Source organism: Rhodovulum steppense (assembly GCF_004339675.1).
GTDB lineage: Bacteria > Pseudomonadota > Alphaproteobacteria > Rhodobacterales > Rhodobacteraceae > Rhodovulum > Rhodovulum steppense.
In genome coordinates this window covers 53,896-109,619 of the sequence record NZ_SLVM01000001.1, presented here as the reverse complement: position 1 = coordinate 109,619, position 55,724 = coordinate 53,896, and the positions used below count along the sequence as shown (strand labels likewise).

General features: G+C 67.8%; 53 protein-coding genes (2 of these 53 only partly in view). 32 read left to right on the top strand and 21 right to left on the bottom strand.

Features of this window, described 5'->3' with window-relative positions; all coding sequences use genetic code 11:
• The 8 genes from EV216_RS00565 to EV216_RS00530 all read left to right on the top strand — a co-directional run.
• On the top strand, positions 1 to 620 hold the 3' portion of the coding sequence (locus EV216_RS00565) for a glycine--tRNA ligase subunit alpha (protein ID WP_132693114.1). Its footprint begins 325 nt before the window's first position; only the last 620 of its 945 coding nucleotides appear in the window; its start codon lies off the left edge, out of view; it ends in the stop codon at positions 618 to 620.
• A gap of 9 nt (positions 621 to 629) precedes the next feature.
• Positions 630 to 2,846, top strand: a complete 2,217-nt coding sequence (gene glyS / locus EV216_RS00560; RefSeq protein WP_132693113.1) for a glycine--tRNA ligase subunit beta — start codon at positions 630 to 632, stop codon at positions 2,844 to 2,846.
• Between the two features lie 70 nt (positions 2,847 to 2,916).
• Positions 2,917 to 5,505, top strand: a complete 2,589-nt coding sequence (locus EV216_RS00555; RefSeq protein ID WP_132693112.1) for a putative PEP-binding protein — start codon at positions 2,917 to 2,919, stop codon at positions 5,503 to 5,505.
• 146 nt (positions 5,506 to 5,651) lie between these two features.
• On the top strand, positions 5,652 to 6,338 hold the full coding sequence (locus tag EV216_RS00550; RefSeq protein ID WP_165899098.1) for a cell wall hydrolase: 687 nt from the start codon (positions 5,652 to 5,654) through the stop codon (positions 6,336 to 6,338).
• Positions 6,339 to 6,450: 112 nt separating this feature from the next.
• Entirely contained in the window at positions 6,451 to 7,401 is a 951-nt protein-coding gene (locus tag EV216_RS00545) for a dihydroneopterin aldolase (protein WP_132693111.1), read from the top strand.
• A 39-nt stretch (positions 7,402 to 7,440) separates the two neighbouring features.
• A complete protein-coding gene (folP, locus tag EV216_RS00540; protein WP_132693110.1) occupies positions 7,441 to 8,454 on the top strand; it encodes a dihydropteroate synthase in 1,014 nt (337 codons plus the stop codon).
• Positions 8,451 to 9,797 carry a phosphoglucosamine mutase gene (gene glmM / locus EV216_RS00535; RefSeq protein WP_132693109.1) on the top strand — a complete coding sequence of 449 codons (1,347 nt, stop codon included), beginning with the start codon at positions 8,451 to 8,453 and terminating at the stop codon, positions 9,795 to 9,797. Before folP ends, glmM begins: the two co-directional genes overlap by 4 nt.
• Positions 9,797 to 10,609, top strand: a complete 813-nt coding sequence (locus tag EV216_RS00530) for a DUF429 domain-containing protein (RefSeq protein WP_132693108.1) — start codon at positions 9,797 to 9,799, stop codon at positions 10,607 to 10,609. The genes glmM and EV216_RS00530 overlap by 1 nt, the downstream gene beginning before the upstream one ends.
• A gap of 45 nt (positions 10,610 to 10,654) precedes the next feature.
• On the opposite strand, the gene ilvC is transcribed toward EV216_RS00530, so the two are convergent.
• From ilvC to EV216_RS00510, 4 genes are all read right to left on the bottom strand, one after another.
• Positions 10,655 to 11,677: a ketol-acid reductoisomerase gene (gene ilvC, locus EV216_RS00525; protein WP_132693107.1), complete on the bottom strand. Its 1,023-nt coding sequence runs from the start codon at positions 11,675 to 11,677 to the stop codon at positions 10,655 to 10,657.
• A gap of 104 nt (positions 11,678 to 11,781) precedes the next feature.
• A complete protein-coding gene (locus EV216_RS00520; RefSeq protein ID WP_132693106.1) occupies positions 11,782 to 12,987 on the bottom strand; it encodes a UbiH/UbiF family hydroxylase in 1,206 nt (401 codons plus the stop codon).
• A 61-nt stretch (positions 12,988 to 13,048) separates the two neighbouring features.
• Positions 13,049 to 13,234 carry a hypothetical protein gene (locus EV216_RS00515; RefSeq protein ID WP_132693105.1) on the bottom strand — a complete coding sequence of 62 codons (186 nt, stop codon included), beginning with the start codon at positions 13,232 to 13,234 and terminating at the stop codon, positions 13,049 to 13,051.
• Between the two features lie 123 nt (positions 13,235 to 13,357).
• Positions 13,358 to 14,008, bottom strand: a complete 651-nt coding sequence (locus tag EV216_RS00510) for a pyrimidine 5'-nucleotidase (RefSeq protein ID WP_132693104.1) — start codon at positions 14,006 to 14,008, stop codon at positions 13,358 to 13,360.
• A 103-nt stretch (positions 14,009 to 14,111) separates the two neighbouring features.
• Here EV216_RS00510 and EV216_RS00505 point away from each other — a divergent pair, with 103 nt between their 5' ends.
• Entirely contained in the window at positions 14,112 to 14,765 is a 654-nt protein-coding gene (locus tag EV216_RS00505) for a GntR family transcriptional regulator (RefSeq protein ID WP_132693103.1), read from the top strand.
• Here the strand turns inward: EV216_RS00505 and EV216_RS00500 are convergent.
• From EV216_RS00500 to EV216_RS00490, 3 genes are all read right to left on the bottom strand, one after another.
• Positions 14,699 to 16,753, bottom strand: a complete 2,055-nt coding sequence (locus tag EV216_RS00500; RefSeq protein ID WP_132693102.1) for a glycosyltransferase — start codon at positions 16,751 to 16,753, stop codon at positions 14,699 to 14,701. The genes EV216_RS00505 and EV216_RS00500 overlap by 67 nt on opposite strands.
• A gap of 149 nt (positions 16,754 to 16,902) precedes the next feature.
• Positions 16,903 to 18,189, bottom strand: coding sequence for a homoserine dehydrogenase (locus tag EV216_RS00495; protein ID WP_132693101.1), 1,287 nt, complete (start codon positions 18,187 to 18,189; stop codon positions 16,903 to 16,905).
• Positions 18,190 to 18,273: 84 nt separating this feature from the next.
• Complete coding sequence (locus EV216_RS00490) at positions 18,274 to 18,501, bottom strand: hypothetical protein (RefSeq protein ID WP_132693100.1); 228 nt, start codon at positions 18,499 to 18,501, stop codon at positions 18,274 to 18,276.
• A 119-nt stretch (positions 18,502 to 18,620) separates the two neighbouring features.
• Between EV216_RS00490 and EV216_RS00485 the strand changes: the two genes are divergently transcribed.
• On the top strand, positions 18,621 to 19,208 hold the full coding sequence (locus tag EV216_RS00485; RefSeq protein WP_132693099.1) for a TetR/AcrR family transcriptional regulator: 588 nt from the start codon (positions 18,621 to 18,623) through the stop codon (positions 19,206 to 19,208).
• Between the two features lie 84 nt (positions 19,209 to 19,292).
• On the opposite strand, the gene EV216_RS00480 is transcribed toward EV216_RS00485, so the two are convergent.
• Positions 19,293 to 19,706, bottom strand: a complete 414-nt coding sequence (locus EV216_RS00480) for a hypothetical protein (protein WP_132693098.1) — start codon at positions 19,704 to 19,706, stop codon at positions 19,293 to 19,295.
• A 203-nt stretch (positions 19,707 to 19,909) separates the two neighbouring features.
• Between EV216_RS00480 and EV216_RS00475 the strand changes: the two genes are divergently transcribed.
• Positions 19,910 to 20,404 (top strand): hypothetical protein, encoded by a 495-nt coding sequence (locus EV216_RS00475; RefSeq protein WP_132693097.1) that lies wholly within the window; start codon positions 19,910 to 19,912, stop codon positions 20,402 to 20,404.
• A gap of 175 nt (positions 20,405 to 20,579) precedes the next feature.
• On the opposite strand, the gene EV216_RS00470 is transcribed toward EV216_RS00475, so the two are convergent.
• From EV216_RS00470 to EV216_RS00460, 3 genes are read right to left on the bottom strand one after another with little or no spacing between them, the layout of a single operon-like run.
• Positions 20,580 to 21,167, bottom strand: coding sequence for a hypothetical protein (locus EV216_RS00470; protein WP_132693096.1), 588 nt, complete (start codon positions 21,165 to 21,167; stop codon positions 20,580 to 20,582).
• A 2-nt stretch (positions 21,168 to 21,169) separates the two neighbouring features.
• Positions 21,170 to 21,721 carry a TadE/TadG family type IV pilus assembly protein gene (locus EV216_RS00465; protein ID WP_132693095.1) on the bottom strand — a complete coding sequence of 184 codons (552 nt, stop codon included), beginning with the start codon at positions 21,719 to 21,721 and terminating at the stop codon, positions 21,170 to 21,172.
• Positions 21,718 to 23,466, bottom strand: coding sequence for a TadE/TadG family type IV pilus assembly protein (locus EV216_RS00460; protein ID WP_165899097.1), 1,749 nt, complete (start codon positions 23,464 to 23,466; stop codon positions 21,718 to 21,720). The genes EV216_RS00465 and EV216_RS00460 overlap by 4 nt, the downstream gene beginning before the upstream one ends.
• Positions 23,467 to 23,984: 518 nt before the next feature.
• Between EV216_RS00460 and dnaG the strand changes: the two genes are divergently transcribed.
• The 10 genes from dnaG (at position 23,985) to EV216_RS00410 (ending at position 34,998) form a co-directional block, all read left to right on the top strand.
• Entirely contained in the window at positions 23,985 to 26,015 is a 2,031-nt protein-coding gene (dnaG, locus tag EV216_RS00455) for a DNA primase (protein WP_132693093.1), read from the top strand.
• A 53-nt stretch (positions 26,016 to 26,068) separates the two neighbouring features.
• A complete protein-coding gene (rpoD, locus tag EV216_RS00450) occupies positions 26,069 to 28,063 on the top strand; it encodes an RNA polymerase sigma factor RpoD (protein WP_132693092.1) in 1,995 nt (664 codons plus the stop codon).
• 19 nt (positions 28,064 to 28,082) lie between these two features.
• Entirely contained in the window at positions 28,083 to 28,667 is a 585-nt protein-coding gene (locus tag EV216_RS00445; RefSeq protein ID WP_132693091.1) for a hypothetical protein, read from the top strand.
• Between the two features lie 185 nt (positions 28,668 to 28,852).
• A complete protein-coding gene (locus EV216_RS00440; protein WP_132693090.1) occupies positions 28,853 to 29,299 on the top strand; it encodes a hypothetical protein in 447 nt (148 codons plus the stop codon).
• Between the two features lie 158 nt (positions 29,300 to 29,457).
• Positions 29,458 to 29,991, top strand: a complete 534-nt coding sequence (ubiT, locus tag EV216_RS00435) for a ubiquinone anaerobic biosynthesis accessory factor UbiT (RefSeq protein ID WP_243641918.1) — start codon at positions 29,458 to 29,460, stop codon at positions 29,989 to 29,991.
• 8 nt (positions 29,992 to 29,999) lie between these two features.
• Entirely contained in the window at positions 30,000 to 30,998 is a 999-nt protein-coding gene (ubiU, locus tag EV216_RS00430; RefSeq protein ID WP_132693214.1) for a ubiquinone anaerobic biosynthesis protein UbiU, read from the top strand.
• 4 nt (positions 30,999 to 31,002) lie between these two features.
• Positions 31,003 to 31,923, top strand: coding sequence for a ubiquinone anaerobic biosynthesis protein UbiV (gene ubiV / locus EV216_RS00425; RefSeq protein ID WP_132693089.1), 921 nt, complete (start codon positions 31,003 to 31,005; stop codon positions 31,921 to 31,923).
• A 309-nt stretch (positions 31,924 to 32,232) separates the two neighbouring features.
• Positions 32,233 to 32,886 carry a protein-L-isoaspartate O-methyltransferase family protein gene (locus tag EV216_RS00420; protein ID WP_132693088.1) on the top strand — a complete coding sequence of 218 codons (654 nt, stop codon included), beginning with the start codon at positions 32,233 to 32,235 and terminating at the stop codon, positions 32,884 to 32,886.
• A gap of 70 nt (positions 32,887 to 32,956) precedes the next feature.
• Complete coding sequence (locus tag EV216_RS00415) at positions 32,957 to 34,336, top strand: TolC family outer membrane protein (RefSeq protein ID WP_132693087.1); 1,380 nt, start codon at positions 32,957 to 32,959, stop codon at positions 34,334 to 34,336.
• A 119-nt stretch (positions 34,337 to 34,455) separates the two neighbouring features.
• On the top strand, positions 34,456 to 34,998 hold the full coding sequence (locus EV216_RS00410; RefSeq protein WP_243641917.1) for a hypothetical protein: 543 nt from the start codon (positions 34,456 to 34,458) through the stop codon (positions 34,996 to 34,998).
• 84 nt (positions 34,999 to 35,082) lie between these two features.
• Here the strand turns inward: EV216_RS00410 and EV216_RS00405 are convergent, their stop codons facing one another.
• From EV216_RS00405 to EV216_RS00385, 5 genes are all read right to left on the bottom strand, one after another.
• Positions 35,083 to 35,400 carry a DUF6280 family protein gene (locus EV216_RS00405; protein ID WP_132693085.1) on the bottom strand — a complete coding sequence of 106 codons (318 nt, stop codon included), beginning with the start codon at positions 35,398 to 35,400 and terminating at the stop codon, positions 35,083 to 35,085.
• A 228-nt stretch (positions 35,401 to 35,628) separates the two neighbouring features.
• On the bottom strand, positions 35,629 to 36,429 hold the full coding sequence (locus tag EV216_RS00400) for a fructosamine kinase family protein (protein ID WP_132693084.1): 801 nt from the start codon (positions 36,427 to 36,429) through the stop codon (positions 35,629 to 35,631).
• Positions 36,422 to 37,180 (bottom strand): CAF17-like 4Fe-4S cluster assembly/insertion protein YgfZ, encoded by a 759-nt coding sequence (ygfZ, locus tag EV216_RS00395; RefSeq protein WP_132693083.1) that lies wholly within the window; start codon positions 37,178 to 37,180, stop codon positions 36,422 to 36,424. The genes EV216_RS00400 and ygfZ overlap by 8 nt, the downstream gene beginning before the upstream one ends.
• Before the next feature lie 45 nt (positions 37,181 to 37,225).
• Entirely contained in the window at positions 37,226 to 38,977 is a 1,752-nt protein-coding gene (locus EV216_RS00390; protein WP_132693082.1) for an ABC transporter ATP-binding protein, read from the bottom strand.
• 3 nt (positions 38,978 to 38,980) lie between these two features.
• Positions 38,981 to 39,670, bottom strand: coding sequence for a tyrosine-protein phosphatase (locus EV216_RS00385; protein WP_132693081.1), 690 nt, complete (start codon positions 39,668 to 39,670; stop codon positions 38,981 to 38,983).
• A 159-nt stretch (positions 39,671 to 39,829) separates the two neighbouring features.
• Here EV216_RS00385 and EV216_RS00380 point away from each other — a divergent pair, with 159 nt between their 5' ends.
• The gene (locus EV216_RS00380; protein WP_132693080.1) at positions 39,830 to 40,570 is read left to right on the top strand and encodes a YebC/PmpR family DNA-binding transcriptional regulator; all 741 of its coding nucleotides are present in this window, start codon (positions 39,830 to 39,832) and stop codon (positions 40,568 to 40,570) included.
• Between the two features lie 12 nt (positions 40,571 to 40,582).
• Here EV216_RS00380 and EV216_RS00375 read toward each other — a convergent pair whose 3' ends face one another.
• Positions 40,583 to 41,986, bottom strand: coding sequence for a GGDEF domain-containing protein (locus EV216_RS00375; RefSeq protein ID WP_132693079.1), 1,404 nt, complete (start codon positions 41,984 to 41,986; stop codon positions 40,583 to 40,585).
• A 151-nt stretch (positions 41,987 to 42,137) separates the two neighbouring features.
• On the opposite strand from EV216_RS00375, the gene EV216_RS00370 reads away from it, so the two are divergent.
• The 3 genes from EV216_RS00370 to EV216_RS00360 all read left to right on the top strand — a co-directional run bounded on the left by EV216_RS00370 (position 42,138) and on the right by EV216_RS00360 (position 43,996).
• Positions 42,138 to 43,055 (top strand): DMT family transporter, encoded by a 918-nt coding sequence (locus tag EV216_RS00370; protein WP_132693078.1) that lies wholly within the window; start codon positions 42,138 to 42,140, stop codon positions 43,053 to 43,055.
• 41 nt (positions 43,056 to 43,096) lie between these two features.
• Positions 43,097 to 43,663, top strand: a complete 567-nt coding sequence (locus EV216_RS00365) for a hemerythrin domain-containing protein (protein WP_132693077.1) — start codon at positions 43,097 to 43,099, stop codon at positions 43,661 to 43,663.
• An 87-nt stretch (positions 43,664 to 43,750) separates the two neighbouring features.
• The gene (locus EV216_RS00360; RefSeq protein WP_132693076.1) at positions 43,751 to 43,996 is read left to right on the top strand and encodes an HP1242/YdcH family protein; all 246 of its coding nucleotides are present in this window, start codon (positions 43,751 to 43,753) and stop codon (positions 43,994 to 43,996) included.
• 9 nt (positions 43,997 to 44,005) lie between these two features.
• On the opposite strand, the gene EV216_RS00355 is transcribed toward EV216_RS00360, so the two are convergent.
• The 3 genes from EV216_RS00355 to EV216_RS00345 all read right to left on the bottom strand — a co-directional run bounded on the left by EV216_RS00355 (position 44,006) and on the right by EV216_RS00345 (position 47,278).
• Positions 44,006 to 44,485 (bottom strand): SRPBCC family protein, encoded by a 480-nt coding sequence (locus EV216_RS00355; protein ID WP_132693075.1) that lies wholly within the window; start codon positions 44,483 to 44,485, stop codon positions 44,006 to 44,008.
• 59 nt (positions 44,486 to 44,544) lie between these two features.
• Positions 44,545 to 45,948, bottom strand: coding sequence for a helix-turn-helix domain-containing protein (locus EV216_RS00350; RefSeq protein WP_132693074.1), 1,404 nt, complete (start codon positions 45,946 to 45,948; stop codon positions 44,545 to 44,547).
• 73 nt (positions 45,949 to 46,021) lie between these two features.
• On the bottom strand, positions 46,022 to 47,278 hold the full coding sequence (locus tag EV216_RS00345) for a multidrug effflux MFS transporter (protein ID WP_132693073.1): 1,257 nt from the start codon (positions 47,276 to 47,278) through the stop codon (positions 46,022 to 46,024).
• Positions 47,279 to 47,487: 209 nt separating this feature from the next.
• Between EV216_RS00345 and EV216_RS00340 the strand changes: the two genes are divergently transcribed.
• The 6 genes from EV216_RS00340 (at position 47,488) to EV216_RS00320 (ending at position 52,961) form a co-directional block, all read left to right on the top strand.
• Positions 47,488 to 49,020: an acyl-CoA carboxylase subunit beta gene (locus EV216_RS00340; RefSeq protein WP_132693072.1), complete on the top strand. Its 1,533-nt coding sequence runs from the start codon at positions 47,488 to 47,490 to the stop codon at positions 49,018 to 49,020.
• A 51-nt stretch (positions 49,021 to 49,071) separates the two neighbouring features.
• Positions 49,072 to 49,548 carry a DUF6497 family protein gene (locus tag EV216_RS00335; protein ID WP_243641916.1) on the top strand — a complete coding sequence of 159 codons (477 nt, stop codon included), beginning with the start codon at positions 49,072 to 49,074 and terminating at the stop codon, positions 49,546 to 49,548.
• Between the two features lie 199 nt (positions 49,549 to 49,747).
• A complete protein-coding gene (locus tag EV216_RS18745; protein ID WP_279388172.1) occupies positions 49,748 to 49,879 on the top strand; it encodes a hypothetical protein in 132 nt (43 codons plus the stop codon).
• A 69-nt stretch (positions 49,880 to 49,948) separates the two neighbouring features.
• Positions 49,949 to 50,302 (top strand): hypothetical protein, encoded by a 354-nt coding sequence (locus EV216_RS00330; RefSeq protein ID WP_132693071.1) that lies wholly within the window; start codon positions 49,949 to 49,951, stop codon positions 50,300 to 50,302.
• Between the two features lie 325 nt (positions 50,303 to 50,627).
• Positions 50,628 to 50,828 carry a hypothetical protein gene (locus tag EV216_RS00325; RefSeq protein ID WP_132693070.1) on the top strand — a complete coding sequence of 67 codons (201 nt, stop codon included), beginning with the start codon at positions 50,628 to 50,630 and terminating at the stop codon, positions 50,826 to 50,828.
• Positions 50,829 to 50,960: 132 nt separating this feature from the next.
• Positions 50,961 to 52,961, top strand: coding sequence for an acetyl-CoA carboxylase biotin carboxylase subunit (locus EV216_RS00320; RefSeq protein ID WP_132693069.1), 2,001 nt, complete (start codon positions 50,961 to 50,963; stop codon positions 52,959 to 52,961).
• A 61-nt stretch (positions 52,962 to 53,022) separates the two neighbouring features.
• On the opposite strand, the gene EV216_RS00315 is transcribed toward EV216_RS00320, so the two are convergent.
• Positions 53,023 to 53,499: a DUF4174 domain-containing protein gene (locus tag EV216_RS00315; protein ID WP_132693068.1), complete on the bottom strand. Its 477-nt coding sequence runs from the start codon at positions 53,497 to 53,499 to the stop codon at positions 53,023 to 53,025.
• A gap of 98 nt (positions 53,500 to 53,597) precedes the next feature.
• On the opposite strand from EV216_RS00315, the gene scpA reads away from it, so the two are divergent.
• Positions 53,598 to 55,724, top strand: the 5' portion of a protein-coding gene (gene scpA / locus EV216_RS00310; RefSeq protein ID WP_132693067.1) for a methylmalonyl-CoA mutase. It continues 6 nt past the right edge of the window; 2,127 of the gene's 2,133 nt are visible here — the first part of the coding sequence; it begins with the start codon at positions 53,598 to 53,600; its stop codon lies beyond the right edge, outside the window.

Here is a 55,724-nt window from a genome sequence, read left to right as displayed (position 1 = left end):
TCGACTACCACGATATCCGGTTTGTCGAGGACGACTGGGAAAGCCCGACGCTGGGCGCCTGGGGCCTGGGCTGGGAGGTCTGGTGCGACGGGATGGAGGTCAGCCAGTTCACCTATTTCCAGCAGGTCGGCGGGCATGATTGCCGCCCGGTCTCGGGCGAACTGACCTACGGGCTGGAACGGCTGGCGATGTATGTGCTGGGCATCGACCATGTGATGGACATGCCCTTCAACGACCCCGACGCGCCGATCCCGTTGAAATACGGCGACGTGTTCCGCCAGACCGAAGAGGAATATTCGCGCTGGAATTTCGACGTGGCCGATACCGGCAAGCTCCTGCACTTCTTCGAGGCGGCCGAGGCGGAATGCGTCCGCATCCTGGACCATCCGCAGGTGGATCCGCGGTCGGGCAAGCGCATCATCATGGTGCATCCGGCCTATGACCAGTGCATCAAGGCCAGCCATTTCTTCAACCTGCTGGACGCGCGCGGCGTGATCTCGGTGACCGAGCGGCAGGCCTATATCGGGCGGGTGCGCGCGCTGGCGAAACGCTGCGCCGATGCCTTTGTCGAGACCAATGCAGGCGGCTGGACGGGCGACGCGTCGGCCGCGGCCGAATAGGGACAGCCCATGCCCGATCTTCTGATCGAACTGTTTTCCGAGGAAATTCCCGCGCGCATGCAGGCTGATGCGCGCGAGGCGCTGAAAAGGCGCGTGACCGACGGGCTGGTCGAGGCGGGGCTGACCTATGCCGCCGCCCGCGCCTGGTCGACGCCGCGCCGTCTGGTGCTGGCGGTCGAGGGGCTGACGGGCCGCAGCCCCGATCTGCGCGAGGAACGGAAGGGTCCGCGGGTCGATGCGCCCGAGCAGGCGCTGGAGGGGTTCCTGCGCTCGACCGGGCTGACGAAGGATCAGTTGCAGGCGCGCGACGACAAGAAGGGGCAGGTCTGGATCGCGATCCTTGAAAAACCCGGCCGCCCCGCCGCGGACATAGTGGCCGAGGTGCTGGAGGCGACGATCCGCAATTTCCCCTGGCCCAAGTCGATGCGCTGGGGCGCGGGCAGCTTGCGCTGGGTGCGGCCCTTGCAGTCGATCCTGTGCCTTCTGAGCGACGAGGCGGGCGCCGAGATCGTGCCGCTGGAGGTGGACGGCATCCGCGCGGGCGATGTCACCCGCGGCCACCGGTTCATGGCGCCCGCGCCGTTCCGGGTGAGCGGTGTCGAGGATTACCAGGCAAAACTGAAACGCGCCTTCGTGATGCTGGATCAGGACGAGCGCGCCGCGCATATCTGGCACGAGGCCACCAATGCCGCCTTTGCCCAGGGGCTGGAACTGGTGGAGGATCGTGGCTTGCTGGCCGAGGTCGCGGGGCTGGTGGAATGGCCCGTGGTGCTGATGGGCGCGATCCGCGAGGACTTCCTGAGCCTGCCGCCCGAGGTGTTGCAGACCTCGATGAAGGAGCATCAGAAGTTCTTTTCGGTGCGCGACCCCGGAACGGGCCGGATTGTTCGATTTGTGACAGTTGCGAACCGCGAAACGCCCGATAATGGCGAAACCATCCTGCATGGAAACGGAAAAGTGCTGGCCGCGCGGCTGTCGGATGCGGCGTTCTTCTGGGGCAATGACCTGGCCGTGGCGCGCGCGGGTATGGCGGACTGGCGCGCGGGGCTGGAACAGGTGACGTTCCACGGCAAGCTGGGCAGCCAGGCCGACCGCATCGCCCGGATCGAGGCGCTGGCGCGCGAGATCGCGCCGCTGGTCGGCGCGGATGCGGATCAGGCGGCACAGGCGGCGCGGGTTGCCAAGCTGGACCTGCAATCGGCGATGGTGGGCGAGTTTCCCGAATTGCAGGGCATCATGGGCCGGTATTACGCCGAGGCAGCGGGCCTGCCCCCCCAGATCGCCGCGGCCTGCGAGATGCATTACAAGCCGCTGGGCCCGTCCGACGCCGTGCCGACCGAGCCGGTCTCGGTGGCCGTGGCTCTGGCCGACAAGATCGACACGCTGACCGGGTTCTGGGCCATCGACGAGAAGCCCACCGGGTCGAAGGATCCCTTTGCGCTGCGCCGGGCGGCGCTGGGGGTAACAAGAGTGTTGCTTGGGAACGGCTCTCGTATTTCGCTCAAAGACCTATTGTTTGAGCAACTTGTGGCGAAATATGTGACCTTGCTCTCGGAGCGTAAGGTTCCGGGCAGTCTCCAAGATGAGATAGTTTTTCCACTCACGAGTTTCCTAAGCGACGATTGGTCGAAAAAGGGCGTGGATCTCCGGAATCGTCTCATGGAGGACGACGCACGCGGACTAATTGGGTCAAAAGCCAAAGACCTCCTCTCCTTCCTCCACGACCGCCTCAAGGTCCACCTGCGCGAGCAGGGCATCCGCCATGACGTCATCGACGCCTGCCTCGCCATGCCGAACTCCGACGACCTGACGCTTCTGGTCCGCCGGGCCGAGGCGCTGAACGACGTCCTCGGGACCGAGGATGGCGAGAACCTTGTCCAGGGGTTCCGGCGGGCGAACAATATCCTGACGCAGGCCGAGGCGAAGGACGGGGTGGAATACAGTTTCGGCGCCGATCCGAAATTCGCCGAGGATCCGGCCGAGACGGCGCTGTTTGCCGCGCTCGACGCCGCCGAGGCCGCGATCGGTCCTGCGATGCAGCAAGAGGATTTCGCCGCCGCCATGGCCGCGATGGCCGCGCTGCGCGGGCCGATCGACGCGTTCTTCGAGGCGGTGCAGATCAACGCGGACAACCCGATCCTGCGCCGCAACCGGCTGAACCTGCTGCACCGCATCCGCGCCACCTGTCGGGCGGTGGCCGACCTGACCCGGATCGAGGGGGCGTAGCGTTTCCTCAAGCTTCGCTTGCCAGCCGCGGGGATGGGCGTATTCTGCGGGGAACCGAAAGGACGCTGCGGTGCAGAAAGGCGCGGAGAACATTGAGTTTACCGAGATAACGCCGCAGGCCGACATCGCCGCGGACCGCCATGGTGCGCGCGCGAAATGCCTGCAGCGACTGGTGCGGATGGACCTGCCGTTGCCGCGCACGGTGGCGCTGTCCTTCGATGCGGTGCGCCGGATCGCACAGGGCACGCTGCCCGATGTCGCCGCGCTGATGTCGGTCTTCGGCGCCGCGCCGCTGGTCTCGGTCCGGCCGAGTTCCGAGAACCAGGACTGGGGCGGGCCGGCCTCGATCCTGAATATCGGCATGAATGACAGCCGCCATGCGGCGCTGTGCGCGACGCATGGCGAGACGGCGGCGAATGCGCTCTACCTGCGCTTCATCCAGGCCTATGCGGTGCATGTGGCGCGGCTGGACCCCGACATGTTCGAGCCCGAGGCCCCGTCGAGGGACGCGCTGCGCGCCGCACTCGACGCCTATGCCGAGGAGACCGACGACCCCTTTCCGCAGGATCCGGGGCGGCAATTGCTGGAGGTGCTGCGCTCGATGGCGCGGGCCTGGGAGGGCACGACCGCGCGGTTGCTGCGCCAGGCCAAGGGGGCGCCGGCCGAGGCCGGGCTGGGCATGCTCGTGCAGGCGATGGTGCTGGGCGTGGGGCCGGGCGAAAGCGGCTCGGGCGTGATCCAGTTCGTCGACAGCGTGACGGGCCAGCGCCGGATCGTGGGCCGCTACCTGTCCCAGAGCCAAGGCCGCGATGCGATCTCGGCGCGCGAGGGGGCGTTGTTCCTGACCCGCGATCCGCGCGGCGCGGCGCTGGAGGACCGCTGCCCCGACCTGGTCGCCCGGCTGCGCCGCTATGGCGACACCTGCCGGCTGAACCTGCGCGAGGAAATGCGCATCGACTTCACCATCGAGGCCGGTCGGCTGTGGGTGCTGGACGCGCTGCGGGTGCCGCGCAGTGCGCGCGGGGCGGTGCGCATGGCGGTGATGCTGGCCGATGAGGGGATCATCCCGCGCGAAGAGGCGTTGTGCCGGATCGAGCCGCGCGCGGTCAGCGAATTGCTGCACAGCCAGGTCGATCCGACCGGGCCGCGCCATGTGATCGCGCATGGCATCGCGGCCAGTCCGGGCGCGGCGACGGGGCGGCTGGTGTTCGGCTCGGCCGCGGCACAGGCCAGCGCGGCGCGCGGCGAGCCCTGCATCCTGGTGCGCCGCGAGACCACGCCCGAGGACATCCGCGGCATGCATGCCGCCGCGGGCGTGATGACCGAACGGGGCGGCATGACCAGCCATGCGGCGGTGATCGCCCGCGGGCTGGGCGTGCCCTGCGTGGTCGGCATCTCGGACATGCGGCTGAACCGGCGCGACGGGGTGCTGATTACCGCGGGCGGTCACAAGCTGCACGAGGGCGATATCGTCACGCTGGACGGCACCAGCGGGCAGGTGTTGCTGGGGCCGGTCAAGATGCTGGAACCGGCGCTGGACGACGCGTTCCAGGCGCTGATGGGCTGGGCCGAGGCGGCCTGCGATATCGGGGTGCGGGCCAATGCCGACACGCCCGCCGACGCCCAGACCGCGCGCCGCTTCGGTGCCGAGGGGATCGGGCTGTGCCGCACGGAGCACATGTTTTTCGAGGCCGACCGGCTGACGGTGATGCACGAGATGATCTTTGCCGACCGGGCGCAGGACCGCGCCTCGGTGCTGGCGCGGCTGTTGCCGATGCAGCGGGCCGATTTCAAGCGGCTGTTCGAGATCATGCAGGGGCTGCCGGTCTGCATCCGGCTGTTCGACCCGCCGCTGCACGAATTCCTGCCGCAATCGCGCGAGGGCGTGCGCGATCTGGCCGAGGCGCTGGGGATGCCGGTGTCGGACGTGCAGCGCCGGGTGCAGGCGCTGAGCGAGTTCAACCCGATGCTGGGGATGCGCGGGGTGCGGCTGGGGATCACCATTCCCGAGATCTACGACATGCAGGCGCGCGCGATCTTCGAGGCCACGATCGAGGCCAGCCGCCAGGGCGATCCGGTGGTGCCCGAGATCATGATCCCGCTGGTCTCGGCGATGCGCGAGGTCGAACTGGTCAAGACCCGGATCGATTCGCTGGCCGCCGCCGTGCGCACCGAGCGGGGGGTGGATTTCGACTATCGGCTGGGTGTCATGGTCGAGACGCCGCGCGCGGCGCTGCGCGCGGGCGATATCGTGCAGCATGCGGCCTTTCTCAGCTTCGGCACGAACGACCTGACGCAGATGACCTATGGGCTGTCGCGCGACGATGCGGGGCGGTTCATGGGGTCCTATGTCAAGCAGGGGGTCTTTGCCGAGGATCCGTTCCATATCCTCGATGCCGAGGGGGTGGGCGAGCTTTTGCGGATCGGGGCCGAGCGCGGCCGGGAGGCCCGGCCCGGGGTCACGCTGTCGATCTGTGGCGAGCATGGCGGCAATGCCGAATCCATCGCCTTCTGCCGCGCGGCGGGGTTCGATTACGTTTCCTGCTCGCCGTTCCGGGTGCCCGTGGCCCGTCTTGCGGCGGCGCAACTGGCGCTTGGTGAGCAGGTTCATGCCGACCGGGCGGGTCCGGATGGACAGCCCCTTGCCTTTCGCTCCTGATGTGACGCATGAGCTGCATCGTCTAAACCGTTGATATTTCGTGAGCGGCAATCCGCCGTGTCCTGGGGGGCGGTTGGATTTTGTGGCGCTTTCGCGTTAACAGTTTCGGTCGTGGGCCGCAGGGTCCGCGCCGGGTTGGGGGAAGAATGAGTATCGTAACTGTCCGGGCCGCAGGTCTTGCGGCCGCACTTGTGTTTTCTGCCGGGGTTGCCGAGGCCGAGATGACCGCGTCGCAATCGAACGATCCGACGGCGATGATGGGCGAGAACATGGCCCGTCTGCTGGGCGTCGAGCGGCGCGCGCTGAAGGCGGTGGACGACCGCCGGATCAAGCGGCTGACGACGCGCAAGGCCGATCGCCGGAGCGGGGGCGTGCCCCGCTACGATGCGGCCTGGCTGGCGGCCCAGCCCGCGGCCCGTGGCGGCGATGAATGGCAATGCCTGACCGAGGCGCTGTATTTCGAGGCGCGCGGTGAAAGCGTCGCGGGCCAGTTCGCGGTGGCCGAGGTGATCCTGAACCGCGTCGCCTCGCCCGCCTATCCGGACTCGGTCTGCGGTGTGATCCGCCAGGGCACGGGCAAGCGCTACCAGTGCCAGTTCAGCTATACCTGCGACGGGCGCGCCGAGGTGATCCGCGAGCCCGCCGCCTATCAGCGGATGGGCAAGATCGCCCGGGTCATGCTGGATGGCGCGCCGCGCGCGCTGACCAGCGGGGCGACACATTACCATACCAAGGCGGTCCAGCCGCGCTGGGCCAACGTGTTTCCGCGCACCGCCACGATCGGGGTGCATCATTTCTATCGCCAGCCCGGGGCGCAGGTGGCGCAGAACTGAGACGCCATGGCGGCCCTGCGCGGTCGCTTGCGGGTCCTGCCCTGCCGCGCCGGGGCTGTCCCCGGCGGCCGATCCGGCGTATCAGGGGCCACAGGAGCTGCCCGGAGGCCCCATGAGCGACGATATCCGCCTTGCCTTTGCCCACCCGTCCGAACGGGCGGCGGCGCTGGATCCCGCGCGGCCGATGCGCGACCGCATCTCGCTGCGCGATCATGTGGTCGAGGTCGAGATCGGTGCCTTCCAGCCCGAGCGCGGCACCACCCAGCGCGTGCGGTTCAACGTGGTGGTCGAGGTGCGGCCCCATCCCGCGCCGCTGGAGGATGATGTCGACCGGGTGCTGTCCTATGACACCATCGCCGAGGCGATTGCCGCCGAATTGTCCTGCGAACGGCTGAACCTGCTGGAGACGCTGGCCGAACGCATCGCCGAGCGCATCCTGGCCGAACCGCAGGCGATGCGCGCCTTCGTGCGGGTGGAAAAGCTGGATCGCGGGCCCGGCGCGCTGGGCGTCGAGATCGTGCGCGACCGCCGCCCCGATGCGCCGCGGCTTGTGCAGCCGGCCGATCCCGAACAGGAGGCGCTGCATCATCCGCTGGTGGTCTTCCTGTCGAACGCGGCCATCGCCGATCCGGCGCTGCCGCACTGGCTGGACCGGATGGGGGCGGGGGCGCATCCGGTGGTGCTGTGCGTGGGCGCGGCCGACACGCCCGCGCCGCGCTCGGCCATCGCGCCCGCCCAGCGGCGGATCGACCTGCTGGCCATCGAACAGAATGCCTGGGTGCTGGCGGGCCGCGATCCGCGCTGCGTGGTGCGCGGCAGCCGGACCGAGATCGACTGGGCGATGAAGCATCGCGAGTTCACCGTCTGGGCGCCGTCCAAGATCGTGCTGGATACGGTCGAGCATCCCTCGGCCAGCCCCCGCGATGCGGTCGCACTGGCGCTGTGGCTGGCCCATCTGCTGGATGCGGCGCGGGTTCTCGTGGTGGGCATGGGCGAGGTCGCGCCAAGCGGCGCGCTGGATGTCACGGCGGTCGCGCCCGGCGCGCTGTTGGGTGCGCTCTGAGGGCTTGCCAAAACGGGGCGCGTCACCCATTCACCCTGCATGCGCTATTACCGCCCCCTCGTGCAGACCGATGCCGCGCGGCCGGACGATGCCTTGCCGCTGGCGGGCGGCTGGGCGTGGTTCGTTCAGGCCGAGGAACTGCGCCGCGACGCCCCCCCCCGGCTGCTGCGCGCCGCCGACCTGCCCGAGGAGGTGCGCGCCACGCTGACCGCCCCGCGCCCCGCGCTGGCCGGGCTGAGCCTTGATCGGCCGCGGATCATGGGCATCCTGAACGTCACGCCCGACAGCTTTTCCGATGGCGGCCGCTTTGCCGATCCGCAGGCCGCGCTGGCGCAGGGGCGGGCGCTGGCGGCCGGGGCCGACATTCTGGACATTGGCGGCGAGTCGACCCGGCCCGGATCGGCCGCGGTGCCCGAGGCCGACGAGATCGCCCGCACCGCCCCGGTGATCGCGGCGCTGCGCGCGGCGGGGGTGGCAACGCCCGTCTCCATCGACACGCGCAAGGCCGCGGTCGCCCGGGCGGCGCTGGCCGCAGGGGCCGACATGGTGAATGACGTGGCCGCGCTGGGGTTTGATCCCGCGCTGGCGGGGGTCGTGGCGCAGGCCGGGGTGCCGGTGTGCCTGATGCATGCGCAGGGCGACCCCGCGACGATGCAGGACGATCCCCGCTATGATGACGTGCTGCTGGACGTCTACGATTTCCTTGCCGCCCGCATCGCCGCGGCCGAGGCGGCGGGCATTCCGCGCGCGCGGATCATGGTCGATCCGGGCATCGGCTTCGGCAAGACGGTGGCGCATAACCTGGCGCTGATCCGCGGCCTGAGCCTGTTCCACGGGCTGGGCTGTCCGATCCTGCTGGGGGCCTCGCGCAAGCGGTTCATCGGCGCGCTGGGCGGGGCAGAGCGGGCCGATCGGCGCGGGCCGGGCTCGATTGCCGTGGCGCTGGCCGGGATCGCGCAGGGGGTGCAGATTGTGCGCGTCCATGACGTGGCCGAGACGCGGCAGGCGGTGCTGCTGGACGGGGCATTGAAGGAATACGGAGAGGCGGGATGACCAGGACGATCTTCGGCACCGACGGGGTGCGGGGCCGGGCGAACAGCTATCCGATGACCGCCGAGATGGCGCTGCGTCTGGGCGCGGCGGCGGGGCGGTATTTCCGGCGCGACCGGTCCGACAAGCATCGCGTCGTGATCGGCAAGGATACCCGCCGGTCGGGCTACATGCTGGAAAACGCGCTGACCGCGGGGCTGACCTCGACCGGGATGAACGTGCTGCTGCTGGGGCCGGTGCCGACGCCCGCGGTGGGGTTCCTGACGCGGTCGATGCGGGCGGATCTGGGCATCATGATCTCGGCCAGCCACAACCCGCATGAGGATAACGGGATCAAGTTCTTCGGCCCCGAGGGGTTCAAGCTGTCCGACGAGGCCGAGGCCGAGATCGAGGCGATCCTGGGCGGCGAGATCAGGCTGGCCCAGCCCGAGAATATCGGCAAGGCCAAGCGGATCGACGACGGGCTGTGGCGCTATGCGGAATATGCCAAGACGACCTTTCCGGCCGGGCGGCGGCTCGACGGGCTGAAGGTGGTGGTCGATTGTGCGAATGGCGCGGCCTATCGGGTGGCGCCCGAGGTGCTGTGGGAACTGGGGGCCGAGGTGATCCCTGTGGGGGTCGCGCCCAACGGCCTGAACATCAATGACAAATGCGGCTCGACCCATACCGACGCGGCGGCCGCGGCCGTGGTGGCGCAGGGCGCGGATCTGGGCATCTGCCTCGATGGCGATGCCGACCGGGTGATGATCCTCGACGAGACCGGCGCGGTGGCGGATGGCGACCAGATCATGGCGCTGTTCGCCGAACGCTGGGCCGAGGAGGGGCGGCTGAAGGATGGCACGCTGGTCGCCACGGTGATGTCGAATCTCGGGCTGGAACGGCATCTGGGCGCGCGCGGGCTGCGCCTGGAACGCACCGCGGTCGGCGACCGCTATGTGGTCGAGGCGATGCGCCGCGGCGGCTGGAACCTGGGCGGAGAGCAGTCGGGCCATATCGTGATGACCGATTACGGCACCACCGGCGACGGGCTGCTGGCGGGCTTGCAGTTCCTGGCGGCGATGGTCGAGACGGGCCAGAAGGCATCCGCGCTGGCGCAGCGGTTCGAGCGGGTGCCGCAGATGTTGCAGAACGTGCGCTACGCCGCCGGGACGGATCCGATGGGCGCGGCGCCCGTCAAGGCCGCCATCGCCGCAGCCGAGGACCGGCTGACCGGCTGCGGGCGACTGTTGATCCGCCGCTCGGGCACGGAACCCCTGATCCGCGTGATGGCCGAATGCGAGGACGAGGCGCTGCTGGCCGAGGTGGTGGGCGGCGTGGTGGAGGCCGTCAGCCGCGCGGCGGGGTGATGCGGGTCTTCGGCGTCGACATGACCTCGGCGCCGGGGCGCCGCAAACCGATCATGGTGGCGGCGTTCCGGCTGGACGGGGTCACCCTTCGGTTCGAGGCGTTCGAGGCCCTGACGACCCACGCTGCCTTCGATGAGTTCCTTTCCCGTCCGGGTTCGTGGATAGCCGGTCTGGATTTCCCCTTCGGTCAGGCAAGGCGTTTCATCGAGACAATCGGCTGGCCAGGGGACTGGAAGGGCTATGTCGCGCATGTCGCCCGCATGGACATGCGGGGGTTCGTTGCGGAACTGGAAGCCTACAAGGCCGAGCGACCGGATGGGGACAGGCAGCATTTCCGTCAGGTCGACCGCCTTTGCGGTGGGGCAAGCCCTCAGACGCTGTATTTCACGCCGGTCGGGCGCATGTTCTTCAGGGCCGCGCCTGCGCTCTTGCGTGCCGGGGTGCATGTTCCCGGGCTGGCAGAGGGGGACCGGAGCCGCATATGCGTCGAAGCCTATCCCGGCGTGATCGCCCGCCACCTGGTCGGCCGACTTTCCTACAAGAACGACAACCGCACTCGCCAGACGACCGGGCAGGCCGCCGCGCGCAAGGCGATCCTCGACGCGGTTCGGGGGGATATCGGGGCGCAGTCCTACGGCCTTGCCGTTGAAGCCCCCGATTGGCTTGCGGATGATCCTGCCGGCGACAGGCTGGACGCGGCGCTTTGTGCGGTGCAGGCCGCCTGGGCGGTCCGGCAGGGGTTCCAGGACAGCGGGCCGCCGGGCTGCGATCCGTTGGAGGGGTGGATTGCCGATCCGAGAATCCTGAACTGAAAAGGGCGCCCCGCGGGGCGCCCTTTCGCTTTCCGGGGGACCGGCTCAGTTCTTGGCCTTGTCGACCATCTTGCCCGCGGAAATCCAGGGCATCATGGCGCGCAGTTTCTCGCCGACCTGTTCGATCTGGTGCTCGTCATTGATGCGGCGGGTGGCCTTGAAGAAGGGCTGGCCGACGGCGTTTTCCTGCATGAAGTCGCGCACGAACTTGCCGGTCTGGATGTCGGTCAGCACGGCTTTCATGCGGGCCTTGGTTTCCTCGTAGGGCAGGATGCGCGGGCCCGAGACGTATTCGCCGTATTCGGCAGTGTTCGAGATCGAGTAGTTCATGTTGGCGATGCCGCCTTCGTAGATCAGGTCCACGATCAGCTTCACCTCGTGCAGGCACTCGAAATAGGCCATCTCGGGCTCGTAGCCGGCCTCGACCAGCGTTTCGAAGCCCATGCGGATCAGTTCGACCAGACCGCCGCACAGCACCGCCTGTTCGCCGAACAGGTCGGTTTCGCATTCCTGGCGGAAATTGGTCTCGATGATGCCCGAACGCCCGCCACCGATGGCCGAGCAATAGGACAGGCCGATTTCCAGCGCGCGGCCGGTGGCATCGTTATGCACCGCGACCAGACAGGGCACGCCGCCGCCCTTGACATATTCGCCGCGGACGGTGTGGCCGGGGCCCTTGGGCGCCATCATGATGACATCGACGCCGGGTTTCGGCTCGATCAGGCCGAAATGCACGTTCAGGCCGTGGGCGAAGGCAATGGCCGAGCCTTCGCGCAGGTTGTCATGGACATATTTGCGGTAGGTCTCGGCCTGAAGTTCGTCGGGCATGGTGAACATGATCAGGTCGCACCAGGCGGCGGCTTCGGCAATGCCCATCACCTGAAGCCCTTCGGCCTCGGCCTTCTTCGCCGAGGGCGAGCCTTCGCGCAGCGCGACGGCGACGTTCTTCGCACCCGAGTCGCGCAGGTTCAGCGCGTGGGCATGGCCCTGGCTGCCATAGCCCAGGATCGCCACCTTCTTGTCCTTGATCAGGTTGATGTCGCAGTCACGGTCGTAATAGACGCGCATGGATGTCCCTCGTTGCAGCGGTGAGCGGCGCGGCGCGCGCCGGAATGATCCCGGGCTGAATACCGGAATCTGCGCGAGTTGCAACGCCAAGCGGTTCCGGGGCCTCAGCCCAGCCGCACGCCCAGCCCCGCGCGCATCAGGGTCTTGCGCACCGGCGGCAGGCCGTAAAGCGCGGCGATCCCCGCACCGCGCAGGTCGCGGATGGCGGGCGCGCCCTGCATCGAGACGCGGTTGAGCATGTCGATGCCGGTGACGCGGGCGGCGACCTCGGGATAGCGGCGGCGGTGATACATCTCCAGCATGGCCGCTTCGCCGATATGGGCCGGGGCGCCGCGGCACAGTTCCAGCAGCACGCGCAGATCGGCAAGGCTCATGTTCAGGCCCTGCGCGCCGATGGGCGGGACGACATGCGCGGCCTCGGCCACCAGAGCGGTGCGTTGGGCGGAAAAGCGATGCGCGATCTGGCTGATGATCGGCCAGAGCGTGCGGCGGGTTATCAGCGTCAGCGGGCCGTAGATCGCGCCGGAGCGCGCCGTCATCTCGGCGTTGAACTCGGCCTCTTGCATCGCGAAAAGGCGCAGCGCCTCGGGGCCGCGTTCCATCCAGACGATGGCCGAACAGGGCCGCCCGTCGCGGTCGGGCAGCGGGACCAGGGTGAACGGCCCGCCCGAGCGGTGGATCTCGGTCGAGACATTGCCATGCGGCTGGGGGTGGGTGACGGCGAAGGCCAGCGCCTTCTGGCCGTAGCGAATGGTGCGCGCGCCGATCCCCACTGCCTCGCGCACGGGGGAATGGCGCCCGTCGGCGGCCACCAGCAGCCGGGCCGAGACGCGGGTGCCGTCGCTCAGGGTGACCAGCGCCTCGGTGTCGCGGGTCAGCACCGATTTGGTGCCGATACCGGGGCGGAATTCGACATTCGGCAGTTCGGCGACGCGCGCCACCATCTCGCGCCGCAGAAGCCAGTTGGGCAGGTTCCAGCCGAAGGGCAGGTCCGAGACATCGGCGGCGTTGAAATCGCGGGTGATGCGGGGGGCGGGGGTCTTGCCGCCCGCATCCACGATGCGCATCACCTGAAGCTCGGTCGCATGCGGGGCAAGGCGATCCCACAGCCCGGCCTCGCGCAGCACCTTCAGCGAGGGTTGCAGGAAGGCCGTGGTGCGCAGATCGGCGCCGTCGGCGGCCTCGTCGGTGACGGGCGGGGCGGGATCGACGCAGATCACCCGGAACCCGGCCGAGCCGAACAGGGCCGCGGCCGCAAGCCCGGCGACCCCGCCGCCGGACACGAGAATATCGGTGGAAATGCGCGTCATGGGATGCCTCCTGCCCCGGACATAGCCCGCCGGGCCGTCCGGTCCAAGGGGCGATCCGGGGTCAGCCGCGGCTGATCCAGACAAGGATCAGCAGGATGATCGGCACCGAGATCACGGCGGGCATGTAAAGCCCCAGCACGCCCCATTTCACGATCGCCAGCGCCCAGAGCGCCATGGCCGCCAGAACGACGACCCAGATCCCCGCCTCGGTCCAGATGCTGGTCTTTTCCTCGTGACCGTCCGCCATGTTCGTCCCCGTGAAGATTTCCCGCAATCGACTTTAGGATCCCTCGCTGCGCGTGACAAGTCTTTGCATACCTGTGCATGCCGATCGCGGGCGGGGCCGGGCAGGTTTTCGGGTCGGCCCCTCTCAGCCCAGCGCAAGCCGCGCGAGAAAGCCCGCCAGATCGTCGGTATGGTGCTGCACATGGGGGGCCGGTTCCGGCATGGGGGCGACATGGACGGTGCGCATGCCCATGGCATGCGGCGCGGCCAGGTTGCGCGCGTCATCCTCGAACATCGCGGCCTCGACGGGCAGGATGCCGCCCTGGGCAAGGACCGCCTCGAAGGCCGCGCGGCGGGGTTTCGGCTGGAAGCCCGCATGCTCCACCCCGAAGACCGCATCGAACACGCCCGACAGCCCGCGCGCCGCGAGAACCCGTTCGGCATAGGGGGCGCTGGCATTGGTGTGCACGATCCGGCGGCCGGGCAGGGCGGCGATGCGGGCGCGCAGGTCGGGATCGGGCGTCAGCGCGTCGAAGCAGATGTCATGCACCGCGATCATGTAGGGGCCGGGCTCGATGCCGTGCAGCTCCATCAGGCCCGCAAGGGTGGTGCCATACTCTGCCCAGTAGCGCCTGCGCAGGCGGTCGGCCTCGGCCCTTTCGACGCCCAGAAGGTCCATGACGAAGGTGGTCATCCGCTGTTCGATCTGGTCGAACAGGCGCGCCTCGGGCGGGTAGAGCGTGTTGTCCAGATCGAAGACCCAGCCCCGGACATGCGAGAAATCATCGGCCACCATGCGCCCTGCCTAACCGACCGCGGCAAAAGGAACAATCACGAAGCCTTGAACTCTCATGCGGTCATACATTACTGTGGACCATCGTATGCAGGAGCCCCCGAAGATGAAGGACGCACGCCCCGTTCAGAAGGATGCGTATGAACTGATCCTCGAGGCGATAGATATGGGCGTCTACGGTCCCGGCGACCGCCTTGTCGAAAGCGAACTGGCCGAACGCTTCGGGGTGTCGCGCACCCCGATCCGCGAGGCGTTGCAGCGGCTGGAAACCCAATCGCTGCTGGCCCGGGACGGGCGCAGCCTGATCGTCGCCTCGCTGGGCCATGACCAGATGGCCGAGCTTTACGTCGTGCGGGCCGAGCTGGAGGGGCTGGCCGCGCGGCTGGCCGCGCGCCATGCCACGGCCGAGGAGGTGCGCGTGCTGCGCGCGATGGTCGAGGACGACCGCAGGCTGTCTCGCGACCTGTCGGCGATGGCGCGGGCGAACCGGCGGTTCCACAAGCAGATCCACCTGGCCTCGCATAACCGCTATCTGGTGCAGCAGCTTGACCTGGTGCACCGGACCATGGCGCTGATGGCGACGACTTCGCTGGCGATCGAGGGGCGGGGGCAGGATGCGCTGGCCGAGCATGACGCCATCGTGGCCGCGATCGAGGCAGGCGACGGAGATGCGGCCTATGCAGCGCTCAAGGCTCACATCTCGCTGGCCTTCGAGGCCCGCCTGCGCCACGACGCCGAGGCGCTGATGGCCCAGGGCTGAGACCCGCGGGCGGCCCGCCCTGCGCCTTGCCTGACATCGACGGCACCCGCCCGCGCAATCGCGACGCGCACATGGGCGCGGGCCGAGGCGGTCCGGCCGTGGTCGGGTCCGTCCAGCCCGTGCCGCGTCTTGTCCCAGAAGAAGGGCCGCGCCGCCATTTCCCAGACCGCCTTGTAGGAGGCGATGGCCGCCAGCGGGAAATACAGGTGCAGCGTCGGCAGCCAGGGGATCAGCCCGCGCTTGCCCGCCCGCGACAGGCCCATTGCCCCCACCCAGAACGTGACCAGTTCCGCAGCGATGAACAGCGCGAAGAGCACGACGAATCCGCCCGCCGGAACCGCCTGCGCCAGCGGGTGCGTGATCCCCAGCGGCAACAGCCAGAACGACCAGAGCAGCGGCATCAGCGCGAACTGGGTCAGCGTGCCCAGGAACAGCACCTGCATGCCGAAAAAGCCCAGCGGCCCGAACTGGCGCAGCAGCAGGTCGGGGCGGCGCATATGGGTGGCCCAGGTCATCGCGTAGCCCTTGAGCCAGCGCGAGCGTTGCCGCACCCAGGGCCAGGCCCGGCAATTGGCTTCCTCCTCGGTGACGCTGTCGAGAAACTCGGTGCGATAGCCGTGCCGGGCAAGGCGCAGGCCCAGATCGGCATCCTCGGTCACGTTATGGGCGTCCCAGCCGCCCAGATCCTCCAGCACGCGGCGGCGGAAGAACAGCGTCGTGCCGCCCAGCGGCACCGGCACGCCCAGCCGCGCGAGCCCCGGCAGCACCACCCGGAACCAGGCGGCGTATTCGATGGAAAAGCAGCGCGCCAGCCAGTTGGCGCGCGGGTTGTAGAAGTCCAGGACCCCCTGGACGACCGCGACATCGGGGCCGCAGCTGTGGAAATGCGCGACCACCTTGCGCAACTGGTCGGGGGCGGGGGCGTCCTCGGCGTCATAGATGCCGACGATCGAGCCGCGGCAGAAATCGAGCGCGTAGTTCAGCGCACGCGGCTTGGTCCTGAGCGCGCCCTGGGGGACCGTCACCCGCCGCATCCAGGGCGGCAGGGGCGTGGCGTCGAGCATCGCGCGGGTGTCGTCATCGCCCGCCTCGGTCACCAGGCAGATGTCCAGAAGCGCGCGCGGATAGTCGAGCCGCGAGAGCCGCGCGATCAGGCGCGGGGCGATGGCGGATTCGCGGAACAGCGGCACGAGGATCGAGATCCGCGGCAGTCGCGCGATGATCGGGGCGGCCTGGGGCGGCGCGCCACGGTCCCGGATCAGGGCGCGCGCCTGGGAAAGCGCCGCGGCTGCCTTGAGAAGGCTGCCGGCCAGCATCCAGCCAAGTGCCCAGAGCGTGAGCACGCCCAGCACCGTCAGCGGGGCCAGCGCCGCCAGCAGCGCAAGCGCGGCCAGGGCGATCAGAACCGCGGCGCGGGGACCGGCGCGCAGCCAGGCCCGGCAGCTTTCCTGCTCGGGCACGCGGGTTTCGGCGGCGCGGGCCAGCACTTCGGACCGGCAGGAGGCCAGCGCCTGCTGCAACTCGTCCTCGCGGCAGATGACCATGATCGCGGGGGTCAGGTCGGCGGGGAGCGTCGGGGCAAGCTGCTCGAACCGGTCGGGACGCGACGTGGCGATCAGCGTGGCCCCCGCGAATCGGCGCCAGGGCAGAAGCCCCTGTTTCAGGCAGGTTCGCGCGCCCAGAACGTCGATCAGCCGGGGATCGGGCGGGTAGGCGGCGAAATCGGCGCGGCCGGTGCCGAACTGGCGGCACAGCGCCTCGGCCACATCCTCGGCGGTGGTTTCGCCCTCGGCGATCAGCAGCTCGCCAAGCCGCACCTCCATGCGTGCGTGGTCTGCCAGGGCGCGCTCAAGCGCCTCGGGCTTGACTGAACCGGCGGCAAGCAGGTGCTCACCAAGGCGCAGGGAGGTGTGGTTCGGCTGCGGGATGAATTCGGCGGGCGCGGCGGAGGATTGCCGGACTGTTGCAAGGGAAATCACCGGCGGCATGAAAGGGCCTCTCGCACAAGACCCCGATTTAATGCGTCGTTAAGGTTAATGAAGGGTAAAGGCCAACCCGGCCCGGGCGGGGGGCGGCGCTGCGGCCGGGGCGCATCGGCGCGCGACGGTGGAAGAGTGGTGCGACCCGGGCCGCCGGATCAGACTTCCTCGATCCGGATCGCGACCGGATCGCCCACCATGACGCCGGTTCCGGCAAAGCCCTTGCGCGCGTGATCCAGCGCATCGCGGGTGGTCTTGTGGGTCACGATCAGCACCGGCGCGGTGGTCGTGGCGTGGCCATATTGGCGCATCCGGTCGATCGAGACGCCCGCCTCGCCCAGCACCGCGGCGACCCTGGCCAGCGCGCCAGGCTTGTCCTCAAGCTCCATCCGCAGGTAATAGGGCGCTGCGGCCGAGGCCCGCGCCGCGCGCGCCTGTTCCAGACCCGCGGCGGGCTGGCCGAAGGTCGGCACGCGAAAGCCGCGGCCTATGTCGATCACATCCGCCATCACCGCGCTGGCCGTCGGTCCCTGACCGGCACCGGCGCCGCGCAGCACGATCTGGCCCACGGCGTCGCCCTCGAGCACGACCATGTTCGTCGGCCCTTCGAGCTGGCCCAGCGGCGAGGCCGCGGGCACGAGGCAGGGCGACATGCGCTGTTCCAGCCCGCGGCCGGTGATCTGGGCCACGCCCAGCAGCTTGATCCGGAAGCCCATGTCGGCGGCATGGCGGATATCGTCGATCGAGATCCGCTCGATCCCCTCCAGCTCCATCGCGGGGAAATCGACCTTTGTGCCGAAGGCGATGGCGGCCAGAAGCGACAGCTTGTGACCGGCGTCGATCCCGCCCACGTCGAGCGTCGGATCGGCTTCGAGATAGCCCAGCGCGCGGGCCTCCTCGAAGACGGTTTCATAGGGCAGGCCCTCGGCTTCCATCCGGGTCAGGATGTAGTTGCAGGTGCCGTTCATCACGCCCATGACGCGGGTGATCCGGTTGCCTGCCAGCCCCTCGGTCAGGGCCTTGACCACGGGGATGCCGCCCGCCACCGCCGCCTCGAAGCGGATCACCCGGCCCGCGTCCTCGGCCGCCTCGGCCAGCGCCTGGCCATGGACGGCCAGCATCGCCTTGTTGGCGGTCACCACGTCCTTGCCCGCGGCGATCGCCGCCTCGGTCGCGGCCTTGGCGGGGCCGTCCGAGCCGCCCATCAGTTCCACGAAGATGTCCACGTCCTCGCGCCGGGCCAGCAGGACGGGGTCATCCTCCCAGGCGAAGGCGGACAGGTCCACGCCCCGGTCGCGGTCGCGGGTGCGGGCCGAGACCGCCGAGACCGTGACCGGCCGACCGACGCGCTGGGCGATCAGGTTCGCGCGGGTCTGGACGATCTTGACGACACCGGCGCCGACGGTGCCGAGCCCGGCGATGCCAAGGCGCAGGGGGGTGGTCATGGGGCGTGCTCCCGGTTGGGCTGGTGCCGAGGGTTCGCGGGGGTGTTAGCGTGAAGGCGCGGGTCTTGCAACGCGGCCCGGGGCTCAGAGGTCGCGGGCGCGCAGGGCGGCGGCCCTGGCGCGCAGCGCGGCGGCGCGCGCCTCGAGCGCCTCGGTGTCCTGTTCGGTGGCGCCGGGCTGGGCGGCGCGGGCGAGGATCGGCTCGACCGGCACGAGCCGGGGATAGGATTCGGGGGGGGGCGGTGGCGTACAGCCCGCCAGCGCCGCGACCAGCGCCGCCCCCGCCATTTTTCCCGCGATGCCTGCCGTCATCCCGCTGCCCTCTTGTTGCGGGCCGACCATATCCCCGCATTCCGCCCCGCGGCAAGCCGCGCCACCCGCGCACTCGCGCGGGGATTGAAATGAACGATCGTTCAGATAACACTGACCCCATGGCCCGCACCTCCGGCTCCCATTCCGAGATCACCGGCCCGCGGCTGCGCGAGGCCGCGCAGCGGCTGTTTGCGCGCCACGGCTATGCCTCGGTCACGATGCGCCAGATCGCGGCCGAGGTGGGGGTTCAGGTCGGTGCGCTCTACAATTACATCCCCGACAAGCAGGGGCTGCTGGCCGACCTGATGCGCGCCCATCTCGAGGAATTGCTGGCCGCCTGGGCGGCAGAACCGAGGGGCGAGGGACCGCTGGGCGCGCTGGAGGCGTTCACGCGGTTCCATATCCGGTTTCACCTGGAACGGCCCGACGCGGTGTTCATCGCCTATATGGAATTGCGCAACCTTGCCCCCGAGAATTTCGCCGGGATCGAGGCGCTGCGCAAACGCTACGAGACCGAACTGGAGGATATCCTGCGCGCGGGGCAGGCGGCGGGGGTGTTCGACCTGCCCGATACCAAGCTCGCCACGCTGGCGGTGATCGCCATGCTGACCGGCGTGACGACATGGTATCGCGATGCCGGGCGGCTCAGCCGCGAGCGGGTCGCGGGGCTTTACTGGGACATGGTGCGCAAGGCGGTCGCCGCCTGAGCCCCCGGGGTGGACGGCGCCGGGAAAGAACGACGCCCGGCGAAGCGATTCGCCGGGCGCGGAAAACGGCCATGGGGCGCGTGCTTACTTCTGCACTTCGCCGGTCATGATGCCGCGCAGGAACTTGCTGAAGCCGCCATCGCCCGTGCTGGTGCTGGCGCCGCCCTGGGCGGTGTTCAACTGGGTGTCGAACATGGTCGCCTTGTCGCTGAGCAGCGGCCAGCCCATCTTGCTGGAGAAGATGGTGGGATTGTCGGTCATCAGCTCGACATTGCCCTCGCCACGCCCGCCGATCAGCGGCCAATTCATCTTCGAAGAGAACGGGGTCGGATCGGCCGTCGACAGCTCGACATTCGACTTGCGGTCGCTCAGCAGCGGCCAGTTCATCTTGGACGAGAGCGGGGTCGCGTCGTCGGAGAGCTGCGAGGGCATTTGCATCTTGTCAGTCATGGTCCACCTACGTTGATCCTGTCCACCAAAACGAATTGGCTTCTGCATCAGGATGCCTTGTTATGCGCTGCGGGCAAGGTGCCTTTTCGCCGCGTCTCGGGTTCTGCGGCCGGACGGCCCCCCGGATCGCCCGCCACGCGGGCAGTCTAGGCGATTGTCTGCCGGAATCCGAGTCGTGGTTTGGTCTTGGCCCGGTCCGCGGCCCCGTATAGACGGTCCCGGCGATCATGCAGGGGAGGCGACAGGGGCCGATGAGCGACGAACTCGCTGTTTTGCGTGTATCCGCGCCGCGCCGCATCTTCGCGATCGGGGTCATGGTGATTCTGGCCGGGCTGCTGCTGTCCGTGGCGTCGGTCCGGCCCCCGGACGACGCGCTCTGGCGCGGGTTCCTGGCCGTGCTGGGGGGCGCGATTCTGGCGCTGGGTGAGGCAATGCGCCGCGCCACGGCGCGGTCGCTGCGGCTGACCCGCGACGGCCTGTTCGACAGCACCGGACGGGAACTGGCCCGGATGGACGAGATCACGCGCGTCGAGCGGGGGGCCTTCGCGCTCAAGCCGTCGAACGGATTCACCGTCCTGCTGGCGGCGGGGCGGCCGCCTGTCTGGGTGCCGGGGGTCTGGTGGCGGATCGGGCGCCGGATCGGCGTGGGCGGCGTGACCTCGGCGATCGAGGCGCGGGCGATGGCCGACATCCTGGCCGCGGCGCTGGTCGAGCGCGATCGCGCGCGGGAGGCCGGGGCGGAATGACGGCGCGGGAGGGCGGGGCCGGTCGGCAAGCCGCTTGTCCGGTTGCGGCATGCCGGGAGGCTGCCCCGTCCGCGCAGGCCGGGCGCAGGAGCCGGGATCGCGCCCCCGCCCGGAGCAATCCGCACCGGCCCGGGCGGGGCTTCGGCCCCGGCTGACCCGAACCGGCGACCGGCGCCTAGCTGCCCGCCCATTCCAGTTTGGGCACGAAGCGCGGCCGGGTGACCACGAAGCTGTCCATCTGCATCCTGCCGACCCCGAACCAGATCGGCGAGACCGGCGGATCATAAAGCACCTGGGTCTCGACCAGGATCGCCCGCTCGTTCTCCGGCAGCAGGGGGATGCTGGCCTCGAAGACCGTGTTCAGATCGGCCCTGGTCATCTGGGGCAGGCCGTTGGTTCCGTGGGACCAGTCGATATCGAGTTCGCGGCCCGTGTCCCCGGCGTCGCAATTCCGCGTGCAGGTGATCAGCGTCACGCGCAGGCGCCCCAGGTCGTCATGCGTGTTGGTGATGAAGTTGAACATCTGGTCCAGCCCCGCGACATAGGCGGGCGTCACCGGGCCTTCCATCTCCCGGCTCAACAGGTCCGAGATCGTGTAGGCGCCCTTGAGGCTGGTCGTCTTCATCTGAAAGCCGTAGAAATAGGTGACGATGCCGAGCAGAACCCACAGGAACAGCGGCAGCATGAGCAGAAGCTCGATCACCATGTTGCCGCTGGTGTCGCGGGCGAACCGGCGGAACGGGGCGAGGGGCGCGCGCAGCATCGCTAGACCCCCGCGCCGGGTTCGTTGACGAAGGCCGAGGTGGCCACCAGCGCATAGCCGTCGCCCGAGGCCTTGTGCAGCCGCAGCCCGAGGCCGACCCCCGGGAAGAACGGGTCGACGACGACGCAGGCGCGCACCATCATCAGGCTGTTCTGCGGACCTTGCGTGAAATTCGTGACGGGCTGGATCGGTGCGCGCCGGTCGACGCAGGTTGCCACGGAGTCCGGCAGGGCCCAGGTGGTTTTCGACACCGGGGTCAGTTCGATCCTGACCACGTTCTGGCAGTCGGGAAAGAGATGCGCCTGGCCGCAGACGATTTCCTTGAAGCGGTCGTGATCGAGGCCGGGATGCTTGCCCAGCCGGATGTCCCGCATCGAGACGTCGAGCGCGTGTTCCAGCAGCATCTGCCGGGTCATCAGGATCGACGCCTCGAGGCCCATCAGGAACATGACCATCACGATCGGCAGGGCAAGGACCACCTCGATGCTGGCGGTCCCCTCGTCCCGGCGAAGGGCATGGGCGATCCGGGTCGCGAGGCCGGGACGCAGGCTCATTCGGTCAGCCTCAGCTGGTTCAGCGAGGAGGCGATGGCGCCGAACGTGTCGGACAGATTCAGCCCGTCGGCCAGGAAGAAATGGTTGATCGTCGTCGCGCATTTGCCCAGCAGTTCCTCCTCGCCGCTGTCGCCCTCGATCTCGAAGCCGATCGTATAGACGAGGATGTCCCGCTGCTTGGCGGCGTTGCAGATATCCATCAGCCGATCGTCCTTGACGACCGTGCCATGGGACAGCACCGGGTTCTCGAGCCAGTTGAAGCGGCTGAACCATCTGGTGGTGAAGGTCGACCAGACCTCCGGATAGGTAAGCTGACGCGGCGTGCCGTTCGGCGGCCCGGTCTCGGTGCAGACCCATTCGGTGCGCGTCCGCAGCCTCCACCAGGGATCGTAATAGGTGACGGTCTGGTTGCTGCAGGACTGTTCCGGCTCGCCGATATAGACGCTGTCGAACCAGCCGGACTTGAAATCGCTGCTGTTCTTGTTGACCCAGCGATACTGGTTTCGGCTGGCATTGTAGACCGAATAGACAGGATCGCCCGGCGTGCCATCGGCCTTGTCGTAATGCCAGACCACCGACGGCCCGTCGCGATACTGGTTCTTGAGATAGTGCTGGGCGGTGTTCACGCCGTCGGTCATCAGGATGATGGCCTTGGCATTGTAGCTCTGGGCGTAATTGTAGGGTCGCCCGCGCAGGGCCGGATCGACCAGCATCTCGCTGGAGCCGGTCGCGACGGGCGTCGAGGTCAGGCTGTCCACGACCGAGCGGATCCCGGGATCGACCAGCGCCGCCCCCCATTTCATGCCCACGTCGATCGAGGTGTTGCCCTGGGCCACCAGCGTGTCGATCGCATCATAGGCGTCGGTATGGCTGTCGATCAGCGGCGTGATCCAGCGTTCGCTCTGGATATTGCAGGACCAGCTGTCGGGCGTGCGGTTATAGGCCAGCCAGGGATCGAAATGGCCGGTGCGCGCGAGCACGTCCTGGGGCGCGGGCGGCAGCCCCGAGAACGGGTCGGAGACGTAATCGCCGAGGCCGACGCGGGTATAGTCGTCCGCCGAGAAGTCCACGCAATGAGAGGAGGCGTGCTCGTCAGTGACGTTGAACAGCGACAGCAGATGCGGACCGGCATTGACCTGTTCGGAATAGGGGACGATCGAGATCGAGACCTTGCCATGCTCGACCTCGCAGGGCTTGCCCGATCCGCGGCTGGCATTCGGGTTGCATTGCATGTGGTAGGCGAAATCCTTGGCCGCCTCTTTCAGGTCATGGATGCGCGAATTGCCCGAGGCCGCGGCCCAGCCCATCGAGCCGGAGACGTCCAGCACCATCGAGATCTCGAGATCGCTGATGCCTTCCTCGGCCGTGCTGCTGGTGATGACCGGCATCTCGTTCATGCCGACGAAGGACAGGAAGATCGGTCGCAGGGTCGCACCGGCGGACACGCGCACCTTGCGATAGGCGGCGGTGCCCGAGGACAGATCCTCCTCGACCTTGATGGGGCCCAGATAGTCCGCAAGGCCCGCCTTTTCGAAATAGTCGCGCACGACCGCCTCGGCATCCTGGGTCTGGCTGAGGCTGGCGGCGGCGAGCACCGCCCGGTCCATCGTGTTCTGAAGCCGTGTGCGCGTCTGTTCGTAGCGCATGAAGTCGATGGCAAGGCCCGCCGTCAGCATCATCGCAACGAGGATGAACAGCGAGAAGATGATCAGCCCCCCGGCCTCGTCCCGCCGGAACCCGGTCATGGCCTCACGCCGTCCTGTGCGCGTCGGGAAAAAGCGGCTCTTCGGGGCAATCGACATCCTAATCGTCCTCGGTCTCTGGGTCCGGCGGGCCAGTCGCGGCACGGAAATCGCGCCCGCGTAGCAAGCCCGAGAGTTGCGGCGAAATTGGGGCGAAAACCGTTGAGTTTACCTTAATTTCCGGCGGATTGCGTGCGAAGTCGCGGCGCTCGGGGGGCGGTATCGGAATTCGGGAAACGATCCTTGCTGCGGTGCGGGTTTCGTTGCCCGTCCGGGGCGACGTGCCATGGCCCTGCACGGGGGATTACGGTTCCGGACATGTCGGCCGGGTCCGTATCCCGACGACCGGACGAGCCGATTCGGCCCCGCTGCCCTGGCGGGGGATCCGATGCGGACCATGGCCGGGCGCTCCCGCCCCCTTGCGCCGCCCTTGCGGGCCGCGCAAGGCGTTGGGCCCGGCGCGCCCGTTCCGGGCGCGCGGCGACTGGACAGGACCCGGCGCGCACCCGATATTGTCGGGCATGAGCCTGCCCCCCGGATTCCTCGACGAATTGCGTAGCCGTGTCTCGCTGGCCGGGGTCGTGGGCCGCAAGGTCATGTGGGACCAGCGCAAGTCGAACCAGGGCAAGGGCGACCTGTGGGCGCCGTGCCCGTTCCACCAGGAAAAGACGGCCAGCTTCCACGTCGATGACCGCAAGGGATTCTATTACTGCTTCGGTTGCCATGCGAAGGGCGACGCGCTGTCCTTCGTGCAGGCGACCGAGAATGTCGGCTTCATGGAGGCGGTGGAGATCCTCGCGCGCGAGGCGGGGATGCAGATGCCTGCCCGCGATCCGCAGGCGCAGCAAAAGGCCGACCGGCGCACGCAACTGGCCGAGGTGATGGAGCAGGCGCTGCGCCATTACCGGATGCAGTTGCGCAGCGGGGCGGCGGCCGAGGCGCGGGCCTATCTCGACCGGCGCGGGCTGGGCGAGGCGGCGTGCGACCGTTGGGAGATCGGCTTTGCCCCGCCGGGCTGGCAGGGGCTGTGGGAGCATCTGCGCAGCCGGGGCGTGGCCGAGGACCTGATCCTGGGGGCGGGGCTTGCCCGTCCGTCCGACCGCGGCGGCACGCCCTATGACGTGTTCCGCAACCGCATCCTGTTCCCGATCCGCGACGCGCGCGGACGCGCGATTGCCTTCGGCGGGCGCGCGATGGACCCGGCGGACAGCGCGAAATACCTGAACTCGCCGCAGACCGACCTGTTCGACAAGGGGCTGAACCTCTACAATCACGGCCCCGCGCGCGAGGCGGCGGGCAAGGGCCAGACGCTGATCGTGGCCGAGGGCTACATGGACGTGATCGCGCTGGTCGAGGCGGGGTTCGGCGCGGCGGTCGCGCCGCTGGGCACCGCGATCACCGAGGCGCAATTGCGCCTGCTCTGGCGCATCCATCCCGAGCCGGTGATCGCACTCGATGGCGACAAGGCGGGGATCGGTGCGGCGCGCCGCCTGATCGACCTGGCGCTGCCGCTGCTGGAGGCGGGCCATGCGCTGCGCTTTGCCCTGATGCCGCCGGGCAAGGATCCCGATGACGTGATCCGCAGCGGCGGGGCGGGGGCCATGGGCAGGTTGATCGAGGCGGCGCGCCCGATGGTGCAATTGTTGTGGGAGCGCGAGACCGAGGGCAAGTCCTTTGACAGCCCCGAGCGCCGCGCCGCGCTGGACCGTGACCTGCGGCAGGCGCTGTCGCGGATCAAGGACCCCTCGCTGCGGCGCCATTACGGCGAGGAGATCAACCGCCTGCGCTGGGAACTGTTCCGCCCCGCCCGCGGTCCCGCCCGCAAGGGCGAATGGAAGGGCCGCCCGGCCCCCGCCGCGCCGCGCTCCAGCACCCGCGGATCCGCGCTGGTCGCGGCCCCCGCGCGGTTCGAGGAAGACCTGCGCGAGGCGGTGATCCTGGCGACGCTGATCGCGCATCCCGCGCTGATCCCCGAATTCGAGAGCGAACTGGAACGGCTGGAGTGTGGTGCGGCCGAGCATGCGGGGCTTCTGGCCGCGCTGGTGGCCGAGGCCCATGCCGCGCCCCGCGCCGCCCCCGCCGCCTTTCGCGCCGCGATCGAGGCCCGTGTCGGCCGCGAGCCCCTTGAAAAGCTGTTCGCCCTCGGCCATGTCCGCATAGCCCCGCCGATCCGCGACCCCGGAGATGCCGCCAAGGCGGCGCTGTGCCTGGCCGAGGAACTGGCCAAGCTGTCGGCGACACGGGGCGCGGAACGGGAGATCGAGGAAGCGATGCACGATCTTCAGGGTCTGGCCGACGAGGGGTTGACCTGGCGCCTGGGCCAGGCGGCCGAGGCGCGCAACCGCGCGGGACGCAGGCAGAGCGAGGACCGCACCGATTACGAGATCGGCCCGAACGGCGCCCGGATCAGCCGCGACGAGAAGGATGCCTTTGCCGAATTGCTGGACCGAATCGACTACAGCCGGGGAAAGCGACGCATTCGGGGCGCAGTTGACCGGGAAACGTCAGCAACATCAGGGGAATCGGGTGGCCTTCCCGATGATTCGCGCTAATGAGTCGGGTTCAACGGCCCGAACGAATCAGCCTCCCCCGCAAGGAGCACTCCATGGCAGCAAAAGACGCCGACGACCGCAAGACCGACGAGCAGGATGCCGAGATCTCGCTCGACATGAGCCAGGCCCAGGTCAAGAGGATGATCGCCGACGCCAAGGAGCGCGGCTATATCACCTATGACCAGCTCAACCAGGTCCTGCCGCCCGAACAGGTGTCGTCGGAACAGATCGAGGACGTCATGTCGATGCTGTCCGAGATGGGCATCAACGTGATCGATTCCGACGAGGATGCCGAGGACCCCGAGGAAGGCTCGACCGAAGTGGTCGAAACCTCGTCCTCGCGCGAGGTTGCCGTCGCCACCAGCCAGTCCGAGACGCTGGACCGCACCGACGACCCGGTGCGGATGTATCTGCGCGAGATGGGCTCGGTCGAATTGCTGTCGCGCGAGGGCGAGATCGCCATCGCCAAGCGGATCGAGGCCGGGCGCAACACGATGATCGCGGGGCTGTGCGAAAGCCCGCTGACCTTCCAGGCGATCACGATCTGGCGCGACGAGCTTCTGAACGAGGACATCCTGCTGCGCGACGTGATCGACCTTGACGCCACTTTCGGCCGGTCGGTCGAGGGCGACGAGGACGAGCCAGTTGTCGGGGGGCTGGACGTCGAGACCGCTTCCGGCACCGGCCCGTCGGCCCGATCCGAGTCCGAGCCCGAACTGGACGCCGATGGCAACCCGATCCGGCGCGAGGACGAGGACGAGGACGACGAACAGGCCAATATGAGCCTGGCCGCCATGGAGGCCGCGCTGAAGCCGCGCGTTCTGGAAACGCTCGACCGGATCGCGCATGACTATGTCCAGCTGTCCCAGATCCAGGACAAGCGCATCCAGGCCACGCTGAACAAGGCGCTGCAATTCTCGCCGCGCGACGAGGCCGAGTATCAGAAGCTGCGCGCCGAGATCGTCGTGCTGGTGAACGAGTTGCACCTGCACAACAACCGGATCGAGGCGCTGATCGACCAGCTTTACGGCATCAACCGCAAGATCATGCAGATCGACAGCGCCATGGTGAAGCTGGCCGACGAGGCCCGCATAAACCGGCGCGAATTCATCGAGGAATATCGCGGCCACGAGCTTGATCCGCACTGGATGGAGCGGATGGGCGACAAGGCGGGCCGCGGCTGGCAGGCTTTCGCCGAACGCTCGGGCCCGAAAGTGGCGGACCTGCGCGCCGAGATGGCGCAGGTCGGTCAATATGTCGGCGTCGACATCCAGGAATTCCGCCGCATCGTCAACCAGGTGCAGAAGGGCGAAAAGGAAGCCCGGCAGGCCAAGAAGGAAATGGTCGAGGCGAACCTGCGGCTGGTGATTTCCATCGCGAAGAAATACACCAATCGCGGGCTGCAATTCCTGGATCTCATCCAGGAAGGCAATATCGGCCTGATGAAGGCGGTGGACAAGTTCGAATACCGCCGCGGCTACAAGTTCTCGACCTATGCGACCTGGTGGATCCGCCAGGCGATCACCCGCTCGATCGCCGATCAGGCGCGCACGATCCGCATTCCCGTCCACATGATCGAGACGATCAACAAGCTGGTGCGCACGGGCCGCCAGATGCTGCACGAGATCGGCCGCGAACCGACGCCCGAGGAACTGGCCGAAAAGCTGCAGATGCCGCTGGAAAAGGTTCGCAAGGTGATGAAGATCGCCAAGGAACCGATTTCGCTGGAGACCCCCATCGGCGACGAGGAGGACAGCCAGCTTGGCGATTTCATCGAGGACAAGAACGCGGTCCTGCCGCTGGATTCGGCCATTCAGGAGAACCTGAAGGAAACCACGACCCGGGTTCTGGCCTCCCTCACGCCGCGCGAGGAACGCGTGCTGCGCATGCGCTTCGGCATCGGCATGAACACCGACCACACGCTGGAGGAAGTGGGCCAGCAATTCAGCGTCACCCGCGAACGCATCCGCCAGATCGAGGCGAAGGCGCTGCGGAAGCTGAAGCATCCGAGCCGGTCGCGGAAGTTGCGGAGTTTCCTGGATCAGTGATGGCTGAACGGCTGGCGCGTTGAAGAAACTCACTCTCGATTGGAATTGCGTTCTCGCGGTTGAAAACGGCGAAGTGCAGGGTCGGCATTTGGAGGAATTGGTTACTCTCCATAGGGCAGGGCAGGTACAAACTGCCTTGTTGCAGACTTCTGCATCGGAGAATATGCGAGGCACTCGCGGCTTCCCTGGATCGTATGATCTGTTTGAGGGCCGATTGGAAAAGCTCGGCTGGGAAGACTTGCCGCGCCTGCCGACACCGGGTGTGTGGGGATTAACTTTCTGGGATCGGTTTTATTGGGTAGATCAAGAGGTTTACGAACGCCTCACCGAAGAACTATGGCACATCATGTTTCCCAACCTTCAGTTCTTCGTTGAAGAATGGTCCGCCAAGAACGGCGAGCCGAGCGGCGACGATTTCGCCGGTCCAGAGTTCGCAAGGTTCCGGAATGCTTGGTGTGACGTTCACTCTGCTTATTGCCACATAGAAGAAAACCGCGATCTCTTCATCTCCATGAATACAAGGGACTTTCAGACAAATGGGCAAAGCCTGCGAGCCCTTGGTCTAATGGCGGTTACGCCTGAGGAAGCGCTTGCTGTGATTTGATTGCCGATAATAGGCGTAGGGTCTGCACCAACCCACCACCGCACACCCCACCCCGACCGGCCATCGGTGGGTTTCACCCACCCTACGGCCCTTGGCACGCTTGCGCCGGGCCGATCCTTGCCGGATCGACCTGTGCGGACTATCCTCGCCACACAGGCCCCGGCCGCGCGCCCCGGAGACCGCCCATGCGCCTTGCCCTGACGCTCTGCACCGTCCTTGCCCTGACCGCCTGCGTCCCCGTCGGCCCCAATGACGCCCCCGGCGCGATCCGCACCTTCCGCGGCAACCTCGTGGTCCCCGACCCTGCGATCCCCGGACAGTTCGAGGTGTTCACCCAGGCGGGCGATTCCGGGGCGGATCTGTGGTGCGCGGCGTCCGAATTTGCGCGGGACGAACTGCGCGTGCCCGCCAACCGGCGGATCTATCTTGCCGCTCCGCGCGGCCCCAGCGCCACGCGCCCCGGGCGGACCAGCGCTGTCTTCACCGTTTCGCCCGATGCGGATCTGCGGGCTGCCGCCGAAGCGCTGCCCGACAGCCTGACGATGGGCGTGACCCGGCCGGGGCGGAACTTCCTGCCGCTGCATGGCCAGATGGCCTGCCGCCCGCTCTTCGATCTGCCCTTCGATCGCTGAACCCGACGCCTCGCGGCGATGTGATCGGGGCGCGCGGGACGGGAAACGGGCTGTTTCCGGGTGTCATGCCGCGCCTGTGACAATTCGTGGCGCGGACAGCCCGGGGGGTTTGACGTAGGTCAAGTCCTTCGCCCGAACACTCCTGTAACGACCACGCCATGACATCCGAACCCCAGTCCTCGCGCCTTGGTGGCGGCCCCGGCGGCTTTCCTTTCGCGCCGCCGCTGCCGCTTTTCCTGTTGAACCCCATCCTCAAGCGGATCGTGCACCGGATCGCGGTGCAGAACCCCGACATGTTCGACCGTCTGGGTCCGCACCGGCATGCCTATTTCCTGATCGACCCGGTGGACATCCCGTTCATGCTGTATCTGCGCCCCGACCCCGAGGCGCTGGATTTCCGTGCCGTCGGCCGCAGGAACCCGCCGCCGCATGCCGCGCGGATCTCGGGCAAGTTCCTTGACCTGCTGACGCTGATGGATACCGAGCAGGATGGCGACGCGCTGTTCTTCTCGCGCGATCTGATCGTGACCGGCGATACCGAGGCGGTGGTCTGTCTGCGCAATGCGCTGGACGATGTGGACGATCCGATTGCCGAAAGCGTGGCCGACATGTTCGGCCCGCCCGGGCGCGCCGCGCTGAACGCCCTGCGCCGCGCCGCCGAGAATGCCCAGAAACGGAAAGGGGCCAAGTGATGAACGCCATGGTCAAGCCCGAGCTGATCTGCCCCGCGGGCACGCCTGCCGCGCTGCGCTCGGCGGTGGATGCGGGCGCGGATGCCGTCTATTGCGGCTATCAGAACGCCACCAACGCGCGCAATTTCGTCGGGCTGAACTTCACCCCCGAGGAGATGGAGAAATCCATCCGCTACGCCCATGACGGCGGCACCAAGGTCCTGATCACGCTGAACACCTTCCCGCCTGCGGGCAAGGTCGAGCTGTGGAAGGAGATGGTCGACCTGTCGGCGCGGCTGGGCGCGGATGCCTGCATCGTCGCCGATATCGCGGTGGCCGCCTATATCCGCGACACCTACCCGGACCTGCGCATTCATCTGTCGGTGCAGGCCGCCGCCTCGTCGCCCGAGGCGATCGAGTATTACGTCCGCGAATTCGGCGTGAAACGCGTGGTGCTGCCGCGCATCATGACCGTCAGCGAGATCCGGGGACTGCTGAAGGAAATCCCCTGCGAGGTCGAGACCTTCATCTTCGGCAACCATGGCCTGATGGTCGAGGGGCGGTGTTCGCTGACGAACTATGTCACCGGCCAGTCCACCAACATGGACGGCGCCTGTTCGCCCGCGGCCTGCGTGAAATACGAACGCGCCGATGATGGCAGCATGTCGACGATCCTGGGCGATTACATGATCGACCGCTTCGGACCCGAGGAAACCGCGGGCTACCCGACGATCTGCAAGGGCCGCTACAAATGCGATGCCCGCGACGGCGGCTATTACGCCTTCGAGGAACCGATCAGCCTGAACGCCTCGACCATGCTGCCCGACCTGATCAATGCGGGGGTGCATGCCTTCAAGATCGAGGGCCGCCAACGCTCGCGCGCCTATGTCAAGAAGGTGGTCGCCGCCTTCCGCGAGGCGGTCGATTCGATCATGGCCGGCCAGGAGCCCAGGCTCGCCGATCTCGTCGCGCTGACCGAGGGTCAGAAGCAGACCGAGGGCGCGCTCAAGACCAAGAAATGGAGGTGACGGCATGAACCCGTCTCTGACCCTGGGGCCGAACCTGTTTCACTGGCCGGCCGAGCAGCGGATCGACTTCTACAACCGGATCGCGGATGAAAGCCCGGTCTCGACCGTCTATCTGGGCGAGGTGATCTGTTCCAAGCGCACGCCGTTCTTCGACGATGTCCACCTTCCGGCGGTCGCCGAGCGGCTGGAACGCGCGGGCAAGACGGTGGTCTATTCCTCCTTCTCCGAGGTGGTCATCAAGCGCGAGCGCAACATCCTGATGGAGTGGTCCAAGCAGGAAGGGCGCGATCTGGAGGTGAACAACACCGCCGCACTTCTGCACCTCAAGGACCGGCCGCACCGGATCGGCGGGCTGCTGAACGTCTATAACGAGGACACCATGGCCTATCTGGCGGGCCAGGGCGCGACCCATTTCAGCCTGTTGCCCGAATTGCCGCGCGCGGCCATCGCGCGGCTGGGCGAAAAGGCACGGGAACTGGGCGTCGGCGTCGAGGTGCAGGTCTTTGGCCGGGCCTCGCTGGCGCTGTCGGCACGCTGCTATCATGCCCGCGCGCATGAGCGGACCAAGGACAATTGCCAGTTCGTCTGCGGCGACGACCCGGACGGCATGACGCTGATGACCATGGACGAAAAGCCGTTCCTGACGATCAACGGCATCCAGACGCTGAGTTACGGCTATCTCGACCTGATGGCCGATATCGACGACATGCGCGCGATCGGGGTCACGCATTTCCGGGTGATGCCGCATACTTGCGACATGATCGTGGTGACGCGGGCCTTCGACGACGTGCTGGCGGGCCGGATCGACGTGGCAGAGGGCGAGGCGCGTCTGCGCGAGCTCGGGATCGAGGCGCCTTTCGTCAACGGCTTCTACCGCGGGCGGGCGGGCCATGACTGGGTGCCGCGAGTGACCGAGATGGCATGATCCCTGGCCGCATGCCGGGTTTCGACGGAAGGGGCGCCGGTGGCGCCCTTTTTCGTGACGCGCGGCACGGCCCTGTCGGTGCGTATGCGGTGTCTGTGCCCCCCTTGCGGGTTCGCTTGCGCGTGCGTGCCGGGATGCGTTCTTGGCCGGGCGGGCGCGGATTGCCGAAGATTGCCTGACGCCTGCCGCGCACCGGGTGTTTCCCGTCCGCCATAGTGCCGCCCCGCGACCTGCCCCAGGGCATTGCCGCAGCGGGGGTTATGTGGCATCACCGTTTCAGGTTAATTTCGAACCGGAGAGTTCAGCCGCATGCCCGATTACGACGCCCTTCGCGAGGCCATGGTCGATACCCAGATCCGGCCCTCGGACGTGACGCGGCTGCCGATCATCGCTGCCTTTCTGGCTGTCCCCCGCGAGGAATTCGTGCCTGCGGGCCTGCGCGGCGCGGCCTATATCGGCGAGAACCTCCCGCTTGGCCCCCGCCGCACGGTGCTGGAGCCACGCAGCTTCGCCAAGATGCTGGAGGCGGCGGCCCCCGGTCCGGGCGATCTGGTGCTGGATCTGGGCTGCGGGCTTGGCTATTCGGCGGCCGTGATCGCCCGCATGGCCGATGCGGTGATCGCGGTCGAGGAGGATGCGGCGATGGCCCGGGAGGCCGAGACGCTGCTGGCCGAGCAGGGGGCGGACAACGTGGCCGTCGAGCGGGCCGCGCTGGCCGAGGGCGCGCCGCGCCATGGTCCCTATGACGCGGTCGTGATCGAGGGCGGGGTCGAGCATGTGCCCGCGGCGATCCTCGACCAGCTCAAGGAGGGCGGGCGGATCGTGGCGATCTTCGTCGAGGGCAGCCTGGGTGTCGTGCGCATCGGCCGCAAGGTCGGCGGCGATGTCAGCTGGCGCTTTCTGTTCAATGCAAGCGCGCCGGTCCTGCCCGGGTTCGCGCGCGCGCCGGAATTCCAGCTTTAGGGCCCTTGAACCACATGACCGCGTCCCGAGACGGCAATGAGGACGCGGACAACAAAGAGGCGAGACAGAGATGAGCAGTTTCCTGAAAGTGCTGGGTGGCGCGGCCCTGTCGGCGGCGCTGGTCATGGGGGCGGCGGTCGCGCGCGCCGAGACGCTGACCGACGCGCTGATCGACGCCTACAAGAATTCGCATCTGCTGGACCAGAACCGCGCGGTGCTGCGTGCCGCCGACGAAGATGTCGCCCGCGCCGTGTCGGCGCTGCGGCCGATCATCGACTTCGCGATCAGCGGCCGCTACCAGGACGGCAATACCCGCAGCCCGAGCCAGGGGCAGTATTCCTCCAGCGCGCAGGCCGAACTGACCGCGCGGCTGACGCTTTACGACGGCGGCAATAACCGGCTGGCGATCGACGCGGCGCGGGAGTCGGTCCTTGCCACCCGCGCGGCGCTGGTCGGTGTCGAGCAGGATGTGCTGTTATCGGCGGTGCGGGCCTATATGGATGTCTTCTCGGCGGTTCAGAACGTGTCGCTGGCCGAAAACAACGTGCGGCTTATCACCCAGCAACTGCGCGCCGCCGAGGACCGTTTCGAGGTGGGCGAGGTGACGCGCACCGATGTTTCGCTGGCCCAGTCGCGGCTGGCCGCCTCGCGCTCGAACCTCGTGGCGGCGCAGGGCAGCCTTGCTGTCGCGCGCGAGGCCTACAAGCGCGCCATCGGCCGCTATCCCGGCGTACTCAGCGGCATTCCGCGTTTTCCGGCACTGCCCCAAAGCACCGATGCGGCCCGCGCGATTGCGGTCAAGACCCATCCCGACATCACCCGCGCGCAGCACAACGTGACCGTGGCCGAACTCAATCTCGGCCGGGCCAAGGCGGCGATGCGGCCCAGCATCACGGCGAGTGCCGGGGTCGTGGCCGAGGATGATGGCGGCGAATACGGCACGGTCGGGCTGTCGCTGAACCAGACGATCTATCAGGGCGGCGGGCTTTACGCCGCCGAGCGTCAGGCCCGGACCGGGATCGAGCAGGCGCGTGCGGGGCTGTTGCAGACTGTACGGCTGGTCGAGGAGGAGGTCGGCAATGCTTGGTCCAGCCTCGCCGTGGCCCGCGCCCAGCTCGCCGCGACCGGGGAGCAGATCACCGCTGCCGAGCTTGCCTTCGAGGGCACGCGCGAGGAGGCCCGGCTGGGCGCGCGCACCACGCTCGATGTGCTCGATGCCGAGCAGGAGCTTCTGGACGCCCGCACCGCCCGGGTGCAGGCCGAGGCGACCCAGTATGTCGCGATCTACCGCGTACTGTCCTCGATGGGGCTGCTGACGGCCGAGCATCTGGGCCTTGGGATTCCGACCTACGATCCGCGCGCCTATTACAACGCGGTCTCGAACGCGCCTGCCAAGAGCATCCAGGGCAAGCAGCTTGACAAGGTTCTCGAACGGATCGGGCGGAACTGACGAAGCCGGGGTTGTTGTCTAGGGGGCTGCATCCCGCTAGGCTTGTATCCGGATAGCAAGCAACAGGCCCCGCTGGTCCAATGTCGGAAGGCGCCCCTCATCGCGACGAGGATGACGTGATGTCATCGATTCGCCGTATCGTCACGGACGAGGCTCCGGGACTGGCGGGCGCGCGGGCGGCCGACGCGCCGGAGCGCCTGATCCTGACCCAAGCGCAGCGTGTCGGTCCACCCGCCGGGGATGACGCGCCGGGGGCGTGGGGGGGCGCCGGTCGCGAAAGTTCGCCGCCGGTTGCGTCCGGGCCGGGCCCGGTCGCCGCCGAAACGTCCAGTCTGGAGCAGCGGATCGCCGAACTCGAAGCCGCCTTTGCGGGCTGCGATGACGAGTGGGAACCCGATGGAACCGAGACGCTTGTGGCGGCCACCGGCTGGTCCACCCCTGTCCCGGCCGGGTCGGCGCCCGGTCTTCCGGATGGATCGCCGCGGGGCGGCGGCATGTCCGGGCCGGGCGTGGTTCTGGACGAAGAGGCCCTGCGCGATCTGGTGGCCGCGATCGTCCGGCAGGAGCTTGAGGGCGATCTTGGCGAACGGATGTCGCAGAACGTGCGCAAGCTGGTGCGCCGCGAGATCAGCCGCGCGCTGACAGTGCGGGAGAGGGAATAGGGCGCGCGGCCCTTGCCCGGCCAGATCCCGGCCAAAGAAAAACGCGCCCCGAAGGGCGCGTCCTGGTCGCGATCAGGCTGACCTTCAGGCCGCTTCGGCCTCCTGGGCCTGGCGGCGTTCGCTTTCCTCGCGCGACAATGCGACCGAGGTGCGTACGCCGCGGGCCACGAAGTCCATAAGCCCGGTCACAACGCGCTCGTTCGGGTCGATCCCGGCGCAGGACAGCACCTCGCGCCCATCGCGCGAGCGCGCCCAGCGGGCGATCTGTTCGGGTCCGTTCCCATATTTCTTGTCATCCGCGATCGCATCGTCCAGCGCGGCCAGCACCACCGCAGCGAACAATTTCCGGGCACGGTTGCCCTGTTCATGGTTGAAAGCGGTGCCATCAACGAAATCGGCCATCTCGTCGTCCTTTTATTCTTGCTCTTGCGTTTCGGGCGTGCGGCTGAATATGACGGTTTTACATCGATTCGGTATTTCCGTTTTCGAATGCCTCCCATGCGTATAGCGCATGGGTGAGGCTGAAACCACACATGATATTGTCGCCGGATGGCCCTCTTAACGCCTAGATATGGGGGTACGGGTTTCGCGTTCAACCCCGTGTTAACCTTCTGGCGCCGCGCGCCGGGATCAGGCCCCGACCGCCTCCAGGCATCCCTCGACCATGCCGCGATAGCCGCCGCCGAACAGCCGCAGATGCACCAGCGCGGGCCAGAGCTGATAAAGCGGGCGGCGTGCCTGCCAGCCGGGCTCCGGCGGGCCATAGGCCTCGGCAAGGTCCGCGCCGGGGCGGCCGAACAGGTGCAGCATGGCCAGGTCCACCTCGGCATGACCGTGGTAACAGGCCGGGTCGATCAGCGCGGCGCCCTGCTGCGTGAACAGCACGTTCCCGGCCCACAGATCGCCATGCAGCAAGGCGGGCGGGGGGTGGCGCGGCAAGAGGTCGGGCAGGCGCGCGGCCAGCCGCTCGACCCGGGCGGCGATGTCGGCGGGCAGCGCCCCGGGCCAGGCCAGAAGCCGCCGTTCGGCCCAGAAGCCGGGCCAGTCGGGGCAGGGCGCGTTGGGGATGGCCGCCGGGCCGAAGGCATGATCCTCGTCCCAGCCATAGCCCGCCCCCCGGGCCGCGTGCAGCCGCGACAGCGCCGCGCCCAGCGCGGCCCAGCCCGCGGGATGCGCGCGCACCTCGTCGAGATGGTCGATCACCAGCAGATCGCCCAGCAGCGCGATCACGGCCGGGCAGGGGGCACCGGCCTGCGCCATGGCCGCCAGCATCCGCGCCTCGCGCGCGACCAGCGGACCGGATTTCGCGACGACAACGCGCCCGTCCGTCAGTGTCACCCGCACCACCTGCGACAGGCTTCCCCCGTGCAGCGGCACGATCCCCGCGACCGGCATGCCCAGAAGCGCGCCGATCGCGTTCCGGTCAGCCATCGTCCAGTGTGACGGTCGCCGCGCCTGCGCGCATCGGCTCCGCCGCGCGGTCGAAGCGGAGAAAGGCGATGGCCCGGCCGCCCGCCTGCGTGAACAGCACGCCCGCCGGCTTTTCGCCGGCCATCACGGGCGTGCCCACCGGCGCCGCGCCGTCGATGCGCACGGTCGCCAGCCCTTTCTTCAGCTCGGTCTTGTGCTTCATCCGGGCGGTGACTTCCTGGCCGACATAGCAGCCCTTGCGGAAATCGACGCCGTTCAGCCGCTCGAACCCGGCTTCGAGGATATAGGTGTCGTCGGGGACCAGCTCGATCCCGGTCTCGGGGATGCAGTGCGCCACCCTGATCGCGTCCCAGTCGGTCGCGCCTTCGGGACCGGGAACCGGGGAATAGGCCCGCCAGCCAAGCGCGGGATCGCGCGGGTCGGGAAAGGCGCCCGGCGGGGGCGCGCCAAGGCCCCGCAGCACATGCAGCCCGGCAGGTTCGATCCCGACCTTTGCGCGCAGCCGATACATCGACAGCCGCCGGATCAGCGCCTCGGCGATCCCGGTCTTGACGTCGATCAGGATCGCGTCCTCGGTCCCGGCAAGGAAGAAATCGGCCAGATACTTGCCCTGCGGCGTCAGCAGCGCGGCATAGACCAGCCGCCCGTCGATCTGGCGAACGTCATTGGTGACCAGCCCCTGCAGGAACGCCACCCGGTCCTCGCCGGTGATCTTCAGAACCGTCCGGTCGCTGGCGGCCTCGCCCTGCATGCGCGTCTCCTTCGCTGGGTGTTCCTTCGGATATAGCGCCCGTTCTCAGCCTTCCGAGGCGAATTGCAGACGGTAGAGCCCGGCATACAGTCCGCCCCGGGCGAGCAACTCGTCATGCGTGCCCTCTTCGGCCACGCGGCCCTTGTCCATCACCACGATCCTGTCGGCGTTGCGCACCGTGGCAAGGCGATGGGCGATCACCAGCGTCGTGCGTCCCTGCGACAGCTGCCCCAGCGCCTCCTGCACGATCTTTTCGGACTGGGAATCGAGCGCCGAGGTCGCCTCGTCCATCAGCAGGATCGGCGCATCGCGCAACAGCGCGCGAGCGATCGCGACGCGCTGGCGCTGGCCGCCAGACAGGTTCGAGCCGCGCGGCCCGGCCGGGCTGTCCAGTCCAGCGGGCAGGGCGGGCAGGAAATCGGCGATATGGGCGGCCCTGACCACCTCGGCCAGCCGCGCCTCGGACACGTCCTTGCCAAGGCAGATATTGTCGCGCAGCGGCTCGTCGAACATCGGCGCCTCCTGCGTGACGACCGAGAACAGGTCGCGCAACTCCGCCAGCGGCAGCGCATCCACCGGCACGCCGCCCACCAGAACCCGGCCGCGCTGAGGCTCGACCAGCCGGGTCAGCAGGTTGAAGACGGTGGACTTGCCCGCGCCCGACGGCCCCACCAGCGCTGTCATCTGCCCTGCCTTCGCGGTCAGCGTCAGCCCGTTCAGCGCGGGCGCATCGCCATAGGCCAGGTGCACATCGTCCAGAACGATGTCGCAGTCGCCGCCGGGGGCGGGCAGGGTGCCGGGCTGGGCGGGGGACAGGATCGTCGGGCGTTCCTGAAACACCGCGAAAAGCCGCTCGAGGCTGGCCAGCGCGGCCTGCCAGGCGCCCGAAACGCGGCCCAGACGGCGCAGCGGCTCGAAGACAAGGGCGATGGCGGTGAAGAAGGCCATGAACTCGCCCACCGTCTTGTCGCCGTCGATGATCTGCATGCCGCCGAAGACGAGAACACCGGCAAAGCCGATCCCGCCCACCACGTCGATCAGCGCCGGGATGCCGGATTGCCCGGCCTCGGACCGGATCTGGACATGCACATAGCCGTCCACCGTCTTTGCGAAGCGGACATCCTCGCGATGTTCCAGCCGGTTCAGCTTGATCGTCGTGACCCCGTGAAACGTCTCGTCCAGCCGGTTCGAGATCGAGGCGGCGGCCTCGCGTGCGGCGCGCGTGGTACGCCGCACCCAGCGTTGCAGGGCGGCGATGGGGCCGAACAGAAGCGGCACGCCCGCCAGCGCGATCAGCGTCCAGAGCCAGTCGATCGAGACCGCAACCGCAAACAGCGAGATCAGCGCCACCGCGTCCCGCCCCGCGGCGGTGAAGACCGTGTTCCAGATATTCGCCGCGGCCATGGTGTCGCCGCGCACCCGTTCGATCAGGTTGCCGGGCGGCGTCTTCTGGAACCAGACGCTGTCCAGCGTCAGCATGTGGCCGACAAGATCGCGCTGCAGTGCCGCCGAGACCGAAAGCCCAACGCGCGCCATCAGCAGCCGCTGCCCGAAACCCGCAATCGCGCGCGTCAGGAACAGAATGATCACCGCGCCCGCCACCAGCGGGATCGCGTCGCGGTTCCCGGCGATGAAGATGGTGTCGAACATCGGCTTGAACAGGTAGCTCAGCGCGCCCAGCGTGCCGCCTTCTAGGGTCATCAGCGCCATCGCCGCGCCGATCATCCAGATGTGTCGGCGCAGATAGTCGCGCCAGAGCCAGCGGACGATGGGTCGGCTGTCGTGCTGCGCGTCCATCGCTCAGCGGCTCCGGTGGCGGCGCGCGCGGAACGCGGCCTTGATTGCGGCCGGGTCGTAGCGCGTCGCGATCCAGTCGCGGATCGGCATCGGGTCGGTCATGGTGTCGGCCTCGTAGGCGTCGAGCATCTGATCCAGCACACCGCTGGCCGAGCTACGGAAATGGATGAAGCGCCAGTGCAGCATGCGCCGCGCCTCGGCAAGTGTCGCGCCCTCGATATGCAGCAGATAGAGCGCCGCGGCGATCCCCGTCCGGTCCGATCCCGACTTGCAATGCATCACGAAGGGCTTCTCGATGGTTTCGAACTGGTCCAGCAGCGCCAGCAGGGCTGCCGGGCGTGACAGCTTGCGGGCGCGGATGCGCCGACTGACAAGCGTCAGCCCCAGCGCGCGGCAGGCCTCGTCCTCGAGACGGAAATGACTCGACCCCCGGTCGCCGCGCAGCGACAGCACGGTGCGGATGCCCATGTCGCGATAGCGCCGCAGCCGCCGCGCATCGGGCTGGTTCGACCGCCACGCGCCCGGTGCGACCTGGTGCAGGTTGGTCCAGAAGATGCGCAGGAAGGCATGGTCAACGATCTGGAAATGCCAGAACGCCGCAAACCGTCCCGCGGGCGTCGAGATGTCGCCGTCGAAAGCGTCGCTCATCCGGCGAACGACCGCCTCGAAGCGGGTCTTGATCTGGTCGAGCATCGTCTCCCCGGCGCCCTGCGGCACGAACTGGGGGGATAGCCCGAATGGGCGTCCCTGACAAGCGAATGCCACCTTGCCCCGGCCCGGCGCGCTCTTGCGGTGCCCCGGCGCGCTGGCCTATAGAGCGGGGCGTCGAAAACAGCCGTCGAAGAGGGTTCCATGGCAGGCCATTCGAAATGGGCGAACATCCAGCACCGCAAGAACCGCCAGGACTCGGTGCGGGCCAAGCTGTTCTCCAAGCTGTCCAAGGAGATCACCGTCGCGGCCAAGATGGGCGATCCCGATCCCGACAAGAATCCCCGCCTGCGCCTCGCCGTCAAGGAGGCCAAGGCCAACTCGATGCCCAAGGACAATATCGAGCGCGCGATCAAGAAGGCGCAGGGCGGCGAGGGCGACAATTACGAGGAAATCCGCTACGAAGGCTATGGGCCCGATGGCGTGGCGGTGATCGTCGAGGCGATGACCGACAACCGCAACCGTACCGCGTCGAACGTGCGGTCGCTGTTCACCAAGCATGGCGGCAATCTCGGCGAGACCGGCTCGGTCGCCTTCATGTTCGAGCGCAAGGGCGAGATCCGCTATCCCGCCGCCGTGGGTGACGCCGATTCCGTGATGATGGCCGCGATCGAGGCCGGCGCCGAGGATGCCGAAAGCAGCGAGGACGGCCATGTGATCCTGTGCGCCGATACCGATCTGGGCGAGGTGGCCGCCGCGCTCGAGGCGCAGCTTGGCGAAAGCGAATCGACCCGGCTGATCTGGCAACCCGGCACCACGACCGAGCTTGACCTCGAGGGCATGCAGAAGCTGATGAAACTGGTGGATGCGCTGGAGGACGATGACGACGTGCAGCGCGTGACCACCAATTTCGAGGCCAGTGACGAGGTTCTGGCCCTGCTCTGAGCCCCGCGCCGTTCAGCCGAAGCCGGCGATGGCCAGATCCGTGGCGCTGGCAACCCGGTTCCGCCCGCCCTGCTTGGCCGCGTAAAGCGCCTGGTCGGCGGCGTCGAGCGCGCGGTCGAACCCGTCTGTCCGGGCAGTCTCTACCGCGGCGCAGCCGAAGGATGCGGTCAGTGCCTTTCCGCCCGGCCCGCTGCCGATCTCGCCCGACGGCATGATCCGAAGTTCTTCCGCGAGGGTATGGCGCAGGATCTCGGCCAGCGCCTCGGCGCCCGCCAGCGGCGTGTCGGGCAGCACAAGCAGGAATTCCTCGCCGCCCCAGCGCCCCGCGACATCCGACATCCTCAGCCGCGCCGCCATCAGCCGGGCCGCGGCTTCCAGCACCCGGTCGCCGACCCCGTGGCCCAGCCGGTCGTTGATCGCCTTGAAATGGTCGAGGTCGCAGATCACCATCGAGACCGGCCGCCCGCCGCGGCGCGCGGCATGGATCGCATGGCCGGCCATCACCAGGGTTCCACGCCGGTTGGCCAGGCCCGTCAGCGAGTCGATCAGCGAGGCGCGCTGCAATTCGCGCGACAGCGCCCGGCGTTCGCGGTCCAGCCGGTCACGCATCCGGCCCGCAACCAGGACGCCGGAGCAGCAGAACAGAATCATCAACTGGGCATAGATCGCGCCCGTCGCGCTGGGGCCGTTCGGGTCCAACCGGAAGATCAGGATGGCCAGCGCCGCGGGCACGACCGCGGCCAGCGCCATTTCCAGGCGCAGCACGCGGGTCAGCCTGTCGTCCCGGAACAGCGTGCGCAGTTCGGGGCGTCGGGCCTGGGCGATCTGGGCGGCCAGCACCAGAGGCGCAAGGATCACCATGGTGAAGGGCGACAGCGCCCCGCGCAACTGGCCGATTCCCATGGCATGGCCCAGAAGGGCCGTCAGGCAGATCATCCCGGCGGCCCCGGCCAGGACAATGGCCGGCCAGGCCGGGCGGCGGCGGCGCAGCGCCAGCGCGCTGGCCAGCGCCAGGATGCCCACGGCCTCGCTGATGCCGGTGACTTCGGGATCCAGCGGCAAGCCGCGACTCAGCCAGATCAGTTGCCCCAGCCCGATCAAGCCGGCCAGCAGAACAAGCGTCCGCTCGACCGGTCCGCCGCGTGCAAAGGGCCGCTGGATCAGGATCGCCAGCGCCAGGGCGGCAAGGGCCAGCAGCGTCGGCGGGGGAATGCCCGCCTCGCCCGGGAAGGGCTGGTGCAGCAACGGGATGTCGGCCAGAAATCCGATCGCCGGGACGGCCGCCAGAAGGAACGAGAACAGCGCCAGCGCCTGCCGCACGGCGGGGGCTGCGCGCACCATCACGAAACGTGGGGTTCCGTGCAGCAGATCGTCGTCTTCCCATGGTCCCGCCGGGGGATGAGAGATCGCTTTCATTGGGGTCTCCGTCGTCGATGCCGCCCGACCGTCGGCGGCATCATGGCAAACAATCGGTTAATGAGGGGTTGACGCAGCCTGCGCTGCGTTAACCCTGTCCCGGAGCCGCGGTGGCCTTGCATCGCGACCGGGCATCGGGTGAAGTCGCGCCATGGCTCGGGGCGCGGACGCATCCGGGGGGCAGCGGCCCCTCGCTGGGATTCTCTGGATGCTGTTGACCGGCGCGAATTTCGTGGCGGTCACGGCCCTGGTCAAGCATGTCGGCGATGCCGTGCCCGCGCCCCAGGCGGCATTCCTGCGCTATGTGCTGGGGCTGGTCTTCCTTGCGCCGATGCTGGGGCCGCTGCTGCGCGCCGGGATCGACCGGCGCGGGCTGGCGCTTTACTCGTGGCGGGGGATCGCGCATGCGCTGGGCGTGATCTGCTGGTTCTACGCGATGACCCGCATCCCGATCGCCGAGGTCACGGCGATGAACTATCTCAACCCGGTCTATGTCACGATCGGCGCCGCGCTGGTCTTCGGCGAACGGCTGGCGCTGCGCCGGATCCTTGCCGTCGCGGTGGCCTTTGCGGGGGTGCTGGTGATCCTGCGCCCGGGCTTTCGCGAGCTTTCGGACGGCCATCTGGCGATGCTCTTCACCGCGCTGTTCTTCGGCGCCTCCTATCTGATGGCCAAGCGGCTGAGCGAGCGCGACTCGGCGGCGGTGGTGGTGGCGATGCTGTCGATCACGGTCACGCTGGCGCTGGCGCCCTTCGCGCTGGCGGTCTGGGTGACGCCGACGCTGTCGCAACTGTTCTGGCTGTTCCTCGTCGCTTTCTTCGCGACCGCCGGGCATTACTCGATGACCATGGCCTTCCGCGCCGCGCCGCTGGCGGTGACCCAGCCGGTCACCTTCCTGCAACTGGTCTGGGCCACGCTGCTGGGCTGGCTGGTCTTCGGCGAGGCGGCGGATGGCTGGGTGATCCTTGGCGGCGCGATGATCGTGGGGGCGGTGGTCTTCATCTCCTGGCGCGAGGCGATGCTGAAACGCCGCGTCACCACCCCGCCACCCGAGGCCACCAAACTGTGACCCCGCCTTGCCGAGCAACGCCTTTCGCCTAGCTTCCCGGCATGGCCGACGAACTGACCCTCGATATCCGCACGGGCCTGCCCGATGCGCTGCGCGTGCTGCTGGACGAGCACCCGCGCGATCTGTGGGACAGCCATGTCCGCTTTGACGGGCTGACCCGGTTCTGGCTGGAACGCCACCTGATGTTCCGCACCCTGATCGACCGGATCGGGGACGAAAGCCGGTCCATCGTCGAGCGCAGCGCCGAGCCCGGACAGGCGGTGCGCAACACGGCCCGCTATGCGCAATTGCTGCTGGGCGAGTTGCACGGGCATCACCAGATCGAGGATCTGCACTATTTCCCCCGCCTTCTGGCCGCAGAACCGCGGCTGGTGCGGGGCTTCGACATCCTGGACGGCGACCATCACGCGCTGGACGGGCAGCTTGCGGCGCTGGCGGGCGCGGTCAACGGGCTGATCCGGGCCACGCCTGCCGACCAACGCGACCGGGCCGGGGCGCTCGGGACGACGCTGGCCGGGTTCGGCCGGTTTCTGGACCGCCACCTGGTCGATGAGGAGGATCTGGTGGTGCCCATCCTTCTGAAACATGGCGAGGCGCTGGGCGTCTGAACCGGCCCGGGTTTGATCGGGGTCAAGGACAGCCTGCGCAGCGGCTTCCTAGGGTCTGTGCGACCCAAGGGACAGATGGAGCCGGAAATGACCAACACGCCGCACGAGCTTGCCGAGGAATTCCCCGACAAGGCGGAGCTGATCCACACGCTCAAGCAAAATGACGCCCATTTCGCCCGGCTCTTCGACGAGTATCACCAGATCAACGGCGCCGTGCACCGGGCCGAAACGGATATCGAGCCGACCGACGATTTTCACCTGACCGAGATGCGCAAGACGCGGATGAATCTGAAGGACGAGATCGCCCGCATCCTGCGCACCGCGGCGGCCTGAGCCGCAGATTCAACCCGTGGCGGCCTCGCCCTGCGTTTCCGCGGCGGGGCCTTCCACCTCGGCGGTGAAGGTGTCGAAGAACTGGTCGGCCAGCCGACGCGCCGTGCCGTGGATCAGCCGCGAGCCAAGCTGAGCAAGCTTGCCGCCGACCTCGGCATGGACGTCATAGATCAGTTCCGTCCCGCCGCCCTCGGCATCCTCCAGCCGCACATCCGCGCGGCCCTTGGCAAAGCCCGCAACGCCGCCCTTGCCCTCGCCGAGGATGGTATAGCTTTGCCGCTCGACCAGGTCCGAGACCGTGACCGCGCCGCGAAAGGTCGCCTTGACCGGGCCGACCTTCTGGGTGACCACCGCTTCGAACCCGTCCTCGATGCTGCCTTCCAGTTCCTGGCATCCGGGGATGCAGGCCTTCAGCGTGTCCGGATCGGTCAGGCGCTCCCACACCGCCGCCCGGTCGGCCGCGATGACGCGGCTGCCCGTGAGTTCCATGAATTCCTCCCTGTTCTTCCCATCTTCATTTACGGGTCGAACCGGGCAGACGTCAAAACCTATTCCGCGACCTCATAGGGCAGCAGGCCGCGCCGGTCGGGATCGACGCTGAGGCGGCGTTCCAGCGGGGGCACCGCGCGCTGGTGGCAATTGCGGCGCTCGCAGATGCGGCAGGAGATCCCGATCGGCTCGAAGCCGGCGGCGTTGGTCAGGTCCAGATCGTCGGCATAGACCAGCCGGTCGGCATGCCGGATCTCGCAGCCCAGCCCGATGGCGAAACGGCGCACCGGCGCGCCCCAGGCGCCGCCCGGCTTGGTCACGTCGCGCGCAAGGCTCAGATAGCGCACGCCGTCCGGGGTCTCGGCCAGTTGCCGCAGGAACCGGCCCGGCGTCTCGAAGGCGCGATAGACGTTCCACAGGGGGCAGGCCCCGCCGAAGCGCGCGAATTGCAGCCGCGTCGCGGAATGGCGCTTGGTGATCGTGCCCGCCTGATCGACACGGACAAAGAAGAAGGGCAGCCCCTTGGCACCGGGTCGTTGCAGGGTGGACAGCCTGTGCGCCACCTGTTCGATCGAGGCGCCGAAGCGGTCGGCCAGCAGTTCCAGATCGTGCCGGGCCTCCTGCGCGGCCTCCAGAAAGCTGCCATAGGGCAGCAACGCGGCGCCCGCGAAATAGTTCGCCATCCCGATCCGGGCGATATCGCGCGCCTCGGGGCTCTGGAACCGAGCCAGGTCCAGCGTCGCCTCCAGAAGCTGGGATTGTGTGAGAAGTGCAATCTGGTGAAGCAACTGGAATCGCCGTGTCGGCCCGCTCAGGCGGCTCGAAAGCGTCAGGATGCGCCGTGTGGCGTCGTAGTGGCGAAGACCTGGAATATCATTCTTGCTCAAGGTGATGCCCGCGGATTCCAGGGTCTCTGCGGCATGACGCTCCTGGTCGTCGGGGTTGGTGCCATTGCGCGCGAACCGCTCTGCTGCGCGGTCGACCGCATCTATGTAATTGTCGCAATAGTGAAAGAAATCGCGCACCTCTTCCCAAGGCGAGGGTTGCAGTGCGGCATCCTCGCGGCCCAGCGCCTCGTCCAGCGAGGCCAGCCGCTCATGGCTCTGGCGATAGGCGCGATGCAGTTCCAGAAACGCCCGCGCCAGCGCTGGTGCGTTCGACGCGGCCAGCCGCAGGTCGGCAAGCGGCGGGGCCAGATCGCCGAAAACCGGATCGGCCAACGCCTCGCGCATGTCCGAAACCAGACGCTCGGCATCGCCCGTCGAAAGCTCGGTCACGTCGAAGCCGAATTCCGAAGCCAGCGCCAGCAGGACCGTGGACGAGACCGGGCGGTTGTTGTTCTCCATCTGGTTCAGATAGGGCAGCGAGATGCCCAGCCGCGCCGCGAAATCCTTTTGCGTCAGCCCCAGCCGCGTGCGCGTCTCGCGCAGTTTCACGCCAGCATAGAGTTTGCGACTTGCCATTCTGGCCATCCGTTTTGTTTGCGGGTTCGCAGTAGCGCCCATAGCCTTTGCAAAGCTCGCGCGCAAGCATGTGTCAGGGATGCGGCGGGCGGGCGGCGGACGGCGGGGTGGAGGCGGGCGGCCCCTCCAGGCGGTCGATCCGGCGGACATACAGCACCGCGACAACCGCCATGGCCGAGGTCGCCAGCATGATCGCCAGCAAGGGCCAGGCCCCGCGCCCCGGCACCAGCAGCGCACCCGCCAGCGCCGACAGCCCCGCACCGCCCCCGATCATGATCGCGCCGCCCAGCCCGCTGGCCGTCCCCGCCAGATGCGGCCTCACAGACAGCATCCCCGCGGTCGCGTTCGGCAGCGTCATGCCGTTGCCCAGCCCGACCAGCGCCATCACCCCGAAAAATGCCAGCGGATGCGCCAGCCCCAGCCCGATCAGCGCCATCGAGATCACCGGAGCCGCCCCCGCGACCAGCGTGCCATAAAGGATCATGCCGTTGATCCCCACCCGCACCGAGAGGCGCCCGGCCAGGTAGTTTCCGCCCATATAGCCCAGCGCGATGATGCCGAAATACAGGCCCAGCGCCGCCGGGTTCAGGCTGAACACCTCGGATCCGACGAAGGGCGCGCCGCCCAGATAGGCGAAGAACGCCCCCGAGGCGAAGCCTGCGGCCAGCGCATAGCCCCAGAACCGGCGCGAGCGGAACAGTTCGGGATATTCGCGGAACTGCCCCAGCAGGCTGACCTCGCGCGGGCGCGCGGTCTCGCCCAGGTCGGCCCAGGTCAGCGCCAGCACCGCAAGTCCCGCGACCAGCAGCATCGCGAAACTTGCCTGCCAGCCGAAGGCCTGGTCCAGCACCCCGCCGATGGCCGGCCCGATCATCGGCACCAGCGCCATGCCCATCGTGACATAGCCGATCATCGAGGCGGCCTGCGCGTCGTCCACCATGTCGCGCACCACGGCGCGCGACAGCACCATGCCGGTCACGATCACCGCCTGCGCCATGCGGAAGGCCAGGAACAGGCCCGCATTGGGGGCCAGGATGCAGCCCAGCGTCGCGACCAGGAAAAGCGCGATCGAGATCAGCAGCACCGGACGCCGTCCGTAGCGGTCGGAAATCGGTCCGATCGCCAGTTGCAGCACCGCGTTCATGCCGAGATACAGCGCCACGGACAGTTGCATCAACCGGTAATCCGTCCCGAAATGCGCGGTCATGTTGGGCAGCGACGGCAGGAAGATGTTCATCGACAGCGCCGAGATGCCCGCGAGCAGGACAAGCGTCAGGATATGGGGTGGGCTTGTCCGGTCAAGGAGCCGGATTTCTGGTCGTGGGGGCATGCGATCCGATTACGCTGCGCGGTATAATTTGTCCATCCGGTCAAAACCCTTGCAAGGGGGGGGCGTCACGTCTTCGCGGCGGGGCGATTTGCGAATTTGCGATTAGCGAGCGCCGATCTGCCAAGGATTTGCAAATATTCCGAAAGGTTCTTTTATGTCCCTCTCGCCGAGGCTAGGTTGCCGGAAATTTCCGCAAGGGGCCAGCGCCGATGAAAGACATCCTGAACGAGCTTGAACGCCGCCGCGACATCGCCCGCAAGGGGGGCGGAGAAAAGCGGGTGGACAGCCAGCACGCCAAGGGCAAGCTGACCGCGCGCGAGCGGATCGACCTGCTGCTGGACGAGGGCTCGTTCGAGGAATTCGACATGTTCGTGGCCCATCGCTGCACCGATTTCGGGATGGAGGAGAACCGTCCCTATGGCGATGGCGTCATCACCGGTTGGGGCACGATCAATGGCCGACAGGTCTATGTCTTTTCCCAGGACTTCACCGTTCTGGGCGGCTCGGTCTCGGCGACGCATGCCCAGAAGATCTGCAAGATCATGGATATGGCGATGCAGAACGGTGCGCCCGTGATCGGCATCAACGACTCGGGCGGGGCGCGCATCCAGGAGGGCGTGGACAGCCTTGCGGGCTATGGCGAGGTGTTCCAGCGTAACATCGAGGCCTCGGGCGTGGTGCCCCAGATCAGCGTCATCATGGGCCCCTGCGCGGGCGGCGCGGTCTATTCCCCCGCAATGACCGATTTCATCTTCATGGTGCGGGATTCGTCCTACATGTTCGTCACCGGCCCCGACGTGGTGAAGACCGTCACCAACGAGGTGGTCACCGCCGAGGAACTGGGCGGTGCATCCACCCACACCCGGAAAAGCTCGGTTGCCGATGGCGCCTTCGAGAACGATGTCGAGGCACTTTACGAGGTGCGTCGGCTGGTCGATTTCCTGCCGCTCAACAACCGCTCGGTCCCGCCCGTGCGCCCCTTCTTCGACGATCCCGAGCGGGTGGATCCCAGCCTCGACACGCTGATCCCCGACAACCCGAACGTGCCCTACGACATGAAGGAACTGATCCTGAAGGTCGCGGATGAGGGCGATTTCTACGAGATCCAGGAAGATTTCGCCAAGAACATCATCACCGGCTTCATCCGTCTGGAGGGCCGCACGGTGGGCGTGGTGGCGAACCAGCCGATGGTTCTGGCGGGCGTGCTGGACATCGACTCGGCGCGCAAGGCGGCACGCTTCGTGCGCTTCTGCGACTGTTTCGAGATCCCGATCCTGACCCTTGTCGACGTGCCCGGCTTCCTGCCCGGCACCAAGCAGGAATATGACGGCGTCATCAAGCACGGCGCGAAACTGCTGTTCGCCTATGGTGAGGCGACGGTGCCGAAAGTGACCGTCATCACCCGCAAGGCCTATGGCGGGGCCTATGTGGTGATGAGTTCCAAGCATCTGCGCGGCGACATCAACTATGCCTGGCCGACCTCGGAAATCGCGGTGATGGGCGCCAAGGGCGCGACCGAGATCCTCTATCGGTCCGAACTGGGCGATGCCGACAAGATCGCCAAGCGCACGGCCGGTTACGAGGACCGCTTTGCCAATCCCTTCGTGGCGGCCGAGCGCGGGTTCATCGACGAGGTGATCCAGCCCCGCTCCACCCGCCGCCGCGTCTGCCGGGCCTTCGCGGCGCTGCGCAACAAGAAACGCCCGATGCCCTGGAAGAAGCACGACAACATCCCGCTGTAGACCCAGGTCGGGTCGGCGCATCGCGCGTCGGCCCGTGACGGAGGTGGTCCGATGCCCGAGTCCCAGACGATCCGACGCCCCCCGCGTCCCGCCACGCCTGTTCCCGGCGCGGGACTGGCGGCATGCAGGCGTTTTCGCCGGGCGCATGCGCTGGTGCTGGTCCTCGCTGCCGGTCCCCTGGTCGCGCAGGAACTGATCGACGTGCCCTCGGGTCAGTCGGTCACCCTGTTCGACGCGATCACCGGCGAACCGGGACCCGAGGGATTGACGGTGCGCTTCCGTTTTCTCGCGCCGCAGATCGCGCGGGCGGGCGGTACGATGCCCTATGAACTGGCTGCGGGCGACATCGAGTATCTGTGCGACAACTACGCCCTGCCGCGACTGTCCAATATCGGCCCCGAGGTCAGCCAGATCGTCATCACCCTGATGGATCGCCCCGTTCCCTTTGGCCAGCCGGACCCCGAGGCCACCCAGTTCTTCGAGGCGTTCCGCCCCGAGGATGGGCGCTGCCTGTGGGAGGGTTTCTGACGATGAAGCAAGATCTTGCGCACCGAGTCTCAGTTTGGGGGGAAGCTGCGCCTTTTGAGTCACAGGTGGCAGTTTCGCAGCGCATCCCATGTGCAAAGCGTTGTGATTGGTCTATGATTCGAACGGGTCCTGAAATTGTGACCTTCAACGTGATCGTGGCCGACGTGCTGTCGGCCCCTGCAAGAAAATGGAGTTCTGGATGTCCAAGAGCATCAAGGCCCTCATGGCGCTGTCCCTCGTGGCCTTCGTCGCGGCCTGCGCCCAACAGGAAGAAGTCGTCTACGTCGAGCCCGAGCCCGTCGTCGGCGAGCCGAAGTACACCAAGTACTGATACGGGCGCGGGGCGGGCCTGGCCCGCCCCGACACCCCCCGCGTCGCCCGCCGCCCGGGAGGAGACGCGATGCTGAAGCACAGGGGCTTTCCCGGCCGCCTTCCGGGCACCGATTTCCAGTTCACGATTCGCAGGGCGAACAAGGACGGCGCGACGCGGCTTGTCGCCCGTGAGCGCTATGCCGATCGCCGCAATTCCGACCGGCGCGCCGACGCAGCGTTCATGGCCGCGCTGTGGGAGCATTTCGGCGACGAACCCTTCGAGCGCGGCAATCTCGATGCAGGGCGGTTGTCCTGGTTCCTGGGCCGCGAGGTCGTGCCAGCCGAGGACCCGTTCGATCCAGAAAGCTACGACGCCCTGCTCAGAATCGACGTGGCGCGCGCCCGAACGGCCTTTCCCGACATCTTCGGCGGCGAGGATTAGGCATGAATTTGCTCAGGGGCCCGGCCTGTCGGCGGGAATCGGCCAGAATTGACTCGCCTGTGCGTTGTGGGCTTTCCTTTTGGATGCAAGTGGGGAATCCTGACCATGGGCGCGGTGGAGTGGCACCCCTTCACCCCCGCGTCTTGTACTACCGTTACCCTTCCCCAACCCCCAGGCCTGACCCCATTAGGGTCAGGCCTACCCCCGTTCTTTCTGCCGCCATCAACGGTTTCCTGGCTCGCAGGCGGAACGATTTCCGTTCCGTCCGTGTTCCGTTCGCAGTAGACTTCCGGCGCAACAAAAATCCGAACGGAGGCAGAGTAGGATGCGTATTCTCAAGATTCTGGTCGCGGTCGCGGCCGTTGGCTCTCTGGCGGGCTGCATGGCCAACGATACCGAGCGGGCGCTTGCCGGTGCGGTCGGCGGTGCCGTCGTGGCCGACGTGCTCGACACCAATGTCATTGCCGGGGCGGCCGTGGGCGCCACGGCCGGTGCGCTTTGCGACGACGTGGGCTTCTGCAGATGATCTGACCGGGCGGGCCTTCGGGCCTGACGGGCGAAAGATATTCAGGGTCGCCGGGGCTGCGGGCTCCGGTGGCCCTTTCTCGTTTGTGCGCCGGGGCGGGTGCGGCCCGGTGGAATGCTGGAAAGGACGGAAATGTTCGAGAAGATCCTGATCGCCAACCGGGGGGAGATCGCCTGCCGGGTCATCAAGACCGCCCGCAAGATGGGCATCAAGACGGTGGCCGTCTATTCCGACGCCGACCGCCATGCGCTGCATGTGCGGATGGCCGACGAGGCGATCCATATCGGGCCGCCGCCCGCGAACCAGTCCTATATCGTGATCGACAGGATCATGGAGGCGATCAAGGCCAGCGGCGCGCAGGCCGTCCACCCCGGTTACGGCTTCCTGTCCGAGAACAGGCTGTTCGCCGAGGCGCTGGAGGCCGCGGGCGTCGCCTTCATCGGCCCGCCCGCCAGCGCGATCGAGGCGATGGGCGACAAGATCACTTCCAAGAAGCTGGCGGCCGAAGCCGGGGTCTCGACCGTGCCGGGCTATATGGGCCTGATCGGGGATGCCGACGAGGCGGTGAAGATCAGCCGCGAAATCGGCTATCCGGTGATGATCAAGGCCAGCGCGGGCGGCGGCGGCAAGGGCATGCGCATCGCCTGGACCGACGAGGAAACCCGCGAGGGTTTCCAGGCGTCCCGGGCCGAGGCGGCGAACAGTTTCGGCGACGACCGCATCTTCATCGAGAAATTCGTCACCCAGCCCCGCCATATCGAGATCCAGGTTCTGGCCGACAAGCATGGCAACACGCTCTATCTGGGCGAGCGGGAATGCTCGATCCAGCGGCGCAACCAGAAGGTCATCGAGGAAGCCCCCAGCCCCTTCCTTGACGCGGCGACGCGCAAGGCGATGGGCGAACAGGCCTGCGCGCTGGCGCGCGCCGTGGGCTATACCTCGGCCGGGACGGTGGAATTCATCGTCGATGGCAACCGCAATTTCTACTTCCTGGAAATGAACACCCGGCTTCAGGTGGAGCATCCCGTCACCGAACTGATCACCGGCATCGACCTTGTCGAACAGATGATCCGCGTGGCGGCGGGCGAAAAGCTGTCCTTCGGCCAGGCGGACGTCAAGCTGAACGGCTGGGCCATGGAAAGCCGGCTTTACGCCGAGGATCCCTATCGCAACTTCCTGCCCTCGATCGGGCGGCTGACGCGCTATCGGCCGCCGGCGGAATCGGCGCATGAGGCGGCCGTGGTGCGCAACGATACCGGCGTCTACGAGGGCGGCGAGATCAGCATGTATTACGACCCGATGATCGCCAAGCTCTGCACCTGGGCGCCCACCCGCGACCAGGCCATCGACGAGATGCGCACCGCGCTGGATGCCTTCGAGGTCGAGGGCATCGGCCACAACCTGCCCTTCCTGTCGGCGGTCATGGACCATCCGCGGTTCTGTTCGGGCAACATCACCACCGCCTTCATCGCCGAGGAATATCCCGACGGTTTCGCGGGCGTCAGCCTGCCGCGCGAGGAACTGCGCCGGGTGGCCGCCGCGGCCGCCGCGATGTTCCGGGTGGCCGAGATCCGGCGCGCGCGCATCTCGGGCACGATGGACAATCACGAACGCAAGGTCGGCAGCGACTGGGTGGTGGTCGCCCAGGGCGAACGCTTCGCGCTGACCATCGACGCCGACCGCCAGGGCTCGACCGTGCGCTTTGCCGAGGGCGACGCCCACCGCGTCACCTCCGACTGGACGCCGGGCAACCCGCTGGCGGTGCTGCATATCGACGGCGCGCCGCTGGTGCTCAAGGTCGGCAAATCGCCCAACGGCTACCGCATCCGCCATCGCGGCGCCGACATGAAGGTGGCGGTCTTCACCCCCCGCCAGGCGGAACTTGCCGCGCTGATGCCCGAGAAACTGCCGCCCGACACCTCGAAATTCCTGCTTTGCCCGATGCCGGGCCTGATCGTCTCGGTCGATGTCGAGGAAGGCCAGGAGGTGCAGGAAGGCCAGGCGCTGTGCGTGGTCGAGGCGATGAAGATGCAGAACATCCTGCGCGCCGAACGCAAGGGCATCGTCGCCAGCATCAAGGCCGGCCCCGGCGCCAGCCTTGCCGTCGACGATGTGATCATGGAGTTCGAATGATCCCCAGGGCCGCCCCATACCCAGCGCCGTTCGGGCGTGCCGGGGCGGCCCGTGGCCGGGCTCAGTCCGATGCGGCGCCGCGGCGGTCGCGAATCTCCTGCTGGCGCAGCGGCAGCTTGTCGATCGACCGGGTCAGTTCGCGCACGTCCCAGGGCGTGGGCTTGCGCAGGATCACGTTGCCGTCCTTGGCCACCAGCACCAGCGCAAAGCCGCGCGGGCGCAGGGTCTGGCGAAAGGCGCTGCGGGCGGCGGGGTCGGTGTCGGTGATCACCACCACGTCGCGGATGGCCAGTTCCTCCATCCGCGCGGTCAGCAGGTCCATCTGCTGGGCAAAGCGCGGATCGGCCTCGCTGTCGGCGAACACGACCACGGGACGGGCGATCCAGCGGAACTCGTCCGGGCTGACCTCGCGCGCGTCCAGGATCGTCATGTGGTCCGCCTGCCAGCGTTCGAACGGCGTCGCCTCCTCCATCGCACCTGCGGTCAGGGCAAATGGGACGAGGGCGGCAAGTGCAAGAGATACGAGACGTTTTTTCATGAACCCTCCTGTCGCGTCCAGATATAGGCGCGCGGGAACGGAAAGCGAAGCTTGAACCCGCCCGCGGGCGGGGGAACGAGACGAAAAGGGACGATCCGATGACGGACAAGACCAGAAGCTGGGCCGAGATGGCCGCCAAGGAACTGCGCGGCCGCAGCCCCGAGGATCTGACCTGGGAGACGCCCGAGGGCATCCCGGTCAAGCCGCTCTATACCGAAGCGGATATCGCGGGCCTGCCGCATATGGGCTCGGTCCCCGGCGCGGCGCCCTATACCCGCGGTCCGCGCGCCACGATGTATGCCGGTCGGCCCTGGACGATCCGGCAATATGCGGGCTTTTCCACCGCCGAGGAGAGCAACGCCTTCTACCGCAAGGCGCTGGCGGCGGGCCAACAGGGCGTTTCGGTCGCCTTCGACCTGGCGACGCATCGCGGCTATGACAGCGACCATCCCCGCGTGGTGGGCGATGTCGGCAAGGCGGGCGTGGCCATCGACAGCGTCGAGGACATGAAGATCCTGTTCGACGGCATCCCGCTGGATCAGGTCAGCGTGTCCATGACGATGAACGGCGCCGTGATCCCGGTGCTGGCCAGCTTCATCGTCGCGGGAGAGGAACAGGGGGTGGACCGCGCGCTTCTGTCGGGCACGATCCAGAACGACATCCTGAAAGAGTTCATGGTGCGCAACACCTATATCTATCCGCCCGAACCCTCGATGCGGATCGTGGCCGACATCATCGAATACACCTCGACCGACATGCCGCGGTTCAACTCGATCTCGATCTCGGGCTACCACATGCAGGAGGCCGGCGCGAACCTCGTGCAGGAACTGGCCTTCACGCTGGCCGACGGCAAGGAATATGTGAAGACGGCGCTGGCGCGGGGGCTGGATGTCGATGCCTTTGCCGGGCGGCTGTCCTTCTTCTTCGCCATCGGCACGAATTTCTTCATGGAAATCGCCAAGCTGAGGGCGGCGCGCTTCCTTTGGCACCGCATCATGTCGGAGTTCGAGCCGAAGAACCCCGGTTCGCTGATGCTGCGCACCCATTGCCAGACCTCGGGCGTGTCGTTGCAGGAGCAGGACCCCTATAACAACATCGTGCGCACCGCCTATGAGGCGATGAGCGCGGTGCTGGGCGGCACGCAATCCCTGCACACCAACAGCTTCGACGAGGCGATCGCGCTGCCCACCGAATTCTCGGCCCGGATCGCGCGCAATACCCAGCTGATCCTGCAGAACGAGACCAAGGTGACCAAGGTCGTCGATCCGCTGGCAGGCTCCTACTATGTCGAGAAGCTGACCGCCGACCTGGCCGAGGCGGCGTGGAAGCTGATCGAGGAAGTGGACGAGATGGGCGGCATGACCAAGGCGGTCGCGACCGGCATGCCCAAGCTGCGCATCGAGGAGGCCGCCGCGCGCTGGCAGGCCGCGGTCGACCGCGGCGACGAGGTGATCGTGGGGGTCAACAAGTTCCGCCTGGCCAAGGAGGATCCGATCGACATCCTCGACATCGACAACGTCAAGGTGCGCGACAGCCAGATCGCCCGGCTGGAGCAGATCCGCGCCAGCCGCGATCAGGCGGCCTGCGATGCGGCGCTGTCCGCGCTGGAACAGGCCGCGTTCAGCGGTCAGGGCAACCTGTTGCGCCTTGCGGTCGAGGCCGCGCGGGCGCGCGCCACGGTGGGAGAGATCAGCATGGCGATGGAAAAGGCGTTCGGGCGGCACCGCGCCGAGGTCAAGACGCTCTCGGGCGTCTATGGCGCGGCCTATGAGGGCGACGAGGGGTTCGCCGCGATCCAGAAGGCGGTCGAGGATTTCGCCGAGGCCGAGGGGCGGCGGCCGCGGATGCTGGTGGTCAAGATGGGCCAGGACGGCCATGACCGTGGCGCCAAGGTGATCGCCACGGCCTTTGCCGATATCGGCTTCGATGTCGATGTCGGCACGCTGTTCCAGACGCCCGAAGAGGCTGCGCAGGATGCCATCGACAACGACGTGCATGTGATCGGTGTCTCGTCGCTGGCCGCCGGGCACAAGACACTGGCGCCGAAGCTGATCGAGGCGCTCAAGGCGCAGGGGGCGGACGACATCATCGTGATCTGCGGCGGCGTGATCCCGCAGCAGGATTACGACTTCCTCAAGGCCGCGGGCGTCAAGGCGATCTTCGGGCCGGGCACCAACATTCCGACCGCGGCCAATGACATCCTGCGCCTGATCCGCGAGGCGCGG

Excerpts from the sequence above, each read along its gene's own strand:
- glyS (WP_132693113.1), top strand. The coding sequence starts at position 630 with ATGCCCGATCTTCTGATCGAACTGTTTTCCGAGGAAATTCCCGCGCGC.
- EV216_RS00550 (WP_165899098.1), top strand. The coding sequence starts at position 5,652 with ATGAGTATCGTAACTGTCCGGGCCGCAGGTCTTGCGGCCGCACTTGTG.
- EV216_RS00545 (WP_132693111.1), top strand. The coding sequence starts at position 6,451 with ATGAGCGACGATATCCGCCTTGCCTTTGCCCACCCGTCCGAACGGGCG.
- folP (WP_132693110.1), top strand. The coding sequence starts at position 7,441 with ATGCGCTATTACCGCCCCCTCGTGCAGACCGATGCCGCGCGGCCGGAC.
- glmM (WP_132693109.1), top strand. The coding sequence starts at position 8,451 with ATGACCAGGACGATCTTCGGCACCGACGGGGTGCGGGGCCGGGCGAAC.
- EV216_RS00530 (WP_132693108.1), top strand. The coding sequence starts at position 9,797 with ATGCGGGTCTTCGGCGTCGACATGACCTCGGCGCCGGGGCGCCGCAAA.
- ilvC (WP_132693107.1), bottom strand. The coding sequence starts at position 11,677 with ATGCGCGTCTATTACGACCGTGACTGCGACATCAACCTGATCAAGGAC.
- EV216_RS00520 (WP_132693106.1), bottom strand. The coding sequence starts at position 12,987 with ATGACGCGCATTTCCACCGATATTCTCGTGTCCGGCGGCGGGGTCGCC.
- EV216_RS00515 (WP_132693105.1), bottom strand. The coding sequence starts at position 13,234 with ATGGCGGACGGTCACGAGGAAAAGACCAGCATCTGGACCGAGGCGGGG.
- EV216_RS00510 (WP_132693104.1), bottom strand. The coding sequence starts at position 14,008 with ATGGTGGCCGATGATTTCTCGCATGTCCGGGGCTGGGTCTTCGATCTG.
- EV216_RS00505 (WP_132693103.1), top strand. The coding sequence starts at position 14,112 with ATGAAGGACGCACGCCCCGTTCAGAAGGATGCGTATGAACTGATCCTC.
- EV216_RS00500 (WP_132693102.1), bottom strand. The coding sequence starts at position 16,753 with ATGCCGCCGGTGATTTCCCTTGCAACAGTCCGGCAATCCTCCGCCGCG.
- EV216_RS00495 (WP_132693101.1), bottom strand. The coding sequence starts at position 18,189 with ATGACCACCCCCCTGCGCCTTGGCATCGCCGGGCTCGGCACCGTCGGC.
- EV216_RS00490 (WP_132693100.1), bottom strand. The coding sequence starts at position 18,501 with ATGACGGCAGGCATCGCGGGAAAAATGGCGGGGGCGGCGCTGGTCGCG.
- EV216_RS00485 (WP_132693099.1), top strand. The coding sequence starts at position 18,621 with ATGGCCCGCACCTCCGGCTCCCATTCCGAGATCACCGGCCCGCGGCTG.
- EV216_RS00480 (WP_132693098.1), bottom strand. The coding sequence starts at position 19,706 with ATGCAGAAGCCAATTCGTTTTGGTGGACAGGATCAACGTAGGTGGACC.
- EV216_RS00475 (WP_132693097.1), top strand. The coding sequence starts at position 19,910 with ATGAGCGACGAACTCGCTGTTTTGCGTGTATCCGCGCCGCGCCGCATC.
- EV216_RS00470 (WP_132693096.1), bottom strand. The coding sequence starts at position 21,167 with ATGCTGCGCGCGCCCCTCGCCCCGTTCCGCCGGTTCGCCCGCGACACC.
- EV216_RS00465 (WP_132693095.1), bottom strand. The coding sequence starts at position 21,721 with ATGAGCCTGCGTCCCGGCCTCGCGACCCGGATCGCCCATGCCCTTCGC.
- EV216_RS00460 (WP_165899097.1), bottom strand. The coding sequence starts at position 23,466 with ATGACCGGGTTCCGGCGGGACGAGGCCGGGGGGCTGATCATCTTCTCG.
- dnaG (WP_132693093.1), top strand. The coding sequence starts at position 23,985 with ATGAGCCTGCCCCCCGGATTCCTCGACGAATTGCGTAGCCGTGTCTCG.
- rpoD (WP_132693092.1), top strand. The coding sequence starts at position 26,069 with ATGGCAGCAAAAGACGCCGACGACCGCAAGACCGACGAGCAGGATGCC.
- EV216_RS00440 (WP_132693090.1), top strand. The coding sequence starts at position 28,853 with ATGCGCCTTGCCCTGACGCTCTGCACCGTCCTTGCCCTGACCGCCTGC.
- ubiT (WP_243641918.1), top strand. The coding sequence starts at position 29,458 with ATGACATCCGAACCCCAGTCCTCGCGCCTTGGTGGCGGCCCCGGCGGC.
- ubiU (WP_132693214.1), top strand. The coding sequence starts at position 30,000 with ATGGTCAAGCCCGAGCTGATCTGCCCCGCGGGCACGCCTGCCGCGCTG.
- ubiV (WP_132693089.1), top strand. The coding sequence starts at position 31,003 with ATGAACCCGTCTCTGACCCTGGGGCCGAACCTGTTTCACTGGCCGGCC.
- EV216_RS00420 (WP_132693088.1), top strand. The coding sequence starts at position 32,233 with ATGCCCGATTACGACGCCCTTCGCGAGGCCATGGTCGATACCCAGATC.
- EV216_RS00415 (WP_132693087.1), top strand. The coding sequence starts at position 32,957 with ATGAGCAGTTTCCTGAAAGTGCTGGGTGGCGCGGCCCTGTCGGCGGCG.
- EV216_RS00410 (WP_243641917.1), top strand. The coding sequence starts at position 34,456 with ATGTCATCGATTCGCCGTATCGTCACGGACGAGGCTCCGGGACTGGCG.
- EV216_RS00405 (WP_132693085.1), bottom strand. The coding sequence starts at position 35,400 with ATGGCCGATTTCGTTGATGGCACCGCTTTCAACCATGAACAGGGCAAC.
- EV216_RS00400 (WP_132693084.1), bottom strand. The coding sequence starts at position 36,429 with ATGGCTGACCGGAACGCGATCGGCGCGCTTCTGGGCATGCCGGTCGCG.
- ygfZ (WP_132693083.1), bottom strand. The coding sequence starts at position 37,180 with ATGCAGGGCGAGGCCGCCAGCGACCGGACGGTTCTGAAGATCACCGGC.
- EV216_RS00390 (WP_132693082.1), bottom strand. The coding sequence starts at position 38,977 with ATGGACGCGCAGCACGACAGCCGACCCATCGTCCGCTGGCTCTGGCGC.
- EV216_RS00385 (WP_132693081.1), bottom strand. The coding sequence starts at position 39,670 with ATGCTCGACCAGATCAAGACCCGCTTCGAGGCGGTCGTTCGCCGGATG.
- EV216_RS00380 (WP_132693080.1), top strand. The coding sequence starts at position 39,830 with ATGGCAGGCCATTCGAAATGGGCGAACATCCAGCACCGCAAGAACCGC.
- EV216_RS00375 (WP_132693079.1), bottom strand. The coding sequence starts at position 41,986 with ATGAAAGCGATCTCTCATCCCCCGGCGGGACCATGGGAAGACGACGAT.
- EV216_RS00370 (WP_132693078.1), top strand. The coding sequence starts at position 42,138 with ATGGCTCGGGGCGCGGACGCATCCGGGGGGCAGCGGCCCCTCGCTGGG.
- EV216_RS00365 (WP_132693077.1), top strand. The coding sequence starts at position 43,097 with ATGGCCGACGAACTGACCCTCGATATCCGCACGGGCCTGCCCGATGCG.
- EV216_RS00360 (WP_132693076.1), top strand. The coding sequence starts at position 43,751 with ATGACCAACACGCCGCACGAGCTTGCCGAGGAATTCCCCGACAAGGCG.
- EV216_RS00355 (WP_132693075.1), bottom strand. The coding sequence starts at position 44,485 with ATGGAACTCACGGGCAGCCGCGTCATCGCGGCCGACCGGGCGGCGGTG.
- EV216_RS00350 (WP_132693074.1), bottom strand. The coding sequence starts at position 45,948 with ATGGCAAGTCGCAAACTCTATGCTGGCGTGAAACTGCGCGAGACGCGC.
- EV216_RS00345 (WP_132693073.1), bottom strand. The coding sequence starts at position 47,278 with ATGCCCCCACGACCAGAAATCCGGCTCCTTGACCGGACAAGCCCACCC.
- EV216_RS00340 (WP_132693072.1), top strand. The coding sequence starts at position 47,488 with ATGAAAGACATCCTGAACGAGCTTGAACGCCGCCGCGACATCGCCCGC.
- EV216_RS00335 (WP_243641916.1), top strand. The coding sequence starts at position 49,072 with ATGCCCGAGTCCCAGACGATCCGACGCCCCCCGCGTCCCGCCACGCCT.
- EV216_RS18745 (WP_279388172.1), top strand. The coding sequence starts at position 49,748 with ATGTCCAAGAGCATCAAGGCCCTCATGGCGCTGTCCCTCGTGGCCTTC.
- EV216_RS00330 (WP_132693071.1), top strand. The coding sequence starts at position 49,949 with ATGCTGAAGCACAGGGGCTTTCCCGGCCGCCTTCCGGGCACCGATTTC.
- EV216_RS00325 (WP_132693070.1), top strand. The coding sequence starts at position 50,628 with ATGCGTATTCTCAAGATTCTGGTCGCGGTCGCGGCCGTTGGCTCTCTG.
- EV216_RS00320 (WP_132693069.1), top strand. The coding sequence starts at position 50,961 with ATGTTCGAGAAGATCCTGATCGCCAACCGGGGGGAGATCGCCTGCCGG.
- EV216_RS00315 (WP_132693068.1), bottom strand. The coding sequence starts at position 53,499 with ATGAAAAAACGTCTCGTATCTCTTGCACTTGCCGCCCTCGTCCCATTT.